This window comes from Priestia sp. D51 (genome assembly GCF_053345675.1).
Genome location: NZ_JBLTIR010000003.1, coordinates 173015 through 230685 on the forward strand (window position 1 = coordinate 173015; position 57671 = coordinate 230685).

Below are 57671 nucleotides of genomic sequence, written 5' to 3' on the forward strand. Positions count from 1 at the left end.
GTAATATGCTGCGAGTACTAATAGTAGACGATGAAATGTTAGCGCGAGATGAATTAAAATACTTATTGCACCGAACGAAAGAAGTAGACTTCATTGAAGAAGCTGAAAGTATCGAAGAGGCGTTGGATAAAATGATGGATGAAAAACCGGATTTATTATTCTTAGATATACAATTGTCAGATGACAGCGGTTTTGATATTGCTAAAAGGCTTAAAAAAATGAAAAACCCGCCTGCTATTATATTTGCAACTGCGTACGATCAGTACGCTTTACAAGCCTTTGAAGTAGATGCAATTGATTACATTTTGAAGCCTTTCGATGAAGAAAGAGTTGTGCAGGCCATTCATAAATATAAAAAAATGCGTATTCCTCATCACCCTGTCAAAGAAGAAGAATCGATAGGAGATTCTTCTTCACAAACTGGAAAGTTAGCGATTTCTGTAGATGATTCGATTGTGTTAGTGAATATAGAGGATATTTTATTTGCAGGATTGATAGAAGGAGAAGTCACGGTTCAGACCATAACAGAATCCTATCATACTGCTGATACGCTGGCTATGCTAGAAAAAAAGCTCCCTTCTCAGTCGTTTATTCGTGTGCACCGGGGTTATATCGTCAACGTACATCATATTTCCGAAGTACAGCCATGGTTTAATTCCACGTATAATTTAGTGATGAAAAACGATAAGCGAGTTCCTGTCAGCCGTACATATGCTAAAGAATTGAAGAAGCGTTTAGGAATTTAAGTAAGAAACAGCTTGCGTATGCATTTTAGCAGGCTGTTTTTTGCATTTCAAGGCTCGATTTTTGTAAGTGAGCACAAATATTCGACTCTTTGATTTGAAAACGCTTTCTAACTTGTTTTCATTTTATATAATGAAGTCAACAAACAGAGAGAGGTGAAAGAAATGAGTGCTAAAAAAGTGTATGGCTTTTTAACACAAGCATTTATTTTTTCCGTAATTATGTTGATTTCAGATTTTATTGCAGAGCATTTGCCTTTTCCGATGCCAGCTTCAGTTATTGGACTTGTGCTGTTATTTCTTGCACTCTGCTTGAAGATTATTAAACTAGAGCAAGTTGAATCACTGGGAACGGCTTTAACTTCTTTGATCGGATTTTTATTTGTACCAGCAGGTATTTCTGTTATGAATTCATTAGGTGTTATGCAGCAGTACGGCATTCAAATTTGTTTAGTTATCATCGTGGCAACGATTATTTTGTTAGGCGTTACAGGCTTATTTTCACAGCTTATACTTGGCATGACAAAAGATAATAAAGCAAAAGAAGAAATAAAAGATGTAGATATGAGTGAAAAAACAAAAAAACAGGGCATTGCGTAATATCAATTATAAAGAGACAAGGTGGTTGGAAAGATGAATCCGTATTTTGGAATCGTGGTTTCTTTAGCTGCGTACGGTATTGGAACGTATTTGTTTAAAAAGTCAAAAGGGTTTTTCTTATTTACTCCTTTATTTGTGGCAATGGTGCTCGGGATTGCTTTTTTGAAACTTGGTCACTTTTCTTATGAGGAGTACAGTAGCGGCGGAAAAATTATCAGCTTCTTTTTAGAACCGGCAACAATTGCTTTTGCCATCCCTTTATATAAGCAAGCCGATAAATTAAAAAAGTACTGGTGGCAAATTCTTTCTTCTATTGCAGTAGGATCAGTTTGTTCGGTAGCCATTATTTTTGCTATTGCTAAAGGTATTCATATGGACGAAGTCGTGATGAAATCAATGCTTCCACAAGCAGCTACAACAGCGATTGCGCTTCCGTTGTCTCAAGATATTGGAGGGATTCCTGCTATTACATCCTTTGCTGTTATTTTTAATGCAGTCATCGTATATGCGCTTGGCGCTTTATTTTTAAAAGTATTCAAGGTGAAAAATCCAATTTCGAAAGGGTTAGCTCTTGGAACTTCTGGACATGCATTAGGGGTAGCCATAGGGATTGAAATGGGAGAAGTAGAGGCAGCCATGGCAAGTATTGCCGTTGTTATTGTAGGCGTCGTTACAGTTGCCGTTATTCCACTTTTTGTTCATCTAGTTATGTAACAAAAGCCTGAAGAAGTCAGAGAACCTCTGACTTCTTCAGGCTTTTGTTTGTTAATTAATACACCACTCCAAAATGTCGTGATGCGCAGTTTTGGCAGGTTGTATGGTCAAAAAGACTCTCAGGAATGATAAATTCAAAACAAAATTGACATTGTTTGAATTGACTTTGTCTATAAAACATTGTCTCTAAGAAAATAGCTGTAATATGTTCGGTTATACGCTTATGGGAACGTTGTTCTAAAGTGGACCACGGAATAGACTGATGCTCTATGTAAATCGGAGAAGAAGTATAGGGTGTATCCCATTGAATGGCTTGATATCCAAACGTAAGGCCATGACGTGCTGCTGATGTAAATATGATCAGGTTTTGATGGAATTCTGGTAGAGGTAATTCTAGTTTTTGATCTTTAAGCGATCTCGTTTTGGAATGAAGGTTATACAATTTAATTTGAAAATGAATCCACTGAGTGGCGTGAACGGTTATTGACATGTTTTAAACCTCCAATTCAGACTCTTTCTTTTATCATAATTGATTTCAAAATAAATAAATAGTAGGCAAAAAGAAGATAACAAAATTTTATATAGAGTACTTATAAAGCGTAGAGAAAGGTAATGCAAGCACAACATCCTTTTTTCTACCCCTTTTTAAAGCAGATTAATCTTCTATATAAAAGCCTGCTTTCAGCGAAAGGTATCGGCGTATTCATACGCTTTAAACAGATTTTAATGTTAGAAGTTATAACAAGGTTCATTTCTTTTAGAGAAGTTTATGAAATAATAAAAAATGTATATTTTACGGTCTGAATCTATGTGTTGGAGGTTTTTATATGACGAAACAAAAGCTGATAGTAATCGGAAACGGAATGGCCGGAATGCGCTGTATTGAAGAAATTCTTATTCATTCTCCAGATTGTTTTGATATTACTGTTTTTGGAAGTGAGCCTCACGTTAACTATAATCGAATTTTATTATCAACCGTTTTACAAGGCAGTACAAAGCTTGAAGATATTAACATTCATTCGTTTGCATGGTATAACGAAAATAATATCACTTTATTTAAAGGAGAAAGTGTTACGCACATAGACACCAAGAGAAAAATAATAAAAACAGATAAAAACAGAGAGACGATGTACGACAAGCTTATTATTGCTACTGGTTCGAGCCCGTATATGCTCCCCGTTAAAGGTGCTGAAAAAGAAGGTGTCCTCGGTTTTCGTACCATTGAAGACTGTCAAAAAATGATTGGAATTTCTAAACGGTATAAAAAAGCAGCGGTTATTGGAGGAGGTCTGTTAGGGCTGGAAGCTGCTAGAGGACTATTAAATTTAGGGATGGATGTTCAAGTTATTCATCATTCGGGTTTTTTAATGGAGCGACAGCTAGACAGAGCAGCATCTGCTATGTTAAGAGAAGAATTGGAAAAGCAAGGCATGAGTTTTCTATTAAACAAACATACGGATGAGATTATAGGGGAAAACCGAGCAGAAGGCGTCCGATTTAACGATAACAGCAAAGTTGCAGCTGATTTAGTTGTAATGGCTACAGGAGTGAGGCCAAATGTGAATCTCGCTAAAAAAAGCGGAATAGCAACAAATAGAGCAATTATCGTAAATGATTATTTAGAAACGAGCATTCCGGATATCTATGCAGTAGGTGAATGCGCTGAACATCGGGGGATGACATACGGCCTCGTTGCTCCTCTTTACGAACAAGGAAAAGTCTTAGCGCGACACCTTTGCCAAATAAAAAACGAGGGTTATGGCGGGTCCGTTCTTTCCACTCAGTTAAAAATATCAGGAATAGACGTTTACTCGGTCGGAGAGTTTAAGGAAAATCAAGGTGCAAAAGCTATTACGATTTCGAATATGTTAGATGGTATATACAAAAAAGTAGTTTTTCGCGAAGGGAGAATAGTGGGAGCCGTTCTTTTTGGGGATACCAGTGAGGCTATAAAGCTATCACAAATGATTAGTGAAAAAAAGGATTTGTCGCAAGCGGAAAAAGTACAATTATTTCCTTCTCAATATGAAAAGGAAAATGCAGCAGCTTCTATGCCACTTACAGGTATCGTATGTAACTGTAACGGTGTAACCAAGGGAGCTATTATTGAAGCAGTACAGAAAAATGATTTAACGACAGTAGATGAAATAAAAAATTGCACGAAAGCTTCTGATTCATGCGGAGGATGCAAGCCCCTTGTAACAGATCTTTTAACGTATATTCAAAGCAATGAATTTGATGAAAACATTGAACAAAAAACCTTTTGTGCTTGTACACATCTATCAGAAGATGAGCTGGTAAGAGAAATGCAGCAATATCAATTTGAAACGGTTCAGCAAGTAAGAGAAATGTTAAAGTTTAAAGACATGAAAGGCTGCTCGTTATGTGAAGGCGGTCTTCATTACTATTTAAATATGATGAATCCTCATTATGAAAATAACCGACATTCTTTATTTACTACGGAGAATGAACAGGCCGTTTTGCTTCATGACGGTACTTATGCAGTGGTACCGCAAATTCACGGTGGTCTGACAAATGTACAGGAATTAAGGAACATAGCAAATGTAGCTGAAAGGTACAACATCTCGAATATTCGTTTAACAAGTGATCAGCGCATTCAACTTATTGGAGTGAAAAAAGAATATCTTTCGTTGATAAGTGAGGAAATAGATAGAGGACTTCAGCAGCTATATGAACGTACAGTTAAAAATGTATCTGTTTATATAGGAAAAGGAACGTGTATTTGTCAGTATGAACCTGCTCTTGCTTTATCAAATGAATTAGACAAACAGCTTGAATACGTAAAGACCCCATGCGATATCAAAATCAGTATTGCTTCTTGTTTTCACATTACAGAGGATGTCACAACAAGTGATATAGGATTAAGAAGAATAGACAGAGGTTGGGAAATATATGCTGGCGGAAGCAGCACAGAAGCCAGAAGCGGGGAGCTGTTTTATGTGGCCGAAACGAACGAAGAAGCGATAGAAATCAGCTGTTCTTTGATTCAATATTACCGTGAAACGGGGAACTATTTAGAAGCTGTCGGCAGCTGGATCGAGCGAGTAGGAATTGTTCATGTCAGAGAAGTTTTGTTTGAGGCAGACAATCGAGAGTATTTAATGAAGCAGCTCAGCTCAGAACGCTCTCGTGCAATCACATATTTATTATAGGAAAGAAGGTTGACCTACGATGACTGAGATGCTGTTGAAATATTTTCGTGAGCAGCAAAAGCAAGTTGAAACCGAGCGTATCTATAATACACAGTGTCCTTACTGCAGCATGCAGTGCAAAATGCAGTTAGTTGAACAAACACATGTAAAAAGAAAAACGTATAAAACAATTGGAAGAGACAACCCTACTTCTCAAGGAAGATTATGTATTAAAGGAATGAATGCGCACCAGCATCCTTTGCATAAAGATCGGATTCAATATCCTTTGTTAAAAGTAAACGGAGAGTTTGTAAAGATTTCTTGGAGGGAAGCTCTTGACTATATTAAAGAGCACGTTACAGAGATTCAAGAGAAGAATGGAGCAGATGCGCTAGGTGTTTATGGAAGTGCCTCTATTACAAATGAAGAAGCTTATTTATTAGGGAAATTTGCTCGAGTTGCGTTAAAAACAAAGTATATTGATTACAATGGACGCTTATGTATGTCAGCTGCTGCTTCTGCTGCTAGTAAAACATTTGGCATGGACCGAGGATTTACGAATAGCTTACAAGAGATTCCGTTTACTGAATGTATTATGTTAGCTGGAACAAATATTGCGGAATGCCAGCCAACGATTATGCCTTATTTTGAAAAAGCAAAAGAAAACGGAGCTTTTATTATTGCTATTGATCCAAGAGAGACAGGTACAACTAAAATAGCTGATTTACACCTGAAGCTTAAACCGGGGAGCGACGCGGCATTAGCCAATGGAATCTTGAAGGTCATTATCGAAGAAAATTATCTAGATGAACGATTTCTACAAGAACGTGTTAATGGATTTGAAGAGGTAATGCAATATGTGGTGTCTCTAGAATTTAGTGTCATTGAAGAAATAACGGGAGTGCCGCTTGAGAAAATGTATCAAGCTGCCCGTATGTTTGGTCAAAGAGAAACAGGAATGATTTTTACTGCTAGAGGGGTAGAGCAGCAAACAGACGGGAGTGCTGCTGTGCAGAACTTTTTGAATATTCTACTTTCTGTCGGGAAAATCGGTAAACCCCGCTGCGGATATGGAGCCATTACTGGTCAAGGAAATGGGCAAGGAGCCCGAGAACACGGTCAAAAAGCAGATCAGCTTCCAGGCTACCGTTCAATCGAAAATCACGAGCATCGGATGTATATAGCAGATGTTTGGAACATAGAGGAGAAAGATCTTCCTAGAAAAGGTGTTTCTGCATATGAAATGATTGAAAAAATTCATGACGGTGAAATTAAAGGGCTGTTTCTGGTATGTTCAAATCCAACCGTTTCAAATCCAAACGCTAATTTTGTTAAGAAGGCTTTTGAAAAGCTTGAATTTCTAGTGGTAGCAGATATGTTTGAATCAGAAACGGCAAAATTAGCAAACTTAATTTTACCAGCATCCTCTTATTTGGAAGATGAAGGAACGATGACAAATGTAGAGGGAAGAGTTACATTGCGCGAAGCTAGCTTTCCGCGCCGTGGCGAAATCAAACACGACTGGGAAATACTATGTGAAATTGCTAAAGTTTTAGGGAAAGAGGAATATTTTTCGTTTTCATCAGCTGAAGAAATATTTAATGAACTGCGAATAGCAAGTAAAGGAGGAATCGCGGATTACTCCGGTATTACGTACGAACGATTACGAGCGGAAAAAGGAATTTTATGGCCATGCAGAAGCTTAACAGATAAAGGAACCGAGCGCCTGTTTGAAACACGTTTTGCTCATAGTGATGGAAAGGCGATGATGGTCCCTGTCTCGAATCAAGCTATTGTTCCTAAAGCAAAAATAACGAAAAAATATCCTCTCTATTTAACAACAGGGAGAGTGGTGTCACACTATTTAACGGGTGTACAAACGCGAAAAAGTGCATCTTTATCTGCTAGAAATTTCGAATCTTTTATGGAAATCCACCCTTCAACAGCGAAAAAATATGAAATATCGAATCAAGAATTAGTACAAATTGAATCTTCATATGGAAAGATTGTGGTAAGAAGCAAATTTTCAGAGGGCATTCGGCCAGATACCGTATTTGTTCCTTTTCACTGGGCGGATTCTCAAAATGTTAATAACCTTGTTTCTGAGAAATTAGATCCCGCCTGTAAGATGCCTGGCTTTAAAGTAAGTGCCGTGAATATTAGCCCTTCTGTAAAAAGAAGCAGTTATTAAAAATGCTGATGCAAAAAGCCTCTTGCAAAAAGAGGCTTTTTACGTGGAATCAGGCAAGGTGCTTTTGTTTAATACGTACATCTTGTTTTTTGAATCCAGAATAATTCAGTAAGAGACAGAATAGAGCAAAAAGCGCTAGTAAGGAAAAACCGACAACGTAATCTCCGCTTGTATCTTTTATAAAGCCTAGCACAATAGGAGGGAAAAAGCCGCCTACTCCTCCGAATGCTCCTACGATCCCCGTAACAGCTCCAATATTTCCTGTTGAAACAGATGGAACCATTTTAAAAACAGCTCCATTTCCGATACCAAGGGTAATGGCTGCAAGTAAGCAACCTGCGCTGAATAGCGCGAAGGAGCTGATGGTAAAGGCGATAAATAATCCTATTAGCAGCATTCCGGTAAAGACAAAGGTGAGTACTTTTTTTGCTCCGAATACATCCGATAAATATCCTCCAAGAGGCCGTACAAACGTTGCTAATACAACAAAAATAGCTGTTTTCAGCCCGCTGTCTACAGTTGAAGCATTAAATTGATCATGCAAAATGGTAGGGAGATAGATACTGAACGTGACAAATCCACCAAATGTTAAAAAATAGAAAACAGATAAAAACCACGTTTCTTTAAATTTTAATACCGATAGAGATTCCTGCAGCGTTTTGGGGGAAGCAGCAGAAGGGTGGTCTGAAGTTCCTAACCATAATAAAAGAGCCATTAAAGCTACCGCAATTGCTAAACTCCAAAATACCCAAGGCAAGCCAAAAGAAGAAAAGATAAGTGGAATACTAAAGCTTGCTACCGCTGATCCTAAGTTGCCCATCCCGGCAATTCCTAAAATAAAACCTTGCTTTTGAGGTGAATACCATTTAGAGACATATGTAATGGAAATAGCAAATGTTGTTCCAGCCATGCCGATAAAAAATGCCCAAAAGAGCAGCATGGAGTAAGAATGAGTAAAGCCTGCACAAATGGTAGGGAGTAAAAGAGCAAGCATTGTTAACGAATACACTTTTCTTCCGCCGAAGCGATCTGTTAAAATTCCCATCGGAATCCGCATGAGTGAACCTAATAAGACGGGAGTGGCAATTAAGATACTTTTTTCAGCATTGGTTAATGAATACATCACTTGAATATCTGCGGCGATAGGCGCGAAGACAGACCATACTGAAAAAGCAATAATCATAGATAAAGTCGAGATAAGAAGTACAGATAAGGGCCGTTTAGAAAACATTGCTTAAAAACCTCCTTTTTTATATACAGCGTAAAGCTGTTGCAATATGGTAATTATGATACTACGCTTTCTTTCTTATGTATCATTCTGTGTTAGGCTTTCTTCCGTGGTTTTATGGGAGACCTATATTACTAATAGAAATGGGAGGAAACTTAAAGATACACGAAGTGTTCATAAAAAAACTCTCATCGTCATGCGCAGCGATGAGAGTTTTTTTATCAGTAAAAGTATCGTTTCTTATTCAGCCGTCGCAATTTCTTCTTCTACATCATGGTCTTCTAAATTAGCATTTAGAAATTCACTTGTTTCCGATAAATTGAGATTTAATTTCGTTTTTTTGCAAATTTGAATGGTAACATCCTGAACGGAGACGTCTAAAACATGTCCACCTTCTTTTTTATATTCATCAATAAAGTGCAGGTGATACCCGGGAACACCGATGCCTGAAGAATATTCTGGCGTGTAAAAACCTGCTAGTGTTCCATTTACATCTGAAGATGTAAATGTAGGCTGATCAGCAGCTGCATCTACCATGGAAGGATAGGGTTTCTCTTGCTTTGCAACAGTGCGAGTTTTTACTTCTTTAAACTTCCCGTCAATGCGAACTGCATAGAATAAATTCGGACTGGGAATAAGCTCGTTCATTAAGGTTTCTAGTTGTTCACGGTTCATTTCCTCTTCTACACGATAAGAGATATCTTCATAAAAGGTTGTCATAATGGCAAAAGGTGTTTTTGCATCTTCACTAATAGGTGCGGCTTTCCCATCAGCAATGTGATAAAATTCTCCGTCAAAGGCAATCATTTCACCATCCAGCTGATTAAACGTGCCGATGCCGAAATCACCTTTCTTAGCTAAATCCCTGTATGTGACAACACCGTCAAATACTCCGTCCAATAAAGCAATCATAGTGGAAGTTTGGTGAATCGTTAATTTTTCTTTATTGCTCATTCTTTACTCAGTCCTTTCAGTTAATTTGATCTGGCAGTAGCTGTGTATTTAATTTTTCATTATCTTTATAATCCACAGGCACATCGATGATAACGGGGCCTTGTTCACGAAAAGCGCTTGCTAGAGTGTCCGAAAATTCTTCTGGTGAGTTCACTCTAAATCCTTTGGCACCAAAACTTTCAGCAAGCGTAACAAAGTCTACACTTCCGAACTCTACCGCAGATTTTCGGCCATATTTAATCTGCTGTTGAAAGCCAACCATATCGTAGGTTTGATCGTTCCAGATAATGTGAACAATTGGTAAGTTTAACCGAACGGCTGTCTCGAGCTCCATAGCTGAAAATAAAAACCCGCCGTCTCCAGACATGGACAGAACTTTTTTATGGGGGCGAACGAGTGCAGCTGAAATAGCCCAAGGCAAAGCAACACCTAACGTTTGCATGCCGTTGCTGAATAGTAAATGCTGAGGTTCATAGGAACGAAAATAACGAGCCATCCATATGTAATGCGAACCAACGTCACATGTGATGGTAGTATCATCTTCAACAAAGTCCTGCAGAGCTTCAATTAACTGTAGGGGATGAAGGTGAGTGTCATTAGAAAACTCGTACTGATCGTCAGGTTGTTCAAGTTTGCTTTTTAGCGTTTTTAAAAAAGAAGCACTTTCTTTTGAACGTATTAAATGTGGGAGTTTATCCGCTAATATGTCGATGGTGCTTGGGATATCCCCTACTAACTCAATTTCCGGCTGATAATGGTGGTCAGCTTGTGCTTGTACATCATCTAAATGAATAATGCTTCTTTGACTTTCTGAGTTCCAAAGAGAAGGAGGGTATTCAATTGGGTCATATCCGATTGTTAAGACGACGTCAGCATGCTTCAATAAGACGTCTCCAGGCTGATTGCGAAAAAGACCTACTCGTCCAAAAAAGTGAGTTTCAAGCTCTCGTGAAACAGCTCCCGCACCTTGGAACGTTTCTACGACAGGAAGGTCATGTTCTGCTACGAGTTGACGGATTGATTCCACTGCTTTAGATTCACTTGCTCTCATACCTAAAAGTAAAACAGGTAGTTTTGCTGTGCGAATAGTGTGTATAGCTTGGGCAACAGCGTCTAAATTAGCAGCGCCAATCGTAGGAGTTTTTAGAAAGGATAGAGTGGAAGCTGATGTTTCGCCATCCATTACATCCTGCGGCAAGCTGACAAAAGATGCTCCTGAAGGAGAAGAAACAGCTTCACGAAAGGCGTCTGTTATCACTTCTGGAACGTTTGCAGCATCTTCTACCTCAACGCTGAATTTGGCGATAGATTTAAATAGTCCTTCATTGTCCATTGATTGATGCGTCTTTTTTAATCGATCTGCTCTTGGAACGGCTCCTGCTAGGGCTACCACTGGATCACCTTCAGAAGTAGCAGTGACAAGGCCAGTGGCTAAATTAGCGGCACCTGGACCTGATGTGACAAGGCAAACGCCCGGCGTACCTGTCAATCTTCCCATAGCAGCTGCCATAAACGCAGCATTTTGTTCGTGGCGGCAAACAATTACTTCCGGTCCTTTTTCTTTCAAAACATCAAATACGCCATCAATTTTGGCTCCTGGAATGCCAAAAATATAAGGCACATTCTGACTTGCTAAACTTTCTACTAGTAAATCGGCGCCTTTTTTTGTTTCGGTAGTATCAGCATTACTCATCATGCATTCTCTCCTTTAAGTTTCTTAAATAAGTTTTAAGGCCTACTGATTGAATACCCAATTTGTATGACAACTAACCAAAGGAAAGGAGAAGGTTTTTATTTTCTAAATAAAAAACTTCCCTAATTAATTAGGGAAGCAGAGATGTACCTATTGCGAATAAAACACATCTGTTTTATCTGTAGGTTTATGGTACTTGGGGGATAGCAAGTGAAAGTCCTACGCGGCTCTTATTTGGTATGGTTAAAAAGCTTTTGGTAACGAACAATTTTTTGATCTAGCTTTTGACTTAATTTTAAGATCTCACCGTGAGAATAGCTGCTTGTTTTCTTAGCTAATTGGTAAATATCTGATTGTAAGGCTCGAATTTCTTTTTCTAACTGTGGTTGCTTCATTGAAATCCTCTCCAAGTCAGAATACTTCTATCTTCTATCTTTTATCTAATAGTATGAAATTCCTTCATATTTGTAAAATGTTTTTTGTTTTGAAAAATATGAAATAGGTAAAGAGCTGCTGACAAGCTTTGTCGAACACTTTTTTTACCTATTTTCAACATATATGATATACTAAGGCTAGGAAAAATGACAATCCGGAGCGCACGTTCAGTTATTCTTAACAAGCGAATGAATTCTTAGCTTTGACAAGTTTAACTTGTAAGGTGAAGAAATTCATCACATAATCTTATTAGATCTGAACCTTGTTAGCCCGGATGAAGATTTGTCGAAAACGATTCACTAGAAAAAACCTTCGAGACCGCCAACTCGGAGGTTTTTTTATTTTTGTGTATGGGAAGTAAAAAAAAGACATAGACTAATAAAGAAAAAGGTCCTGCACCCATAATCGGCCGTAGTTGATTACACCTTGTCCATTTCTGCAAGGAAGCTGTCTTTTTACTATAGGGAAGTGCCGCCAAACACCATTCCCTAAAGACAATCAGCACACGAGCCTTATGGATGAAGAACCCTTTAGACGATACTTATCGGTGATTACTTATTTTACTACTGGAAAAATAGCAAAATAAGAGCGACTATGGCTCCTAAAAGCTCCACGTAAGCCGTTAGGAGCTGAACATTCTCAGCATCTAGGAAAAATGACTTGAGGATTCGTCTCAGACTATCCACCACCTTTTTTTTCCTTGCGTGAGTTCCCAAGGGAAAGAAAGGGGACGACAGTGCTTCTTTATTTTAACAAAAGTAGGAAATGATAAGTAGATTTATTTGAAGTGTAAATTAAAAAAGCATGTAAAATACATGCTTTTTTAATTTGGGTAAATTTCTTTTATGCGTCCGACTTGTCCATCTGTTAAACGAACTTTGATACCGTGCGGGTGAAAGCTTGAATTGGTCAGAATGTCTTTGACCGTTCCGTGTGTAAGTTTTCCAGAACGCTGATCTGCTTTTAAAACAATGTCGACTTCAATTCCAGGGGCTACGTCTTTTCTATTTTGTCCGTTCATTATACACCTGTTCTCTTTCGCTGATTATTCGTTTTTTTGGTTTGTTGACTCGTCAGCTTTTTGGTTGCTTGATTGGTACTGCCGTTCTTAGCTTTACTTGAAGATTGATTTTTCTTATTAGCAAGCTGCTGTTTGATAGCATCTTGAAGGCTAATTTTCTTTTTAAGTTGTTCTGTCATAAAGGTTCCTCCTGAATACGTACATCGTCTGAAAAAACAAAGAAAGTAAGGGAATGAAAAAGCTGACTATCTAGTCAGCTTTTTTTAATTAGAAACAGTGACTTCTTCTACAGGCTGCATAAGTACAGCTTCTTTATCAGGGTACGTTTTTTCAATATGATGTTCTCCCCAAGAGCATAGTGAATCAAGAATGCTTTTTAAAGACCATCCGTAATCTGTTAAAGAATATTCTACTCGAGGCGGCATTTCATTGTACATTTTTCTAACAATGATGCCGTCTGCTTCAAGCTCACGAAGCTGCTGCGTTAATACTTTTTGTGTAACGCGCGGCATAATTCTTTTTAATTCTCCAGGGCGTTTTGTCCCTTTAATTAAGTGGCAAAGAATAACGACTTTCCACTTGCCTCCAATGACTTCTAATGCCGCTTCCACTGGAATATTATATTTTTTCACGTTAACAACTCTCCTTGTTCTAGAGATAACGGTTAAATGCATGGTTTCGCATTTTTTCTGATGTTTATCATACCACTATAGCGCAGAATTTTCTAGGTGTAAGCATTTTTTTAGAATACCCAATAGTTCGTGACTTTAGTATTTACGCTTATTGTAACCTCCAGGTACCTATATCACTTGAAAGTGCGTACTTTTTCTTTGGTTTTACATCGCTCATAATAACAATTGTTGATGGCCGGTTAGCGAATATATGAAGGGTACCTAAGCTAATCAGCTGTAAGAGAAGCTATTATAAAAAGTTATTATAACGAACAGGAGGCGTTAAGAAGTGAATACACTTTCACAAACACAACAAAGTAAAAAAAGCGGTGCTTTGCCGCTATTAGCGCTAGCTATTAGCGCCTTTGGAATCGGGACAACAGAGTTTGTTCCAGTAGGTTTATTATCATCGCTTGCAGATGATTTAAATATTTCCATTACACTAGCAGGGTTATTAATTTCAGGGTACGCAATGGGAGTTGCATTTGGAGCGCCCGTATTAACAGCATTAACAAGTAAAATGAGCAGAAAATCATTGCTGATGCTATTAATGGTTATTTTTATCGTAGGAAACTCAGTAGCAGCTTTATCAACAAGCTTTGGGCTGCTGCTTATAGCACGAATTATTACTGCATTTTCACACGGGATTTTCTTTTCTATCGGTGCGACTATCGCTGCTGATTTGGTGCCGGAAGATAAGCGGGCAAGTGCCATTGCTTTAATGTTTACAGGTTTGACAGTTGCAACTGTTACAGGTGTTCCACTTGGTACATTTATCGGACAAGCTTTCGGCTGGAGAGCAACATTTTGGGGAGTAGCGTTACTTGGCGTTATTGCCATTATTGCCAGTGCTCTTTTAGTGCCTAAAAACTTAAAAGAAGCGCCGCCGGCAAAGTTTAGTGATCAATTAAAAATTTTGAAAAACGGGCCGCTTTTACTATCGTTTGCTATTACTGCTTTAGGTTATGGCGGAACGTTTGTAGCTTATACGTATTTAGCACCTATTCTTGAAAAATTAACAGGATACGCACCAAGCGCAGTTAGTATCTTGCTATTAGTATACGGCGTAGCAGTAGCCATCGGAAATACGATTGGAGGAAAAGCTGCGAATAAAAATCCGTTAAAAGCATTATTTTGGATGTTTTTAATTCAAGCCGTTATCTTAGTTATTTTATCGTTTACTGCATCGTTTAAAGTAGCGGGAACAATTACGATTTTTGCCATGGGCTTATTGGCATTTATGAACGTACCTGGACTGCAAGTGCTGGTCGTGAACTTAGCTGAAAAGTATGTTCCTTCAGCAGTAAACGTAGCCTCTGCGCTGAATATTGCTGCATTTAACGTTGGAATTGCTATTGGTTCTTTTGTAGGCGGCCTGATTGTTGATTCCATTGGTCTTGTTCATACTCCTTGGATTGGAGGAGTGATGGTTTTAGGAGCGGTCTTATTAACCGCATGGAGCCGCTCAATAGAAGCAAAAGTAAAATAAAACAGAGATCATCGCCTTTTGCGATGATCTCTTAGCTATAAAAGGAGAGGAAGCAAATGACTGCATTTCAACATCATAAGGCGTATCGTCGTATGTACAAGGAGAATGAGTTAACGTTAGGTTTGCATATGCCGCCTGAAAATTATCAGTATGCCACGCCTACGATGGAGAAACAAGTAGAGCTCACGCAGCTTGCAGAACAATATGGATTTACAAGCTTATGGTTCCGTGATGTCCTTCTTCAAGATCCATCATTTGGCGATCCAGCCACGGGTCAAATTTATGATATGCTTATTTATTTGACTTACCTTGCCAGTCAAACAAAAGAAATTGCTCTCAGTACATCTGCTATTGTGCTGCCTTTACGTCATCCGCTTCGTGTAGCTAAAGAAATGGCAACCATTGATCAGCTTTTTCCTGAGCGTTTGATTATGGGCGTATCCTCTGGAGACCGTCAAGCAGATTTTCGAGGGTTAGGTATTCCTCATGAAGAAAGAGGAAAGCGATTTGCAGAGGCTTTTCATTATTTAGAAGAAGCGTTAAATAAAGAATTTCCATCTATCCAGTCTGCTTTGGGGTCCATTCAAGGAGCAAATGTTGTTCCTAAGCCAACGAAACGTATTCCAACGATGATCACGGGATACAGCCAGCAAAATATGGAGTGGTTTGCACAGCATGGAGACGGCTGGATGTATTATCCTCGTCATCCGCATTTTCAAGCAGAAGCCATTAAACAGTGGAGAGAACTGGTTGATATCTATCATCCAGGCGTTTTTAAACCTTTTACACAACCTATGCATCTAGATTTGGCAGAAGATCCAAATGAAATGCCAACGCCAATTCGTTTAGGATTTCGAGCAGGGCGTAATACATTAATTGAGCTTCTTTCTATTTATAAAGAAATAGGAGTTAACCATCTCTTTTTTGCTCTTTTTGATAGTAAGCGTCCGGCTGAAGAAGTCATAAATGAGCTTGGTGAAGAAGTGCTTCCGCATTTCCCGTCTCATATGTAGCAAACAAAAAGAGGCTGAGACAAAAGCGGTTTACTTAAAGGAAAATCCGAACGATGAATCGTTCGGATTTTTTCATTTATCCAATTCGCTCATCTTTAGATTCCAGATTCCATTGATTTCGTTATGTCTAACGCTCTTTTTATATAGATTTCAAGTTATAGGATATATAAGAAATATGTATTAGAGTTATTGATTCTATGTTCTTTATAATAAAAGTATCCATTATCTCCTTGGGTGATATAAAGTCGAAAGGGGAAACACGATGAGTGTTGCATTTCTATTTCCAGGACAAGGTGCACAATATGCTGGTATGCTTCATGATATAAAAAATAAATGGGGATTAACGACTACGTTTGAAGAAGCAAGTGAGGCTTTAAATCAAGACGTATTATCGTTAGATTCGTCAGAAAAATTAAAATATAATAAAAATGTTCAGATATGTCTTTTTATTGCAGGAGTGGCTACGGCTAGGTCGTTTAAAAACAAAGGTTACTCCCCAGACGTGGTAGGAGGGCATTCAATAGGGGCGTTTGGAGCAGCAGTTATATCTGAAGTGTTATCTTTTAAAGAAGCTCTTTTTCTTGTGGAAAAAAGAGGGGAACTGATGGAAAATGCCTATCCTGATGGTTATGGTATGGGGGTTGTAATGGGACTGCGCGAACATCAGCTTCTCTCTATTGTACATGAAATATCCACCGATGCAGCTCCTGTTTACGTAGCGAATCTAAATACTCCTGATCAAATAACGCTTTCTGGCACCTTAAAAGCAATTGAGAAAGTTCTTGAAAAAGCATCTAAAAAAGGGGCTAGGAAAACCAAAATGCTTCACGTAACGGTGCCTTCTCACTGTCCTCTTATGGAAGGAGTTTCGAGCGAATTACGAAAAATAATAACGGAAGTGAAAGGAAAAGACCCGATCGTTCCTTTTATAGGTAATTGTAAAGCTCGGAAATTATGGAAAGCTGCTGATATTAAGGAAGATCTGGCAGCGAGTGTTGCCCTGCCCGTCCGTTGGCATGATATGACGGAAGTTATGTATGAAATGGGTACAAGATTATATATTGAAATGGCTCCAGGAAGAGTACTAACAGATTTGACTGCTAAGAGCTTTCCGGAAGCAAGGGCTATTTCTGCAGCCGAATCTACTATGAAATCTGTGTTAATTTTAATGGAGAAAGAAAAAATGTAAGCGCATTAATTTAGGAGTAGAAGAAAGGAGCTAGAACATGAGTGGAATAAAAAAAACTTCAAAATCATGGACAACCCGCCGAGATCAAAAAGCAGCTCGCCTTGCGAAAATAGACCAACTTCTTAAAGGAAAGTTATTGGATAATGAACACATTATTGAAGCGTTAGAATTGCTTATATCACCCGGAGATAAAGTAGTGCTTGAAGGAGACAATCAAAAGCAAGCATCTTTTTTATCAAAGGCGCTGAATGAAGTAAGCGCTGATAAAATAAACGGTCTTCATATGATTATGTCTAGTATTTCACGCCCGGAACACCTCGACATATTTGAGAAAGGAATTGCTGAAAAAATTGATTTTTCGTACGCTGGTGCTCAAAGTCTTCGCGTATCTCAAATGATTGAAGATGGCACGTTGAAAATGGGAGAAATTCATACATATCTAGAGCTTTACGGACGCCTTTTCATTGATTTAATTCCCAATATTGCATTAGTGGCTGCCGATAAAGCGGATGCACAAGGTAACTTATATACAGGAGCAAATACGGAAGAAACGCCGACGATTATCGAAGCAACAGCGTTTAAGGACGGAATTGTCATTGTGCAGGTAAATGAACTTGTTGAAGAACTTCCGCGAGTTGATATTCCGGCTTCTTGGATTGATTGTATCGTCGTGGCCAATCAGCCTTATCAATTGGAAGCTTTATTTACCCGAGATCCTCGTCATATTACAGAGCTCCAAATTCTAATGGCTATGATGACGATTCGAGGTATCTATGAGCGCCACAGCGTACAATCATTAAATCATGGCATTGGCTTTAATACAGCTGCAATTGAGCTTTTGCTGCCTACTTATGGAGAAAAGTTAGGGCTGAAAGGTAAAATATGCAAGAACTGGGCTCTGAACCCTCACCCTACGTTAATTCCGGCTATTGAAAGCGGATGGATTGAGAGCGTACACTGCTTTGGCGGAGAAGTAGGAATGGAACAATACACAGCAGCCCGTCCAGATGTATTTTTTACAGGACGCGATGGCAGCCTGCGCTCAAACCGTGCGATGTGTCAAGTGGCTGGTCAATATGCGGTAGATGCTTTCGTGGGATCAACTTTGCAAATAGATGGAGAAGGAAATTCTTCTACCGTCACATCTGGACGTTTATCAGGGTTTGGCGGAGCGCCTAACATGGGGCATGACCCTAGAGGCCGACGGCATTCTACGCCTGCTTGGTTGGATATGATGAACGATAAGCATGAATTAGCAAGAGGCAGAAAGCTAGTTGTACAAATGGTTGAAACCTTTCAATCAGGAAATGAGCCTGTTTTCGTTGAGTCTTTGGATGCGGTAAATGTAGCTAAACAAGCAAACTTAGCTACTGCTCCTGTCATGATTTACGGGGATGATGTGACACATGTCGTGACTGAAGAAGGAATTGCTTATTTATATAAAGCACAAAGCTTGGAAGAAAGAAAAGCAGCGCTTGAAGCAGTAGCGGGGGTAACGCCTATAGGGTTACGGCACAACCAAAATAAAGTGGAAAGAATGCGCAGAGATGGCTTAGTGGCATTTCCGGAAGATTTACAGATTCGCCGTACGGAAGCAAAGCGTTCGCTGTTAGCGGCGAAAAGTGTAGAAGATTTAGTAGAATGGTCAGATGGTTTATATAATCCGCCTGCTAAATTTAGGAGCTGGTAAAAAATATGCGTATTCAAGAAGAGCCAAAAACAACTGTGTTTTCTTCATGCCTGATAGCTAAAATGGCAGTTACCGCTTTGGTTGATGAAGCGGTACTTACACCTAAGCCGGGGCTTGTAGATGCAGCAACAACTGGATCTCATCAAGATATGAATATTGAGACGCTGCTAGCCTCTGCTTATGCTTTACAACCGACCTTCTCACAGATTGCATTATATAGTCAAGGAAAGCAGCCAAGTCAGATGCTAAGGGAAGAAATTGCTCGAATTGGACGCGAAGGTGAACAAATTATGTACGCGGCTACGGATGGTGTCAATACACACAAGGGAGCTATTTGGGCATTAGGTCTCCTTGCTTCTGCAACAGCGGTTTGCGGTATTCAAGCATCACCTGCATCCATCACAGAAGCTGCAGGGAAAATTGCTCGTTATGCAGATCGCTTTTGTACTCTGCATTCATCTAATGGACTTCGTGTGAAAAAAAAGTATGGAGCAAAAGGAGCGGCTGGAGAGGCGAAGCAAGGATTTCCTCACGTGATTCATATAGGCTTGCCTGCTTTACATAAGGCTCGCAAGCTAGGCATACATGAAACATCAGCGCGGATTGATACTTTAGTAACACTAATAGCCAATCTTGATGATACGTGTATTTTGCATCGTGCTGGTCCAGTTGTGTTAGAGGAGGTTAAAATGGCGGCATCCAATGTGTTAGAAGTTGGAGGGGTATCTACATCAATAGGAAAACAGCGGCTGGAAGCGTTAGATCACATTCTTCTATCATCTAACGCTTCTCCAGGTGGAAGTGCAGATTTGCTGGCTGCTGTATTATTTTTAGATCGAATATCTCTTTTTAAAGAATCATAAACGTCTGCAGGGAGGAGTGAGTGGCTAATGGAAACGTTAGTGTTTAAATACAAAGCCGATCGAAAGTTAACTCAGCGCGCACATGTAGGCGTTGTTGGTTCAGGGGATTTAGAAATCTTAATGGTTCCTTCTGATGAAGAACATGCTCACGTATCAGTACGAACAGGAAGTGAAGGGTTTAGTGAAACCTGGAAAGCCGTATTAGATCGGTTTTTTAGTGCTCATATGATTCAAGCGAAAATTGTAATTAATGATTTCGGTGCTACGCCCGGTGTAGTCGCTTTGCGTCTTGCACAAGCTTTGGAGGTGAGTGAAAATGGGAGTGAATAATCAAAGCTTTATTGAGTTAAATGGAAGAGAACGAGCGCAGGCAATCTTAGATCAAGGTACATTTCGTGAGCTGCTCGGCCCTTTTGACGGGATCGAGTCGCCTCATTTACCTAAGCAAAATATTGTTCCTCAAAGCGATGATGGTGTCATCATAGCAAGTGGGCTAATAGCAGGGGAGCCAGCAGTTGTCATTTCAATAGAAGGAGGATTTCAAGGGGGAGGCATTGGTGAAGTATCGGGAGCTAAAATTGCAGGAGCTTTAGAATTAGCTCTTAATAATCACAAAAAAGGTGTTCCTGTTAGACCTGTTTTTCTATTCGATACAGGAGGGGTAAGGCTGCAAGAAGCGAATTATGGACTTTTGTCGATATCTGAAATTGGCTCAGCGGTAGTTGCTCTGCGTGAGCATACACCTGTTGTCGGAGTTATTTCAGGAAATGTAGGCTGCTTTGGAGGAATGTCTATCACTGCTTCACTCTTTAGTTATCTCATTATGACAAAAGAAGCAAGGTTTGGTCTTAACGGCCCGGAAGTGATCGAACAAGAAGCGGGGGTTGAAGAGTTTGATGCAAGAGACCGAAGCTTAATCTGGAAAACGATTGGCGGTATTCAACGCTATGAAACGGGGTTTGCAGATACATTAGCACAGGATGATGTTACTGCTATTCAACGAGCGGTTCAAGAGACGTTTCAAAAAAAAGAAAAAGTAGCTAGTAAAACAGAACAAGTAGATTTTTATAGGCATTTGCTTAGCAAGGTTGATCCTTCAGAAAAAATGGCTCCTTATCAATTTCAAGAATTGTATAAAGCAACAAAAAATGAACATATCCCTTCAGCAGTCTCTTACTCGTTGAACGAAGTTCCAGGTAGCATGCCTAACAGCCGCGGTCGCGTGTGGATTAACGCTTTAATAAATGATGAAGAAGCAGATTTTGAAATTCCTTCCGTTCTTTATAAAGACGCACTGCTAGGAAGAGAAAAGGTCCGATATATATCGGTTGTACCTAATCCTTATAATCGTTTCTTACGTGCACGAAAAGGGGAAGTAGGACTAGATGAAGGATGGGCAATTGCTAAGCACGTTCGTGAAGTAATACAAGAAGATCGAAATCAATCTCCGCGCCCTATAATTGCCATTGTGGACGTACCGAGTCAAGCGTATGGCTATCATGAAGAACTTCTAGGTATTCACTATGCTTGCGCTGCTGCAGCTGATGCTTATACAGCAGCGCGCTTAGCAGGTCATCCGGTTATTACGTTAATTGTCGGAAAAGCAATTTCAGGAGCATTTTTGGCTCATGGATACCAATCGAATCGAATTTTGGCTTTAAAAGACGAAGGAGTGAATGTTCACGCCATGTCCAAACAGTCGGCAGCGCGCATTACTAAAAGAAGTATAAAAGAACTTGAGGAAGCTTCAAAGAAAGTCCCGTCCATGGCTTATGATATTAAATCATTTGCTTCACTTGGCGCTTTATATGAGCTGGTTAGCGGTATTAAAGCAGAGCAGCCCACAGAGCGCGACGTTCAAATGATTCAAGATATTTTAATTGGAGCAGTAGAAGATGTTCGCTGTGAAGGTGTATACGATTTAAGTAGCCGGCTGCACAGTGAGCAAGCAAGAAAGGAAGGGCGAAAAGCTTCTTTATGGGTAAGAGGTGAGTTGGAAAAACAATGGAATATATAGCTCATGATTTGCTTCAGTTAAAAGAGGAAGCAAAGCTTATCAGTTATACACCTATCCCCGAGTGGGTGGAATATTCATTAGCCAAGGCTCCATTTGTAGTGGTAAGGCGTGCTGTTCACCGAGATAAACTGATACCTATTGGAGTAAGAGGAGAACGAAGGAATCAGCGTTTTGGTGCTTTTTTATCTGAGGAGGCCATTAAACAAACAATTAGGCCGGAAAATCTCGTTTCATTTTTTCAAAACGCCCAGTCTAGAAACATGCCAGCTATACGCGCTTTGGAAGAGGTGGCTATTATTTTTGAAAAATTTGCGTGGGGACCAACCGGCAGTGTAGGGTTCGAGCTTGCAAGCGGTGAAGAAGTTGTCACGACAACCAGTGATTTAGATGTACTTATTCGCCTTTCTTCTTATTTGTCGGTGAAACAAGCGGAAATGATAGTCAGTAAGCTAAAGAGATGCCCAGTTTCTGTAGATGTACAGGTAGAAACAGAAAAAGGAGCCTTTTCTCTAGCGGAATACGCAAAAGGCGAAGAGACGCTGCTTCTGCGTACTGTATATGGTCCTGCCTTAGTAAAACTGAATCAATTAGCATAAAAGACGGATGAGGGATTTGCACCTTTTCCGTCTTTTATGTCAATACCAGCTTTTTTCTTGGCTTAACAAACGCTTGGCTTCAAGAAAAAATATTTGAATAAACTTTTTGGTGTTAATGCGAATCGGCAAAATTTTAGAATCTCCCTGCAGTTCTTTCATTTTTTTACGAACGGCTGTAAAGTCAAAAAACTTAGAAGCATAATTTTCAAACTTTGGATTTGAAAAATCTGTTAATCCAATAGAAGCAAAGTGATTCAGTGAGTGAGTAACTGCTCGTCTTATTCGCTGTTCACAAGCCTTGGTTTCACGATTAATTTCAATAGAAGACGCGTGAGCTCCCAATTTTTTCTCAGCGACATTCACAAAAATATTTTTTAGAGAAGGGAAATGTTTTTCCACACTTTCTCTTTGGTCATAAGTGTACAGAAACTGTAAAATATCCAGTAAATCTTTTGCACCATTTTCTCCTACAATACCTAATTCGGCTAATAAGAATTTCCCTACATCGTATAGATGGGCTTGTTTCGTTATCGGCTGGCTTGAAGGAGGAGCGTGATGGGCTGTCGCTAAACTATTCAAGGAGGTTTTAATATCATCGATTGATTTCTCAAGAGAGATTCGTTCAATTACTTTTCGAATAACCGTTAAAATTTCAATTCGATTAATTGGTTTTGTAATATAGTATTCAATTCCTAATGAATAGGCTTCTCCTATTAATTCTTTGGACTCTACCTGTGAAATCATAATCATTTTTCCTTTAAATGAATCTTTTAAATGACGGATCGTTTCGATTCCATCTCGTCCTGGCATAAGTAAATCAATAAATAAAATATCAATTTGCTTTAAATTTAACGTAGAGGCATCTAAAAAGCTGCCGTCTACGACTTCTTCTACAACTTCTCCTAAATCCTCATCTTCAATCAGCTGACTGAGCGTTGAACGAATGGCTGAATCATCATCTGTAATACAAAATCGCATAAACTCATCCTTTCTGAATTAGACTACAAAGAGGTATTTGAATGATAAAAATCATCCCTTTATCTCCTTGTTTAGCTTCAATCGTACCTCCAAGTTCTTGAACAATATCTCTTACGTAAGAAAGGCCAATTCCAGTAGAGGGATTTCCAAATTGATCGTATTTTGAGGTGAAACCAGGTTCAAAAATAGCTTTTTCGTACTTCAAAGGCACGCCAGGACCATCATCTTGTACATGAAATTCTACAAATTCAGCTTGTCTATGTACGGATAAAACAATCATTCCCTCATCTTTAATCGCCTCCACTGCGTTTGCTACCAAGTTATTAATGATCGATAAAATTGTGTAAACGTGGTAGCTGAAATGTTCCCCGGTGACAGAGGAAAAAAAGCTAATTTGTTTGTGAAGAGAATCGGCATATTTTTTGTTGATGCGTACGATCAGCTCGATTAATTCCTCTGCTTTCATATAATTTTGGAAACTTTCATTTGAAATTGTTTTAGATAAGCCCGCAAAAATACGCTGGTTGTCTTTTTTTACTTCGTGAATATCTCCGGCAATCCGAAGCGCTTTTTTACTGAGCGATTGGTTAAGCACAGAATGATCTTTTTCCTGCTGATGTAATACACGGTATAAATCGTACGAGGCTTTTGTAATCACTTCTGTATTATGAAGGGTCTTTTTTAAATGAACGGTTTCTTCATAAAGGCTTGTAATAAGCATTAGCATGTGCTCATTTTGTTTGCGAATTTGACGTTCTCGTGACTGTGATTCATAAATTGTCATCATATTAAAAAAGCTAAGTACAATGAAGCTGTGAGCAAAAGCAATAACGGCCATGTCGGATAATGAATCGATATGAATGGTTGTGTGCAAAACGATATACTGCGCAGTTAGTTCGACTATATCAGCAGCTATTTCAATGATGAGTCCAATTAATCCAATCACAATAGCACTATAGTTCATGCGGCTTACTTTAAAAATAAAAAATAAAAGTGCATACGTAAAGTAAAAGAAAAACGTAGGGTAATGCGTATGTGCAGAAGCCGCAAATTGAAAATGATCGAGCGTGATATAATCGAGCATGATGCGAAAGAGAACGATGCTGAAAGCGGTTAACAAGCCGCCAGATAAAACGGTTTTCCGTTTTAAAAGCAATAGGAAAAAGAAAAATGTAGGAGCTCCAAATGTAATTCGAAATGTTTCATTTAACGGATAAAATTTTAGCTCTCCCGCCAGCGGAACAGTAATGAGCATGAGCAATAAAATGTACGGATCTTTTCGAATGAAAGATTTAAAATTCAGATAATTACACCTCCTGAAGTGATTCGTGAATTAGTATACATTGTGACAGCGTCCAGCACAATGGAGAAGAGTACCAAAGATAAAAATATAATTCCAAAAAGTTTTGTAGGTTTTTGTATGCTCTCGTAGGTTGCATTGTACATTAAAAACGAAAATGAAATCCCGCTTTATGAAAGCGCTTTAAAATAAAAAGTTAATGAAGTGATGAGGTGATTTTAATGAAAAGAGAAATTGAACAGGAAATGTCTTACTTACAGGTCACTGCAAAAGAGCAGTTACACGAGTGGGTAGAGCAAATAAAAGAATTTTCGTCAGAAGGAAAAACGGCTGATTATATCCCCGCTCTGAAAGATATGGACTCGTCTCAATTAGGTATTTGTTTGATTGGTGCTGACGGAACGGTTATCCAGTCTGGGGATTATGAAGCGGTATTTACTCTTCAAAGTATTTCTAAAGTCATTAGCTTTATAGCAGCTTGCTTATGCTGCGGCATTCCCTACGTACTAGAGAGAGTAGATGTAGAGCCAACTGGAGATGCATTTAATTCTATTATAAGACTGGAAATGCATAAACCAGGAAAGCCGTTCAATCCTATGATTAATGCCGGTGCTTTAACGGTTTCATCTCTTTTATCTGGAGAGACGGCAAAAGAAAAACTAAGCTATTTGTTTGATGTAATAACAATGCTTACTGGGAAAACACCACTGATTAATGAAACCGTCTTTGAATCAGAATGGCAAACGTCTCATCGAAATCGTGCGCTTGCCTACTATTTAAAAGAAACAAACTACTTACAAGGAGAAGTAGAAGAAGTTCTAGAGGTTTACTTAAAGCAGTGCTCAATTGAAGTAACGACTGAAGATATTGCGCTGATCGGATTAATTCTGTCATTAGACGGATATCATCCAGTGTTTCACAAACAAGTAATTCCAAAAGAAGTAGCTAAATTAACAAAAGCGCTTATGCTTACATGCGGTATGTATAATGCCTCAGGAAAATTTGCGGCATTTGTTGGTATGCCAGCTAAAAGCGGTGTATCAGGAGGAATCATGTCATTGGTGCCACCTAATACGAAAAAGCAGTCTCCATTTCCAGACGGATGCGGTATCGGAATTTACAGTCCAGCTATTGATGAGTACGGGAATAGCGTAAAAGGCGTTACGCTGCTAAAAAAAATCGCAAAAGAATGGGATTTGAGTATTTTTTAGTCTATTTACGTACTATTCATTCGCTTCAATAATATAAACACCAAGAGAAAAAACTTTCATGTTTTGCATTTGTTCTACCAAATTTTTTAATGAGGTGATAGGCGTGCAACAAGCAATCGAAAGTGTAATTAGTGTCATCAATGATTTTTTTTGGTCGAATTTATTAATTATTTTACTTGTATCAATCGGTATTTATTTTACGATCCGCTCTCGTTTTTTGCAGTTTCGCATGTTGAAAGAAATGGTACTTGTTTTGAAAGAAGGACGAGCGGCTAAAGATGGGGGAGTCTCCCCGTTTCAAGCTTTCTGCATAAGCATGGCAGCTCGAGTAGGAACAGGAAATATTACCGGTATAGCGATTGCTATTGCTCTTGGTGGCCCGGGTGCTGTATTTTGGATGTGGATTATTGCCATTATCGGTTCAGTATCAAGTTTTGTAGAAAGTACACTCGCTCAAATCTATAAGGTAAAAGGGTCAAACGGATTTCGAGGAGGACCCGCTTACTATATGGAAAAAGGGTTAAATAAAAGATGGATGGGCGGGCTATTTGCTGTACTCATTACACTGTCATTTGGCCTGGTGTTTAACGCTGTGCAATCTAATACGATTACGCTGGCATTTGAGAACTCTTTCGGAACGAGCCGCTTATTGATTGGGATTATTATGACAGTTATATTTGCGATAATTATTTTTGGCGGGATCAAACGCATCGCTAAGATATCGGAATACATCGTTGTCGTATTAGCCGTTTTATACATTGGAATGGCTCTGTTCATCATCTTTAAAAATATTGATCAAATGCCTGCTGTTCTATCTCTAATTGTGAAAAATGCATTTGGATTTGAACAGGCGCTTGGGGGATCAATTGGTGCAACGTTAATCAACGGAGTAAAGCGCGGACTGTTTTCCAATGAAGCAGGGATGGGAAGTGCTCCCAACGCGGCGGCAACTGCAGTGACGAGTCACCCAGTTAAACAAGGTCTTATCCAAGCATTTGGTGTCTTGACGGACACGCTCGTGATTTGTACAAGCACAGCATTTATCGTTCTCTTATCTCCCGCCTATAAGCAGGGACTAAGCGGCATTGAATTAACGCAAGCTTCTCTTAGTACACATATCGGTTCTTGGGCATCAGGATTTTTAGCTATCATGGTATTTCTATTTGCTTTTAGTACGTTAATTGGCAATTATTATTATGGAGAAACGAATATTGAATTTTTAAATTCAAATAAGATGTGGCTTTGGTCTTATCGTGTAGGCGTTTTAGCGATGGTTATTTTTGGGTCGGTTGCTCAGCTTCAGCTTGTATGGAATCTGGCAGACTTATTTATGGGGATGATGGTAGTGGTGAACTTAATTGCTATTTTTCTATTATCGAAAGTGGCGTTTTCTGCCTTGCATGACTATACTCAGCAGAAAAAGGAAGGGAAAAATCCAGTCTTTTATAAAGATGCATTAGAAAACAATCAGAATATTGAATGTTGGGAAAGAGAATCGACTTCATCCCCTTCTGAAAAAGAGAATATTATCTAAAAAAAGTTCAGCCAGTTGGCTGAACTTTTTTTATGCGTTTTTCTTTAATTCAGTTTGCGTAGTGCCTTTAGAAAATAATGTTTCTTTCACGCCATTTGTTGCTGCTTTGGTTTTTGCAGCAAAGATTGGATTTAAAATAAAAACTACGAGTAGGTTAGATAATAATCCCCAGAACCCTTCATAAAGGCCAAATGAATTTCCTGTGGCATGAACGGTAAACGTTACAACCAGCCCTACTACTAATCCAGCAATCGTACTTTCTTTCGATTGATTTCTCCAAAACAGGCTGATAACAATAGCCGGGAAGATTTGTACCATGCCGGATACCCCTAGTAACTGTAGGGAAACAAGTGCTTGTGGGAATAATAAACCGAATAAAAGTGCCAGTCCAATAACAACAAAAACCATAGAACGAGTAACCATTGTTAATGTTTTACCCTGTACATTTGGATTAATTAAATCTCTAAATATATTATTTGCAAATAAGTTAGACGCTCCGATCGCCATGATAGAACATGGAATTAATGAAGCAAGAGCAATCGTTGCATAAGCTAACCCTTGGCCAATGCCACCATATGAATATTGAATCAAGGTTAATAATGCTAATCTAGGATCCGTTGTATCTTGAGGTAATACTTGATAAGCAATAAACCCTAAGAAGATGACTAGAATTAAAACAATATTGTAAAGAGGTAAGAAGACAGCATTTTTACGAAGCGAATCTGCACTTTTAGCAGTGAAAACACCTGTAGCAGCGTGGGCCCACATGAATAAAGCTAAAGCAGATACGAGTGATGCTGTAATAAACCATGGAATGCCCTTAGGTCCTTGTGTTGGGATCGTTAATAGCTGAGGTGCATCCTTTGCAACATTGTCAATCATGTTGCCCCAGCTTCCAAAATGCATAATTGGCAGAGAAACAACCATAAATAACATAATCGCCCATACCAAAATATCTTTAATAATTGCCGTATAAGTGGGACCTTTAATTCCGCTGAAAAAAGTATAAAGAGCCACAAGAAAGAATGAAAGAATAACGACAGCTTTTACATTAATGTAGCCAGTTCCTGCAACGCGAAGAGTATCTTGAATACCGCTAAGCTGAAGATCAATATATGGAATAAGCATCAATACACCTACTATGGCAATTAAAGAGGAGAGAAATTTACTGCTAAAACGTTCTCTAGCATAATCAGCAAGTGTAGTAAGTTTGTGCTTTTTAGCAACAGTCCAAAGTTTTGGAAGAAAAAAGTATGAAATTAAAAAGGCTAAAACAGAGTAAGGAATGGCAAAAAATGCGATGCTTCCTCCTTGATAAGCTGTACTTGTAAGACCTAGGAATGTATAAGCAGTATATAAATCTGCTCCTACTAAAAGCCAGACGAGCAGGCTTCCAAAACGTCTTCCCCCTACAGCCCACTCTTCAACGGAGCTTCTAGATGATTTGTCACGTCCTGCTATAAAGCCAATGGCGATAACGACAAGAACAATTGCTGATGTGATTAAAAGTGCGGTTAAATTTCCTTGCATTATTCAATGTCCCCCCAAGATTTTTGTAAACGATAAATGATAAATGTACACACAGGCGTTAAGAAGACCCATAAAAATAACCATAAATGCAAAATAGGTAATCCAAAAATAATTGGATGAATGTTATTTACAAAAGGTAAAAAAGCGAATTGAGCAATAAACGGAATGATGAATAAAATAAATATTATGAATTTTCTGTTCAATTTTTACTCCTCCTCTAAAATTTATCTAACAATGTTCACTATGATAGCAAGTCTGACATAGTAAAGCAATAAGTTTTTTGAAAATTTCGTTATAAATTACGAAAATTTTTTTAGAAAAACAAAAAAAGGGTATGAGAAGAAGATATTTGAAATGATTAGGGAAGAAAAAGCAGGGGAGAACCTAAGCGCAGTTGCCTTTGAAACAAAAAAAGAACGGAAAAGAAGAAAGGTAGTTTTCTCGATGAGATAAAGTATATTGCTATTGCATTAAAGAAAAAGAATTTGTATGTTCAAATATAGATTTATGGAAGCTATAAAAACGAGCAAATAAAAAAACTAGACAATAAGTGCTTGTCTAGTTCCACCACTCTGTCAATGGTCCTTTGTCGCCATAAACAGGATCTGTTGTAGGAATAGGTACTTGTGCAATTTCATCAAATACGTGAGGGCGATCCGTTTGTTTTCCTGTTCGTAAGTTGTAATCCATGCCCTCTGGATAAGCTCCAACCACTTTAAAATCAGCAGTTGACTGCAGACGCATATGTCCTGTACCTGCAGGGAGTACGAGTACATCCCCAGCATGCACCACGATATTTTCTCCCATATGTCCACCTAGTTTTAAGCGTGCAGATCCGCTAATTACACCTAGTGCTTCATGAGAATTGCTGTGGTAATGGTGAAAATCATATATGCCGCCTACCCAGCTGTTTTTCCAGTTGTGAGAATTAAAAATGCTCTCTACTTTCTCTTTCTTACTAATAAATACGTGTTCATACAACAAAACTGGAAGACGAGGGTGATTTGGAATGGTTCCGTCGTCATCAAAATAAAGAACTTTTACATTTGCATAATTCATAAGCATCCCTCTAACAATCTTTTTTCGTAATTTTCCCTGTTTTTTGCTTGCGTAAACAGAGAAGTTTGCTCGAAGTACTTCATTCGTTGCGAAGTGCATGATATGTAGGTGTTAACGTTTTCCCAAAAGAAGTCTCCCACTTCAAGCGTAGCTAAGTGGTGGGCAGTTTACTTTAGTATCTTTTCTTCATATTGTATATAAGTAAAGGGGCTAGTGCAAGAATTCTATGGATATATAGATGTTAATTCGTATTTTGTAAATGAATAATATATATTAATATAATTTTTAGAAGATGATATGCTCGTGAAGTAAAAGAATCAAATAATAAGCAAGGTTAGAGTTTTAGTTGTTTTTTGTAATTAGGAAGAGATTTTAAGAAGATTTATTCGGAATTTTACGAATAATTAATTACTTTTGTAAAAGTAATGTAAACATTTTTGTGTATTGAGTAATAGTAATGAATGTTATATACTGATAAAAAATATATTCCTATATGTGACTGGCGCAACATGGATGACCATGGGGGAGCATATAGCGTATAAGCCGCGCGCCTGGGCAAACACTTGAGAAAATTTCGCAAGTGTTTTTTTTATTTTCCTAGGGAAGAGGAGTAGATTTGGATGAGCAATATGCAAAGGAAGATGGGAACATTTGCTTTAACCATGACAGGCATAGGTTCGATTATCGGTTCAGGATGGCTGTTTGGAGCATGGAAAGCAGCTCAAATTGCAGGACCCGCGGCTATTTTTTCATGGGTTATTGGAATGGTAGTTATTTTGACCATTGCCCTATCGTACGCTGAACTGGGCGCGATGTTTCCGCAAGCAGGGGGGATGGTTAAATATCCTCAGTATTCACACGGATCATTTATTGGATTTTTGGCTGCTTGGGCTAACTGGATTTCAATCGCTTCAACGATAACAGTGGAGGCTATTGCATCTGTGCAATATATGAGTACTTGGCCGTGGAAATGGGCTCGCTGGACTCATGAATTAGTAGACAATGGCATTTTAACGTCCAAGGGGTTGGCAGTTGCGTCTCTGTTATTATTCATTTACTTTTTTGTGAACTATTGGACGGTAAATCTCTTTGCTAAAGCAAACTCATTTATTACGATTGTTAAATTAATTATTCCTGGTTTAACGGCAGGGGCTTTATTTTTTGCTGGTTTTCATAGCGGGAACTTTTCAAGTGAGCATGGGGTAGCACCTTACGGATGGGCGAGTGTTTTAACGGCAGTGGCAACATCAGGTATCGTGTTTGCATTTAATGGTTTTCAAAGTCCTGTAAATATGGCAGGAGAAGCAAAGTCACCTAATAAATCGATTCCGGTAGCTGTAATTGGTTCAATTTTTATTGCTGGAATTGTATACATTATATTACAAATTGTTTTTATCGGAGCAGTAAGTCCGTCATCAATTGCGGATGGATGGAATCATTTGAATTTTAATTCTCCTTTTGCTGATTTAGCGATTGCGCTTGGAATTAACTGGCTAACAATCGTGTTATACGCAGATGCATTTGTTTCTCCTTCCGGCACAGGTGCTACATATACGGCAACGACTTCTAGAATGTTATACGGGATGCAGCAAAATGGATATTTGCCAAAGATATTTGGTACTCTTCATCCACTTTACAATGTCCCGCGCCCAGCTATGTGGCTAAATTTAGCAGCCTGCTTTTTGTTTCTCTTTTTATTTAGAGGATGGGGTGTCTTAGCAGAAGTGATCTCAGTAGCGACGCTTATCTCCTATATTATGGGACCTGTAGCGCTTATAACATTAAGAAAAACGGCTTCACACTTTTACCGTCCATTTTATTTAAAAGGGGCATCAGTTATTGCGCCATGCGGCTTCGTTTTTGCTTCTTTGACGCTTTACTGGGCAAGGTGGCCACTTACAGGTGAAGTGATTTTTATTATGGCAATTGGCCTGCCAGTTTATTTTTATTACCAAGCGAAAAATAAATGGGTGGGCTTTAAAAAAGAATTTTTAACCGGGGCTTGGATGCTTATCTATTTAGCGTGCATGATTTTTATTTCCTACATAGGAAGCGAAAAATTCGGAGGCAAAAATATTTTACCTTTCGGATGGGATATGCTAGTGATTGCTTGCGTATCATTAGCCTTTTATTACTGGGGAATTAAAAGTGGCAAATCTAACCGATATATGAAAGAAGCTGAACAAATCAATCAAGAAAATTTTAAATCTAAATAAAAAACACGAGCCGGTGCTCGTGTTTTTATTTAGATAAATGGAGAATTTAGACTTAGTTTTTATCAAAATATTGTAAAAAACATAGATTTTAAGGTTTAAGGATTTACACAGAGGGAACCTTTATTTGGGATAAAGTTCTAAAAAAACAAAATAAAGGGGATTGGGCAGCTGTGAAAAAAATGAATGTTTTGGCTTTGGTTTTTGTACTTATGCTAGTATTAGCGGCTTGTAACAGTTCTAAGGAAACGGGAGGATCCACTTCGGCTAAAAATAAGGCGATTGAAGCATCTATTGACAGCGCTTCTTATATTTTAGTAGATAGTGATGAAGGAGCTACAAGTGAAGAAAAGGGGCTGTTGAAAGTTGATTTAAAAGTGAAAAATGTATCCAAAAACAGTATATCTTTATCGGATTACGACGGTGTGTATTTATATGAAGGAGATGAACAATTATCTCCAAAAACGGGAGTGAACAGTAGGGAACTTGGACTAGAAAGCAGTTCATCTGACAAGATTGGCGCTGGGAAGCAAAAAAAATTAATGTTCGTCTTTGAAGTCAAAAAAGATAAAAAGTACAAAATTGGGCTTCAGCCAAAATCATCTGATTATGATGAAGAAATTGACGAAGTAACATTAACACTGGATACGAAGAAATACGCGAAAAGCTATAATAAGCTACAAGACCCAGAAAAAGCTCTGCAAGCTTACACGGAAGTTCTTTACTTAAACAAAGAAAATGTAGATTATGATAAATATGTAACAGCGGACAAAACAGCTGTCATAGAAGAACAGAAAAAAGCGTTTAATGAGGAATTAAAAGGTGCGTTTTCTAATAGTTTAACCGATAAAGCAAAAAAAGATTTTTTTAACATGTATAAAGATGTTTTGAAAGAAAAAGCAAGCGTAAAGACAAATGTGATTGCCAATGCAAATAATAAAGCTGTAGTAGAAGTGGAGTACACTACTGTTAATTTATCAGACTTATATTCATACGTATCGCAGCTTAAGAGAGCATATACAGATGAAACAAAAGATTACGATACAAAACACTCTGAAGAGTTTGCGGCTTCTAAATTCAAAGATATTGTAAATGAATTAGAAACGAAAGAAGGAAGTCGTCCGCTACGAATTTTTATGGTGAAAGAAGATGGGAAATGGACTGTGAAGTCAAGTGACCTATACAGTGACTCTTTAGGTAAAACGTTTGGATCAAGCTACATTCGATAGACAAAAAAGAGGCTAGGACAAAAATAGTTGAGCCCAAGTAAAAAACGAACCATTCATCAATCTGTTTGATGAGTGGTTCGTTTTTTTGCGATGGTGCATATCGTTTTATTTGTTTCGTTCCTTCTAGCAGTTGATTGGAGGGCAAGGCGAAGACTCCTGCGGGAAAAGCGGAACAGGTGAGACCCCGCAGGAGCGTAAGCGACGAGGAGGCTCAGCGCCCGCCCGCGGAAAGCGAAGCCTTGCACGGAAATCAATTGCGGTGTCATAAGCAGTACAGCTCATGTATCTCATTTGTTCGTCTTTCAATTGGATTTATTTCGTTATGTCTCAACCTCTTTTTTGTTTTCTGTAAATAAATCAACGAGTTTTTTGTAAAGCTAAATTTATCGAAATATGCTAGTATAGGTTCATTCATTCTTTTATTCTTATTATGATAGGCATCAATGGAGGTTCTTACTAATGAAAGCAAATTATTGTAAAGATACAAAGGCCGTTCGAACGAGCCGCATTTTCCCTAATGATATTAATAATCACAATACTTTATTTGGCGGAAAATTAATGAGTGATATTGATATGATTGCGTCCATTTCAGCTTATCGTCACAGTCGTACAGAGTGTGTGACGGCTTCAGCAGACTCTATTCACTTTCTGCACCCTATTACGCCTCAGGATTCTGTATGTTTGGAGTCATACGTATCATGGACAGGTCGTTCATCCATGGAAGTGTTTGTGAAAGTGATTAAAGAAAATTTAAAAACCGGGGAGCGTCAAATTGCAGCTACATCATTTTTAACTTTTGTGGCAATGGATGATGATGGAAAGCCCCGCGCAGTACCGGAGCTTATTCCAGAAACAGAAGAAGAAAAATATCTGTTTCAAACGGGGGCAGATCGTGCTGCCACACGTAAACAAGTGCGTAAAAAAAGCAATGAACTAGCCTCAGTGTTGGATTTAGGACAACCTTGGTAGCATAAAAGAGAGGCTGAAAAGTATTTTAGCTCAAGTGAAAAACGAACCACTGATCAGCACGTTTGATTAGTGGTTCGTTTTTTTTTGTTATGGTGAACGTAGGTTTCAGCTGTTTCGTTCTTTCTAGCAGTTGATTGAAAGGAGAGGTGAAGTCTTCCAATCAACTGCGGTGTCACAAGCGGTTCAGCTTATGTATCCCATTTGTTCGTCTTAGGATTGGATTCATTTTGTTATGCCTCATCCTCTTTTTTATATTTGATGAATCTTTCCTCCTAATCGAGAGGAGGAAACAAAATTATATGAAATTTATTTTCGTTCATGGTAATATGAATTTAATATAATTTTCTAAAAAGTTTAAAAAGTACAACATTTATAAAGAAAGGTGTCGTGTCTAATGGTAACAGTAGAAGCAGCAGAAAGACAAAACAGCAGCACTGCCCTGCGCCGTGATGTAAAATTTCTCGGTCAATTGTTAGGGAAAGTTCTGGTTCACCAAGGTGGAGAAGAACTGCTCAACAAAGTAGAAAAAATACGCGAAGTGGCAAAATCACTTAGAGAAAACAAAGATGAAGTCATCTATAAAGAAATAAAAAATGAAATCGTTACTCTTGAACAGCCGATGCGCGCGCAGGTTATTCGGGCGTTTGCCGTTTATTTTCATTTAGTTAATATTGCAGAGCAAAATCATCGAATTCGTCGCAGACGGGAATATCAGCAGCAAGAAGATTCTATTATGCAGCCGGGTTCATTGGAAAGCGCCGTTGTTTCGCTTAAAAATAATGGCGTGGCGCCAGATGTAATTGCTAATTTGCTTCAAACTTTATCACTTGAGCTTATCATCACGGCACATCCAACAGAAGCCACTAGACGAAGTGTCCTTGATATTCATAAACGAATGGCTGAGCTTCTGAAAAACTTGGATAATCCAACGTTAACAAAACGTGAACGTACAGAAATTGAAGAAAGACTGTTTAGCGAAGTGTTAATTTTATGGCAAACAAATGAACTGCGAGATCGCAAGCCAACCGTAATGGATGAAGTATCCAATGGATTATATTATTTTGATGAAACGTTATTTGAAGTGCTTCCTCAACTTCATCAGGAATTGGAAAATTCATTGCAGGAGAATTACCCCGAAGAAAATTGGAAAGTGCCTAATATTCTTCGATTTGGTTCATGGATTGGCGGAGACCGAGATGGAAATCCAAACGTAACTCCTAAAGTAACGTGGCAAACGCTTGTCAAACAAAGGAAGTTAGCTATTCGTAAATATAAAGAGTCGCTTACTCAATTGAGACAAAGGTTAAGTCAGTCTACAAAAAGAGTCGCAGTTTCAGATAATCTTCTTGATTCTATTAATCAAGAAATATCGCTGCTGCCTGAGAAAAAGCGATGGAGAATCAAACACGAAGTATATCGCTGCAAGCTTACGATTATGCTTCATAAATTAAATTTAGTTGGAGAGTCGGAAGCAGGTTATCAAAGGTCGGAAGAACTTTTACAAGATTTGTTTCTCATCAAAGATAGCTTGCAAAAGCATCAGCCTCAAGATTATCAGCTGAAAAGCTTGTGTAAATTAATTCGCCAAGTTGAGCTGTTTGGATTTCATTTAGCAACGCTTGATATCCGTAATCACAGCGGAGAACACGAAGCGGCAATCAAAGAAATTTTCCATGCTGTTTCTTTAGCTGAAGATTATTCAGCGTTAACAGAAGAGAAAAAAGTTGAGCTGCTAGGGAAAGTTCTTCAAGACCCAAGACCTGTGCTATCGTTTGTAGAGAATTACTCTAAAGAAACGCAGCAAGTAATTGAAGTATTTAACATGATACATCGAGCACATAAAGAATTTGGAGAAAGATCTATTGAAGTCTACTTAATCAGTATGACGCAGTCTGCAAGTGATTTGTTAGAAGTCATGGTACTTGCCAAAGAAGCGGGTATTTACCGCCTTCATGCAGATGGCCGCATTGAAAGCAAGTTAAATATAGCCCCGCTGCTTGAAACGATCGATGATCTCACAGCAGGTCCTAAGATTATGGAACAGCTATTTCAATTAGATTTTTATCGAGAGCACTTAAGAAAACAGAAGGATTTGCAGGAAATCATGCTTGGCTACTCAGATGGAAGCAAAGATGGCGGAACGCTTACCGCTAATTGGAAGCTCTACAAAGCGCAGCAGGAAATTCACGATATGGCGAGGAAGTATCAAGTTCGTCTGAAGTTTTTCCATGGCCGAGGCGGCTCACTAGGCCGAGGAGGAGGCCCGTTAAACCGAAGCATTTTATCTCAGCCTGTTGAGACGCTAGGAGACGGTGTTAAAATTACAGAGCAAGGAGAAGTTCTTTCTTCTAGATACTCTTTATATGACATTGCTTACCGAAGCCTTGAACAAGCGGTCTCAGCTCTTCTTACAGCGGCAGCAAATGTTTCTCAAGAAGCTGAACAATGTGATATTCGTACACATGAATGGGAAGAAACAATGGACGAGATTTCAACTGCTTCGTTACGTAAGTATCAAGAGCTTGTTTTCAACGATCCAGACTTTTTAACCTACTTTAAACAAGCTACACCTCTTCCTGAGCTCGGGGCTTTAAATATTGGGTCACGTCCAATGAGTCGAAAAGGAAGTGATCGCTTTGAAGACTTGCGAGCAATTCCATGGGTATTTGCATGGACGCAAAGCAGACAGCTGCTTCCAGCCTGGTACGCTGCAGGTACGGGCTTACAGCATTTAGTAGAGAAATCCGGAGATATACAGCTTCTTCAGCAAATGTATAAAGAATGGCCATTTTTCCGCTCGACCGTCGATAACCTGCAAATGGCTTTAACAAAAGCAGATTTAATGGCAGCAAAAGAATACACAGAAATGGTACAAGATCCGGTTATTTCAGAGAGGATTTTTACCGCTATTAAAAAAGAGTATAATGTTACGAAAGAAATGATTCTTCAAATCACGGGGCAAAAAGAATTAATGGATCATCTTCCTACGATTAAAGAATCTATTAAATTACGAAATCCGTATGTGGACCCTCTAACCTTCTTGCAAGTTAAGGTTATTTCCAAGCTGCGTGAAGATGAGGCTGAAACGTTAAATGAAGAACTTTTAAAAGAAGCATTATTAACGATTAACGGCATTGCAGCAGGATTGCGTAACACAGGCTGATGATACCAAAAGACACCTCAATAAAACAAAAGAGGTGTCTTTTGTTCATTCTTCTCACATAAAGAACTGCCTGTCAGTTCCTTCTCTTTTAAAGAGAACTTCCGTCTGTTAAATAGGCACTGAGAAAAATCAGTGATAAAATAGAGAAGAACTGGTAATATTCTACAAACAAGTGCTAGTGGTGGGGTAACTAGATTGAATATGGAGGACGAGGATAATGGTAAAAAATTCGCAAATCTTCATTGAAGCTGACTCCGAGAATTCTGTATTTATTGGACTGGAATTTTGTGAGTATACACAAAAAATGAATCCTACTTGTTTGTCCAAACAGCATATAAATGTGTTTATTCATCCGGAAGAACTCACTGTGGAATTTAAGAAAACAAAAAGTGATAGAACTATTGATGATTTCCATCTGATGCATATCGTTCCGGTTCATTGCTTTAATTATTTATTATGTTCGATTTTGCAAGGTATTGTTACAGATGTTCAGCTAAAAGCGGTCGGTCATCAAGGAGAAACGTTGTTTGAAGAAAATCTTACATTGAAGTTTCATGAAAAAGCGACGGATTATGAAGAAACGCTCTCATTTTTCAAACATTTAAATCAAGAAATACAAAAACAGACGAAAAAATATACAGCCAGTTATATGAGCTCATGATAAAGAAAGCTGCGGTTTTAAAAACCGCAGCTTTTATTCGTTTAACCGAAAAAATTATGTGAGAGATGCTTACAAAGCAAGAGATTTTTCAGTGGGAAATTGATAAAGTAAAAATAAGAGAAATCAGTGGACAGAAAAGCTTTTAGCGGCTGGCCGCTTTTTATTCAATATGCAAGGGTTATGTATTGAGATTAAAAAAATAGCGATGAATACGTATTGTTATTGTAGATGAAGTGCTAAGGTCGCTCTATCTGCAATTATGTAGAATCTTCGCGCGCTTATAGTCTGTTTTACGGAACGAAAAAGCTGCGGAATTAGAAGAACTCCTTCTATTTCTGCGGTTTTTTTTATAAACAAGAAATAAATTCACTTATCGTACGGAGGCGATGCAGATGATTAAAGATTTAGTATTGGCTAAGGAATGGCTGCCTGCAGCTTATTCACATGATTTAACAGATCAGCCCTTGCAAGTAACGATTTTAGAAGAGCGAGTTGCGCTGTTTCGCACAACTAATGCCATTAAAGCATTTAAAGATTTGTGCATCCATCGCGGTGCAGCGTTATCTCTTGGGAAAGTAGTAGATGATTGCATTGTGTGCCCTTATCACGGATGGAAATACGATGGTGCCGGGGCTTGTGTGAAAATTCCTCAACAGCCGCCGGGAAGAGCGATTCCTTCAAAAGCAAAAGCACAGGTATATGATTGCGTTGAAAAGTATGGGATTATATGGGTGAAGATGAACAGCGAGGCAAGTGATATTCCTCTTCCTCAGTATGACGAATACCTTAACTCCGGATTTAAAACGGTTTGCGCCAACCCTCATACTCTGCAGGCAGCAGCTCCTCGTGTCGTAGAAAACTTTCTAGATGTAAGCCATTTGGCTTTTGTTCACGAAGGAAGCCTTGGACACTCGGATTACGCCGAAATTCCTGATTATAAGGTACATTGGAAAGATAACCGATACATTTCTGACGAAATCGCTGTGTACGCAGATGCAGATGGTACGGGTAACTTTGCGACTATTTATTATACTTTTGAAATTCTTCGTCCTGCCGTTGCAAGGTTGAAAAAAGTGAACTATGAAACGGGTGAAATCTTTTCGATGCTGTTTGCGGTTTTACCTGAAGAGGAAAGAAAGTCGACTGTGTTTGCATTGGTTTCTAGAAACTATTCGTTTGATGCACCTGATCAATATTTCCGTGATTTTCAGCAGCTTATTATTGAACAAGATACGAGCATTGTAGAAAGTCAAAAACCCGAAGAGCTGCCGCTCGACTTACAAGCAGAGCTTCATTTGAATCCGGACCGACTGAGTATTGCCTATAGAAGATGGCTCGGTGATTTAGGAGTGACCTTTGGAAGTGACGTAGGAACAAGATTAAAAAAAGCTGCTCAATAAAAAAGAAGAAAGGAGTCTCCTTTCTTCTTTTTTATGTATGTTCACGGATAAGCTGCTGATAGCTATTAAAAAGGGTAGGATATGTTAAGCGGCTTAAGATGACGCAGGAAAGCGTAGCAGACGCTAGGATAGTAAAAACGATGAGCAGCTGGAATTTGACTGCTTGTATCGGATCTGCCCCTCCAATAATCTGGCCTGTCATCATGCCGGGAAGCTGAACGAGTCCAATTGTTTTTTGGCTTTCTACAGTAGGAATCATGCTAGCTTTGATTGCGGCATTTAAAATACTATGAATAGCTTGTTTAGGAGTTCCGCCAAGCGCCAGAATCAATTGAATTTCGTCTCGCCTTCTATTTACTTCAGCGTCTAACCGATTTAAAAATAAATTGGCCAAAATCATCGAATTTCCAATAATCATACCGCTGACAGGAATGACATATCGCGGAGTAGCAGGGATAATATGTAGGCCCAGCATAACGCTTTGGGTCAGGATTTCTACAATAAAAAGAGTGACAAATACACGAAAGAAAGCTTTAAATCCCTGCTTTTTTTTCTTTACAACATTTTGGGAAGCGACCGTCAGCATCACGAATAAAATGAGAATCATAAAAGCTGGGTGATTCGCGTCAAAAATAAAAGATAAAACATATCCGATCACTAACAGCTGAACGGCTGCTCGAATACTGGCAATGATTATATCTTTCTCGAGTCCTATACGAAAAGATTTTGATAAAAAAAGAGCAATAAAAACAAAAACGATGGTAAAAATCAGTGAAAGTGAACTCATAGAAAGGCTCCTTCAATAAATTGTTTTGTCTCAGCTTTTACAGGAGCATGAAAAAAGGTCTCCGTCTTCGCTTTTTCTACAATCACTCCGTTCATTAAAAGCCAGACTTCCTCTCCTAAACGTTTGGCTTGTTCTAAATTATGGGTAACCCAAATAATCGTTTTATTCTGCTCTTTATGTAAATGAGAAATCAGCTGTTCAATTTCATGAGCAGAAGTGGCATCCAAAGCGGAAGTGATTTCGTCTAACAGCAAAAGATCCGATCCGTTCGACAGCGTGCGCGCTAATGATAACCTTTGTCTTTGACCACCGGATAAATCTCTTGCATCCTGCTCTAACAAGTCAGGGGAAAGACCGGTTAAGGCACAGAGTTCTTCAGGCATAATATCCTGTTTGCCGTGCAGCTTTTGAACAAGCATCATATTATCTCGCACTGTTCCATCAATAACAGGAACTGATTGAAAAGCGATGCCCACTTTTTTTCGCAAATCAGAAATATTCCATTTGCTAATGTCTTTTCCATATACTTCAATACTTCCTTCATCAGGTGCAGAAAGTAAATTGCACATGGAAAGAAGGGTGCTTTTTCCGGATCCTGATGGTCCTACCATCATGATGAGCGAGCCTTGCATCACTGTACCCGATATGCCTTTTAAAACACTATGTTCTTTATCTTTAAATGTTTTATGAACGTCTGTAAATGTAATGGCAGGTATTGAATTGAACGTGTTCATAGTAACTCCTTTTTCATTCGTTTTGTTTATTGTAGCATAAGCGAAAGTATAAAAAGTTATTGGGCGATATAAAAAAAGCTGTGAAAAACCACAGCTTTTAAACAGTTGTATTCACTTTTTGGCTGGCTTTTAAGGCATAATCTAAATCTTCAAGAAGGTCGTCGATTGCTTCTGTTCCAACCGACAGACGAATGAGTTCTGGCGTCACACCCGAAGCTTTTTGTTCGTCTTCAGATAGCTGTTGATGAGTGGTGCTTGCCGGGTGAATAATGAGTGATTTAGAGTCGCCAATATTGGCTAAATGAGAAAATAACTGAACTGAATCAATTAACTTAGCCGCTGCGTTTTTTCCTCCTCTTACTCCGAATGTTAAAATGGCTCCTTGTCCTTTAGGCAGGTATTTTTGTGCCAAAGAATAGGAAGGGTGGGAAGGAAGCCCCGCATAATTTACCCATTCTACTAATTCATGCTGCTCTAAAAATTTCGCTACCTTTAATGCGTTTTCGCTGTGACGCTCTAATCGCAGATGGAGTGTTTCTACTCCTTGAAGAAGTAAAAAGGAATTAAAAGGTGATAAAGCAGCTCCAATATCTCGTAAAAGCTGAACGCGCGCTTTTGTAATATAAGCAGCTTCACCGGCAGCTTCTGTGTATACGAGGCCATGATAACTTGGATCTGGAGTTGTTAAGTCTGGAAATTTTCCGCTCGCTTCCCAATTAAATTTTCCACTGTCTACGATAACACCGCCAATTGCTGTTCCATGCCCTCCAAGAAACTTAGTAGCAGAATGAACGACAATATCTGCTCCAAAATCGATGGGGCGAAGAAGGTAAGGGCTTGGAACGGTATTATCAATAATAAGAGGAATTCCATGTTCGTGGGCAATGTCTGCAACTGCCTCGATGTCTAGCACATTTCCCTGTGGATTTCCAACGGATTCAGCATAAATTGCCTTTGTTTTGGAAGTGATTGCACTTCTAAAATTTTCTGGATTATCGGCGTTTACAAATTTGACGGTAATGCCCAGTTTAGGAAGCGTAGACGAAAAGAGGTTATATGTTCCCCCATATAAACTGCTTGCTGATACAATTTCATCTCCTGCGGAAGCGATATTCAAAATGGAAAAGGTAGTAGCCGACTGACCTGAAGCTACTCCTAGAGCACCAACTCCGCCTTCTAACTCAGCAATTCGCTGTTCAAAAACGTCCGTAGTAGGGTTTACAATTCGAGTGTAGATATAGCCTTGTTCACTTAAATTAAATAAAGACGCAGCATGCTCCGTATCTTTAAATCCAAATGAGCTTGTTTGATAAATAGGTACGGCACGCGAAAAAGTAGCTGGGTCAAGCTGTTGACCAGAATGGATCGCTTGTGTTTCAGGACGAAATGGTTTCTTAGCAGACATTGAAACTCCTCCTTGGATATAAAACTTATAAAAAACATAGGAATAATAAACTTTAATCATAATATACGAATTCCATTGAATGATGTCAAATGATAATTAGAATATTTAGAAAATATAAAAAATATTAATAATGTAATTTAGCATTAAGACATCTCTTTAATTGTTAAAAATACCATAAAAAATATTAAATGTAAGAAAAATGTAAATTAATTTGTATAATTATGTTAGAATATTAGGTGTTTGAGAGTTTCTTAGAGAGCCAATTTTGCTAGAAGACTTTAAAAAATAGTAAAAGGTGGGTCTTAAGAACTACTAACGAAACAAAATAAAAGGAGTTTGATTATGAGCACAGAAGTCAATGTATCTTCGGAAGTTCAAGAGAAAGGAAAGCCTTCTATTTTTGGTTTTATTACGAGTCCGGTTGTACAGTTTGAGAAAATGAAAAGCAATCCGGTCATCTGGGGACCTCTTTTACTTATCCTCATCTTAACAGCTGCAACAACGATTCTAGCCGTCTATACCCCTCAGGCACAAGAGGCGCTGCAACAGCAAAAAGAAGCTGGTATTGAAGTGAATTCAACATTTAGTATGATTGGCGGAGCGATTGGCGGAGTTATTGCAGTAGTTGCTACACTGGCATTCACAAGTTTGATTCTGTTTTTAATTGCAAAGTTAGGAACTGGAAAAACAACGTACCGCCAAATGTTTAGTTTGAATTTGTTTGTTACGTTCATCACAGTAATCGGTCAGCTAATTAATACGGGAGTCGCTGCACTAGCACATACTTCAGCGAATGTGACTTCGTTAAATGGAATGGTTGATGCTAAAGGTGCTATGGGAGGAGTATTTAACTCCATTGAAATCTTTTCTATCTGGGGACTTATTCTGACAGCAGTAGGACTACAAAAAGTGGCGAATGTATCAAAGGCTGCTTCTATTATTACAGTGATTATTTTATTCATCTTAGGAGCGGCTATTTCAGGAGTTGGAGGAGCTGCTTCAGAAGCGCTTAAAGGAGCAGGGTTGTAAATGAAAAAAGGAATAATTATTACAGCTGTAGCAGTTGTTATTGTTGCGGTTATTGGGATTAACGTATATCGTGCACAAAGTGTAAGTGGAAAAGCAGTCAATGTTCACGTAGCCAATCTAAAGGAAAAAAAGTTAAGAAATACAGTTATGGTTCCGGGTACGTTAAAGCTTGCTGATGAGCAATACGTTTACTTTGACGCTGAAAAAGGCGAGGTTGAACGATTTCATGTAACGGAAGGATCGCGCGTACAGCAGGGAACTTCTCTCGTAACGTACGAAAGCGATACGCTTGATTTAGAGCAAGAACAAAACAAATTAGAAAAAAAATCCAGTCAACTGCAAATTGACTCCGTAAGCAAACAGCTTTCTAATTTAAATAAAAAACAAAAAGAATTGGAAAAAGAAATGAGTAAGCAAGAAGCGAGAGATCAAATTGACACAGAGCGTACGCAGCTCAATCTCGATTTAGAGACCGCTAAAATTGATTTAGAACGAAACAAACTAGAAGCCAAATCAATTGCTAAAAAAGAACGTAATTTAGACGTAGCGAGTGATATTAATGGGACGGTGCTAGAAGTAGATAAAGAAGCGGTTAATAACACAAGTGACGTTCAAAAGCCGCTTATACATATTGGTAATACCGATGAATACTTAGCTACTGGCGTGCTGTCTGAGTACGACGCTTTAAAAATTAAAACCGGTCAAGCTGTTAAAATTACATCAGATGTACTGCCTGATAAAGAATGGTCAGGGAGCGTAAAACAAATTGACTATCTACCTCAGCAGCAGGCATCAGCGGAGGCAGGCAATGATGCAGCGAATCAATATCCAGTTGAAGTAAAAGTAGATGACCAAGATATCACGATGATTAAGCCGGGATTTAAGCTGCTGCTCGAGATTGAAACAAGCAGTAAAAAAGCTTCATCACTGCCGATAAAAGCAGTTTTAAATGAAGATGGAGAAAAATATGTGTACGTAGTGAAAGATAAAAAGGCGGTTCGTAAGGAAGTAAAGATTGGAGAAACAACAAATAAATTTATTGAAATTAAAAGCGGCGTTTCTTCTAAAGACAAAGTTATTACAAATCCTTCAAAGGACTTAACTGACGGTGCGGAAGTGACTGTTCAATGATTGAACTTGTAAATATTCATAAAAGTTATCATCTTGGCAAAGAGGAAGTGCCAATTTTAAAAGATATTAATTTGAAGATTTATGACGGTGAATTTGTTGCGATTATGGGACCTTCTGGCTCCGGTAAATCAACGCTAATGAACATTATCGGGTGTTTAGACCGCGCGTCTTCAGGATCCTATTTATTAAATGAACAAGAAATCTCCACTTATAGTGATGAGCAGCTGGCAAAAGTAAGAAATATTCATATCGGTTTTGTTTTTCAACAATTTCAGCTGTTGCCGCGTTTAACAGCGGTAGAAAACGTAGAGCTTCCAATGGTATACGCCGGCGTAACGCGTAAGGAAAGAAGAGCCAGAGCAGAAGCTGCGCTTGCAAAAGTAGGACTGAGTGAGCGAATGAAACATTTACCGAGCGAGCTATCAGGAGGGCAAAAGCAGCGCGTTGCTATTGCTCGCTCTATTGTTAACAATCCGACGCTTATTTTAGCCGATGAACCCACAGGAGCCTTAGATACAAAAACGAGTGCTGATATTATGGAGCAATTTTCTAAGCTAAATGCAGATGGGACAACAGTTGTAGTTATTACTCATGAACCTGAAGTGGCAGAGTACACATCGCGTACAGTTATCGTTCGTGACGGTAAGGTATTAAGTCATAGCAACAAGGAGAACGATAGCTTATGAGTTTAATAGAAAATATTCGTATGGCTTTTTCCTCGGTTCTTGCTCATAAAATGCGCTCTATTTTGACAATGCTTGGTATCATCATTGGCGTAGGGGCGGTTATTATCGTTGTTGCTATCGGCCAAGGCGGAGAACAGATGATTAAGTCGGAAATAACAGGAGCAAGCAATACAGTTGATGTCTACTATCAGCCTCCTGAAGACGAGATGCAAGCTGATGACCTTTCAATGATGGGAGAGCCCATTTTTACAGAGGATGATATTAAAGCTCTTTCGACTATTCCCGGCGTGAAGAATGTGGTGGCTTCTAGTTCAATGGGAATGGGAATAAGATATAGAGACAAGGAATCCGATACAACTGTTAATGCAATTAATGAAGGGTATATTGAAGTTAATCAGCTGGAGGTTTCGAAAGGAAGAATGTTAGACAGCTCTGACTTTTTATCAGGTAATCGAGTAGGTGTGATCACGAGCGATATGAAAAAAGAGCTGTTTGATAAAAAGGAAGCCCTTGGACAAGTAGTATGGGTTCAAGGACAGCCTATCAAAATTATTGGTGTGACAAAAAAGCCAACGGGCTTTTTAGCATTTGAAATGCCAACTATTTATATTCCAGATAATACGTATAAATCAAGCTTCGGTAAGCTTGACTACACAAACCTTAGCGTTCAAGCAAAAAGCTCTGATCAACTGAAAAAAGTAGGCAATGACGCAACGGATTTGTTAAATAATTTGCATGATGCTGAAGATGCTTACCAAGTGCAGAACTTAGAAGAAATAGCAGATAGCATTGGAAATGTAACGCGAATTATGACAACGATTATTGGATCGATTGCAGGCATTTCCCTGCTTGTTGGCGGGATTGGCGTTATGAACATTATGCTGGTTTCTGTAACGGAACGTACAAGAGAAATTGGTATTCGTAAAGCACTGGGAGCATCTAAAAGACAAATTCTAACTCAGTTTTTGATTGAATCCATTACGCTCACGTTAATTGGTGGCTTGCTTGGCATTGGCCTCGGCGCAGGCGGGGCAGCTCTTGTTTCGCTATTTGCCGGCTGGCCGTCATTAATTTCGTGGCAAGTAGTACTTGGAGGAGTGTTGTTTTCCATGACGATTGGCATTGTATTCGGCATGCTTCCTGCAAACAAAGCGGCGAAGCTAGATCCAATCGAAGCATTAAGATATGAATAAAGACATGCGTTCGCATGTCTTTATTTCAATTTAACGAGAACCAAGAAGATTTCTCGTTTTTCTTATTTATTACTTACTAGGGTTGATACGGGCTACGTTAATAATATCATGTATTTTCTCTACCAAATCGAGCATGAGAAATCCGTTTCCTTCAGAGCTTTTCCGGTATCCAAGAGGAAGCGTCCTTCTTACAAGTTGAGCATAGATTTCGGCTTCGATTAGAGAGCGGCCAAATTCCTTCTCACATAAGTTAATTAATAAAGCTAAAGCTCCTGCCACGTGAGGAGTTGCCATTGAAGTTCCTGAAAGAGTCGCATATTTACCTTCTAAAAAAGTAGAGATAATGTTAACTCCCGGTGCCACTAAATCCACTTCTTCATTGACGTTGGTAAAAGGAGCCAAGCTTAAGCTGTTGTCCACTGCTCCTACTTGAATGACTTCGTTGTAACTTCCTGGATATGAATATTCAAAAGTTTCTTCGCGATCATCACCTTCATTTCCAGCCGCAACAACGACAGAAACATCTTTATTCACAGCATTTTGAACAGCTTCGTGCAGTTCTGGAACGTCTTGTGGTCCCCCGAGTGACATGGAAATAACTCGTGCTCGCTCATTGTTAGGACCTCGCCATTCGACGGCGTAGTTAATAGCGTCAATAATCCATTCGTAATTTCCCGATCCTTCACCGGTAAGTACTTTTAAGCTTAGGATTTTTGCTTTGGGTGCCACCCCTACTACCCCTTCATTATTGAGCGCAGCAGCAATGGTACCAGACACGTGAGTGCCGTGCCCATTATTATCTTCAAATACAGAAGAATCTCCGTCATAATCCGAAGTGAAGTTTCTTCCTCCGATAATACAATCTTTTAAGTCAGGATGATTTGTGTCAACACCAGTGTCGATAACTGCAATTACAATGCCTTCTCCTTGATTGCTTTGTTCCCAAATAGCAGGTGCTTGAATTAAGCTTACTCCTTTAGGCGTTTCGTTTGTTGAGTCGATAATCGACTCAATTGTATAAGGAATTAATTTGACTTGTAACGGTTGTGTAGTCATAGTCATCCTCCTTAAAATGAATAAAAATGGAAGTTACTTAATTATAAATTCCCAACTATTGCTATAAATTAAACGCTTTTAATGCGAATCCTTTCTTTTTGAATAAAAAGACTCACAAAATATGTGAGAAGAGGAAAAAAGACCCTAAAGACAAGCCCGATAGAGATTTTTAATGTTATCTGTGTATTCACTTTTAATGTTTATCTCACACTATAGAAGAAAGAAACTCCAAGAAAAATCACATAGGACTGGTGACTTTTGATATAATTACGAACGGTATGACATTCTCAAAATACATGATATTTATAAATATATATTAATTTGCAAATTACGAAGGGGCTGAGGATAGTGTCAACTTTAACGTCTCAATCCGTCATTAAATGCGGAAAGTATGAGCTGAATTATGCGAATCGTACGCTTATTATGGGGATTTTAAACGTAAACCCGGATTCATTTTCAGACGGCGGAAAATACTACGATGTAGATAAAGCAGTTGCTCATGCTGAGGAAATGGTAAAGCAAGGAGCAGATATCATTGATATCGGAGGAGAATCAACTCGTCCTGGTTATACAAGAATTAGCGATGAAGAAGAGATTAAACGGATTGTGCCCGTTATTTCTGAAGTGGCTAAGCGCGTAGAGGTGCCGATTTCCGTAGATACATACAAATCGGAAGTGGCCAAACATGCGCTAGAAGCAGGAGCACATATTATTAATGATATATGGGGTGCAAAAGCCGATCCTAAAATGGCTCAAGTTGCAGCTGATTATAATGTGCCCATTATTTTAATGCACAACCGTCATGAGCCCAACTATACAAATCTGATTACAGATATGATAAGTGATTTAAAAGAAAGCATCTCCATTGCAAAAGCTGCAGGAGTTCGCGACGATCAAATTATTTTAGATCCAGGCGTTGGCTTTGGAAAAACGGCTGCCCATAATGTAGAAGCAATTCAGCATCTAGAGCAGCTGACGAATATGGGCTATCCGGTGCTCCTTGCTACTTCTCGTAAAGGATTTATTGGACAAATAGTCGATGCTCCTCCTACGGAAAGAATGGAAGGAACCGCAGCTACTGTATATGCTGGGATTGCACAAGGCGTTCAAATAGTTCGTGTTCATGATGTATTAGAAATCAAGCGCTTTGTAAAGATGGCAGATGTACTGGTAGGAAAACATGTCTTTCAGTTTTAATGATCATCAAGATAACTGCATTAAAGTCATTTTAAAACCTTAAAATGTCATGTCTATTAGATAAAGATTCCTGAGCAGTGAAGCTCGGGAATTTTTTATGTATGTAAAGTGGCGGAGGAAAATAATGAACAATTGGATGGTTGATTTTACATAATTTAGCTTTATGATAGAAGGAGAAGATATAGCGCTTTCATATTCTGATTAAATTGTGCTGCTTAAAATGAAATAAATAACATCTTGGTATTTAGTCTTATTCAATCACCGAAATATGGAGGAGAGAAGAATGAAATTAGCATTGCTTCTTGTCATTATTATCGGCGTTGCTGCCCTTGCAGGTACGATCAGTGCTGCAAAGAAAGTAGATGAAGATTACGGGAAATCTAAAAAGAAAAGTATAGTGAATTTATCTATTATTTACGGAGTTGTATTCATAGGATCAATCGTAGGAGTAGCATGGTATATTGCAGTGAGACCATAAATAAAGAGGTTGAGACATAACTAAATGAACCGAATCTAAAGACGAACAAATGAGATACATGAGTTGGACTGCTTATTACACCGCAGTTGATTTCCGTGCAAGGCTTCGCTTTCCGCGGACGGACGCTGAGCCTCCTCGTCGCTTGCGCTCGTGCGGGTGCTCACCTGTTCCGCTTTTACCACAGGAGTCTTCGCCTTGTCCTTCAATCATCTGCTAGAAAAAACGAAACAGATAAAACTATGTTCACCACAACAAAAAACAAACCATTAATCAACGTGGTGATTAACGGTTCGTTTTGCAATTGAGTTAAAATACTTTTGTCCTAGCCTCTTTATTTTGATTCCAAGGTTAATTCTCCGCTTGAAACAGCTATATCGATAGGGTATTTTCCATTTCCGTATTTTCCTTTTAATACATTCTCTGTTATCGTTGCATTGTTTAACTTAAAATTGTTGTTAATGTCACCGCTGCTTACTTTTCCATTCATTTTAAAACCAGCGCTTTTCGGAAGAACCAGCACGGCATCTCCGGATCCTACATCTACAGAAACGGCCTCTTCTAGCTTTTTAAAATCCATATAGAGATCACCAGATCCAATGCGCGCCTGAAGTTTTCCTTGATAGTTTGTTCCTTTAATTTCCCCAGAGCTGACAGCAAATTTAGCCGTTTGGGTCTCGACATTACTCAGCTGTAAATCTCCAGAATTAACATCCGTACGAAGAGAGGTGCTCATCAAGTTTGAAATGCTTGCATTTCCAGAACCTACTTTAATCGAAACATCTTTCAGCTGAAGCGCTTGTTCAGGATGTGTAGCAATTTGAAGGTCCCCCGAACCTACGTTAAGCGCAAGGTTATGGTGATAATCTTTAGGAATGTAGATTGTTACTTTTGTGTTTGGAAAAATAGAAAGCCATTGAAAGGGACTTTTTTGATACGCGACAACTAGGGTGTCTCCATTTTGCTTTACATCTACTTTTCCTTTACCTTCTACTTTTGTTTTAATATCTTGACGATCTTGCGGAACGACCGTTGTACTAATGCTTGGAGAGTCGATTTGAATACGCTGAATATCACTTGATAATGCCGCTTCAGACTTGGACGTCTTGAATGAACTTAACGACCAGGAGGAAGGCGCAAACGCAGTAGAAAAGAGGACTGCCGTACCACCTATCACTAAAATAAAAGCCAATATTTTTTTCACGTTATAACCCGCTTTCTACCTATAATTAAATTTGTTTTCTTCTACCATAAAGTGTAAATTGAAAACCGGTTAATTTCAACGAACAGCAGGATTATTTTTTTCTACGTCTCAAGTCGTAAAAATGAAATGTTTTTTGTGAGGAGTTAAATGAAAAGCGAAGTAGAGATTTAAATATACTCATCAAAGAATTAATTTCTTTATTTCAAAAACAGGAAAATAATTGAGTTAAAAGAATGATTAAATTCACTTTTTTTGTGTGATTTTCCGATGAGTAGTTCAAAAGAAGTAATAAATAAATAGAATTTTCATACCAATTTTATTATTCCGAAAAACTTTTAAAGTGTTGATTATTGAAAAAATAAAGGGTAGAATTTGTTCATATCAATTGAATACAGCTAAGATTACGATCTTGTATATTATCAGTAATATGGTCTGATAGTCTCTACCTAGTAACCGTAAAAAACTAGACTACAAGAAAGTTTGGATATAAGCAGCAAAAAGAAGGGCGTATTATCATAGATACAGCCTTCTTTCAAAGCTCTTACTTTTCATACTTTCTGTTATTGTCAGAATTTATGAAAAGTAAGAGCTTTTTTTGTTTTTCAAATACACACCTGGGAGTGGCTTGCATGTACTTTTTATTAAATTTATTAGGCGTTTTTGTAGTAATGGGCGTCGTCTTCTTATGTTCTCCTAAAAAGAAAGAAATAAAGTGGCGTCCGATTGCTTCACTATTAGTCGTTGAAGTCCTCATTACTTGGTTTATGTTAGGAACTTCAATCGGAACATGGATCATTAATAAAATTGCTTCGTTCTTTACTTGGCTGATTTCCTGTGCCAACGATGGAATTGCCTTTGCGTTTCCATCCGTAATGGGAAATCAAACGGTTGACTTTTTCTTCAGTGCATTACTGCCTATCATCTTTGTCGTGACGTTCTTTGATATTTTATCTTACTTTGGTATTTTAACGTGGATTATTGATAAAGTAGGCTGGGTCATTTCGAAAGTTTCTCGCTTGCCTAAATTAGAAAGCTTTTTCGCTATTCAAATGATGTTCTTAGGAAACACGGAAGCATTAGCCGTTATTCGTAATCAGCTTTCTGTGTTAAAGGACAACCGTTTGCTTACGTTTGGAATTATGAGTATGAGCAGTATTAGCGGATCTATTATCGGTGCTTATTTAACGATGGTTCCCGCTACGTACGTGTTTACCGCAATTCCACTGAACTGTTTAAACGCTCTTATTTTAGTGAGCTTATTGAATCCAGTTCATGTTACAAAAGAAGAAGATATGATTTACGTACCGCCAAAGTCAGAGAAAAAAGACTTTTTCTCTACCATTTCAAACAGTATGTTAGTCGGAATGAACATGGTAATTGTTATTTTAGCGATGGTTATTGGATATGTAGCTCTTACATCTGCGCTTAACGGTATTTTAGGCGTTATTGTAGACGGCTTGACTGTACAAAAGATTTTCTCTTACATCTTTAGTCCATTTGCATTCTTACTAGGGCTAACGGGACATGATGCCATGTACGTAGCTCAGCTGATGGGTATCAAGCTAGCAACAAATGAATTCGTGGCGATGATGGATTTGAAGAAAAATCTAGATACACTTCCACCGCATACGATTGCAGTTGCTACAACATTCTTAACATCTTTTGCTAACTTCAGTACGGTGGGTATGATTTATGGTACGTATAATTCTACGTTATCAGAAGGTAAATCAACGATTATTGGAAAAAACGTATGGAAACTGCTTGTGAGCGGTATCGCTGTTTCTTTATTAAGTGCTATGATTGTTGGATTGTTTGTTTGGTAAAAAGTGAAAAAGCTGTGCTTTCGTCTTCGAAAGCACAGCTTTTTTCTTGTTGTATCATCTATTCATTTGAAGAAAAACGCTTATGAATATCAACAGTAAAAGGAAATCACACTATTCAAGAAAAATTCATTTTACTTTTGCAGAAAAACATTTTAAATCTAGTGAGCATTATGTTAAGATTACAAAAGGCTGTTTCATTTAAATTGAGAACACCGCATAAATATGTAAGTAAATATGCATAGAAAACAAAGGTTTATTAATTTTTTTCTAGGTAATATCTCGTAATAAATAGGTTGAAAGGAAATGTCGTTAATATGATAGAAGGACAACAGCAAACAAATGAATTAAAAAAGACGATGAAAAGCAGACATTTGTTTATGATTTCGCTCGGCGGGGTTATCGGTACAGGTTTCTTTTTAGGAACAGGATACACGATTAGCCAAGCAGGGGCGATTGGAGCTATCCTTTCGTTTATCGTAGGTGGCTTCATTATGTACTTAACAATGCTTTGCTTAGGGGAACTTGCAGTAGCAATGCCAGTTTCTGGTTCGTTTCAGACATATACAACAAAATTTATTGGCCCTGGCGTTGGTTTTGCTTTTGGATGGTTATATTGGTTGGGCTGGGCTGTAACGGTTGCATTAGAATTTTTGTCAGCAGGTCAGCTTATGCAAAGATGGTTTCCTGATTCTCCTGTATGGATCTGGTGTGCTATATTTGCGCTTTTATTATTTTCATTAAATGCACTGTCAGCTAAAGCGTTTGGTGAAGCGGAGTTTTGGTTTGCCAGCATTAAAGTGTTAGCTATTATTTTATTTATCGTACTTGGTGGAGCTGCTATGTTTGGTTTTCTTCCATTAAGCAATGGAGACAGCGCGCCGCTTTTCTCTAACTATACGGCTCACGGCGTGTTCCCTCACGGAATTAGTGCCGTGCTGATTACGATGATTACAGTTAACTTCTCATTTCAAGGTACGGAGCTTATCGGTGTAGCTGCTGGGGAAAGTGAAAACCCAGACAAGACTGTACCAAGAGCAATTAAACAAACGGTATGGAGAACGCTTGTATTTTTTGTACTAGCTGTAGCTGTATTAGCGGGGATGATTCCGCTTGAAAAAGCAGGCGTAGTTGAAAGTCCATTTGTTGTTGTATTCGACCAAATTGGTATTCCATATGCAGCAGATATTATGAACTTTGTTATCCTAACGGCACTGTTATCTGTAGCTAACTCAGGTCTTTATGCAGCAACGCGTATGCTGTATTCATTGTCAAAAGATAACATGGCAAGTTCAGCTTTCATGAAAGTAAATAAACGCGGTGTGCCGATGAACGCCTTGCTTTTAACATTAGGCATTGCGCTTTTATCTTTGCTTTCAGGATTCTTTGCTCAAGAAACAGTATTTGTATGGCTTATTTCTGCAGCGGGTTTAGGTGCACAAATTGGCTGGATTACAATCGCTGCATCACTGCTTGCATTTAGAAAAAGATATATAAATCAAGGAGGGCAAATCGAGGATTTAAAATTCAAAGTCCCTCTTTACCCGGTATTACCTTTAATCGCATTAGTATTAAATACGATTGTACTTGGAAGCATGGCATTTGATGCAGAGCAGCGAATGGCACTGTATGTCGGTATTCCACTAGCGCTGCTGTTTTATGCTTATTATCATGCACGTGTAAAAAAGAAAGTTGATTTATCTATCAGCCGTCAAGAAGTGCAGCTTAAAGACGACAAAAAGGTAATTTTATAAAAATCAAAAAGACGCAAAAGCCCAGGTTTTTGCGTCTTTTTTTATATTTTATTTGTAAACTTAAATTAAAATTAAGTTGACAAATAAAAAGAGATTATTGCAAACTTAAAGCAGCGAACAGAGAAAGGAGGGTGAACATGAAAACGAGAACAATGGCGTATGTTTCTTTATTTGCTGCTTTAACGGCGATTGGTGCATTTATAAAAATTCCTATTCCCTACATACCGTTTACTCTTCAAATTGTTCCTGTCTATTTAGCCGGGGCGCTGTTAGGACCGCGTTTAGGTTTGTATAGTCAGCTATGCTACATAGGTATTGGGTTAATCGGTGTTCCGGTTTTTGCAGAAGGAGGAGGTTTAGGGTATATCTTCAAACCAACGTTTGGCTATTTAATTGGCTATGCTGCAGGGTCATTTATGAACGGCTACCTTATTCAAAAATATGACTTAAAGAAACCTTTTTCTATCTTTTTAGCCAACTTATCTACATTGGTTATTGTGTACGTATTCGGGTGCGTTTGGCTTTACGGAGCAATGAAATGGATAATTGAAAAGCCACTTTCACTGAGTGATACACTTCTTTTTGGAGCTGTTTTGCCAATGCCTGGAGATCTTTTATTGTGCATTTTATGTTCAGTGCTGATTCACCGAATGAAGCCTCAATTTAGCCGTTTATCATCAAAGCGGGCTAAAGCGGGGTAATGAAGACATAGAAAAAAGAGGAGGAAAGAAAGTGGGCAAAGCGTATTTTATTACGGGAACTGGAACAGATATTGGTAAAACGCTGGTGACAAGCATTTTGTATAAAGTACTTAGCCGTCTAGGAATAAAAACGACAATTTGTAAACCGTTTCAAACCGGCTATCAAGATGAAATCGGAGGTTATCCAGATATTCACTGGTTTGAAACAAGGCTCCGAGTAGCAAATACAGGTATTTATCAGTTAAAGCCAGAGACGTCTCCTCACTTGGCTATTAAACTGAGCAATAGGCAAGTAGAGCCTTCAATCGTCTTAAAGCGCATCAATGAATTAAAAAAGGCATTTGACGTAGTACTCGTGGAAGGAGCGGGAGGACTTGCCGTACCTTTAATTGAAGAGGAAACAACGTTTTATATGACAAAAGATTTGATCCTAGATGCACAAATGCCGGTTATTGCTGTTGGAACAACGGAATTAGGAGCTATTCACGATGCGCTTTCTACCTTTTCATATGCAAGTGAGCATCATCTTAAAATCAACGGACTCATTTTTAATCGTTTTAATCACAGCAGTATCATTCATAAGGACAATGTTCGAACGATTGAAAAGCTGCTTCAAGTCTCTTCTTTAATGACTGTACCTGTATTTACTCATATCGATGAAGAGTTAGAAGCATATATTGAGAAATTGGTGAGGCAAAAAAGTGTGATTCAGCATATTCAGGAGGTGTTTGACTGTGTCGTATCAAAAAGCTGAGCTGGAAAAATGGGATAAAGAATATGTATGGCATCCCTTTACACAAATGAAAGCTTACCGTGAATCGAATCCCCTTATCATTGAAAGAGGAGAGGGAAGCTATTTGTATGACGTAGCGGGAAACAAATATTTAGATGGATACGCTTCTCTATGGGTGAACGTGCATGGACATAATGATCCGGAATTAAATACAGCTTTACATATACAAGTGGAGAAATTAGCGCATTCTACGCTGCTTGGATCGGCAAACGTTCCATCCATTTTGTTAGCTAAAAAGCTAGCGGAAATTACTCCTGGCAGCTTATCGAAAGTATTCTATTCTGATACAGGCTCTGCCGCTGTTGAAATTGCGTTGAAAATTGCCTATCAATATTGGCAAAATCTCGACTCTGCAAAGTACAAAAACAAAAGTAAATTTATCTCATTGAATGAGGCATATCACGGAGATACAATCGGGGCAGTCAGTGTAGGAGGCATGGATTTATTTCATCGCATCTTTAAGCCTTTACTGTTTGAACGCATTCCCACACCTTCTCCTTACATCTACCGTATGGACGGGTTCGAAACCGAAGAGCAAGCTTCAGCTTACTGTATTCACCAGCTGGAGAAGCTCTTGCAGAACAACGGAGAAGAAGTAGCCGGCTTGATTATTGAACCGCTTGTGCAAGGAGCAGCGGGTATTATTACTCATCCTCCCGGTTTTTTAAAACAAGTAGAGCGTCTGTGCAAAGCGTACGGGGTATTGCTCATTTGTGATGAAGTAGCTGTCGGATTCGGGCGAACAGGAACGATGTTTGCATGTGAACAAGAAGACGTAGTACCAGACATTATGTGTGTAGGAAAAGGGATCACAGGAGGATATATGCCGCTTGCTGCTACGTTAACAAGCGAACAGATATTTAATGCTTTTTTAGCTCATCCAGATGAAAATAAAACGTTCTTTCATGGACATACGTATACGGGAAATCAATTGGCCTGTACAGTAGCGCTTAGAAATATTGAACTGATAGAAGAAAGAGAGTTAATCCGTAGTGTAAAAGAAAGGTCGAAAGTTTTTAAACGTTATCTATTAAAGCTTTATGAACTGCCTAACGTGGGAGACATTAGACAAAGAGGATTAATGGCAGGAATCGAGGTTGTCAAAGACCGCCAAACAAAGTCTATCTTTGAAGATAAAAAAGTGATGGGAGATATTATTTTAGCGGCTCGCCAAAAAGGTTTAATTATCAGAGAGCTAGGTCCTGTAATTACGATGATGCCTATTCTTTCAATGACGGACGAAGAATTAAAAACAATGGTTGAAATTGTATATGAATCAATTAAAGAAGTAATCGCACGCTATACAGTGAGTTAAATAAAAAGAGGCTAAGACAAAAATATTTTATTTAATTGAAAAAAGATCCGAACGATTCATTGTTCGGATCTTTTTTCAATCAATAAATGTTTTTAATACTTGATAGTCGCAGTGATCGTACATGCTGATTTTCATCTTTTAATAGAAGAGTTTGTTCGAGCAAGTTTAAGTTTTGAATATAACCTTTGACCGTTTGAACAAAACCGTTGTTTTGATAGTTAATAGTTAGTAATTTATTCGTTTTTAATGCTTTTAAAATCATACTTGTTTTCTCCCTTCTTATATCGCAGTTGACGAAAAACTACAAAATAATGAAGAAGCATTGGAGGCTTGTATTATTTATAAAAATTACTCTATTTTTTATAAATGCTCTCCTGCTACTAATAGTAGAGAATGATGGTGAAAAACAGATGAAAGATAAAGAATAAGGTTTGATTTATTGTAATGAACTGACTTTTCCTTTACAAATACCTATTTCAAATTTCTTTTTAGTGATAAAATACTGTTAGTGAAATAACTACTTCTTTTCATTAAAGGGTAAGAACGGGTTATATTGATAGAGTTTTAGTTCTCTATTTCTAGTAATGAAATAAGAGATAGAGAAATAGACTAATAAAAATCAATCAAGGAGTTTTTGTATGGATCAGAGTTTTATTTTAAATCTTTTAGAAATTTTACTCATTAACATTGTACTAAGTGGCGATAACGCAGTCGTGATTGCTTTAGCTTGTCGGAATCTTCCGGACGAGCATCGAAACAAAGCGGTTGTTTTCGGTACATTAGGAGCGGTTGTATTACGTGTAGGGCTAACGTTTGTCGCTGTATATTTATTAACAATCCCATTTTTAAATTTCATCGGAGGCCTGCTGCTTCTATGGATTGCGA

55 protein-coding genes and 2 riboswitches (2 of these 57 running past the window's edge) are annotated in these 57671 nt (G+C 38.5%); of the genes, 35 read left to right on the forward strand and 20 right to left on the reverse strand.

Translation table 11 applies throughout. The features are described 5' to 3' along the window. From ACNHOZ_RS12845 to lrgB, 4 genes are all read left to right on the forward strand, one after another. Positions 1–4 carry the end of a LytS/YhcK type 5TM receptor domain-containing protein gene (locus ACNHOZ_RS12845; protein ID WP_447697162.1) on the forward strand. The gene continues 1748 nt to the left of window position 1, outside the view, so the window shows 4 of its 1752 coding nt (coding positions 1749–1752); its start codon lies beyond the left edge, outside the window; it ends in the stop codon at positions 2–4. A gap of 1 nt (position 5) precedes the next feature. Next, complete coding sequence (locus ACNHOZ_RS12850; protein ID WP_310884204.1) at positions 6–746, forward strand: LytR/AlgR family response regulator transcription factor; 741 nt, start codon at positions 6–8, stop codon at positions 744–746. A gap of 162 nt (positions 747–908) precedes the next feature. Then, positions 909–1343 carry an antiholin-like murein hydrolase modulator LrgA gene (gene lrgA, locus ACNHOZ_RS12855; RefSeq protein ID WP_028412310.1) on the forward strand — a complete coding sequence of 145 codons (435 nt, stop codon included), beginning with the start codon at positions 909–911 and terminating at the stop codon, positions 1341–1343. 33 nt (positions 1344–1376) lie between these two features. Continuing rightward, positions 1377–2057, forward strand: a complete 681-nt coding sequence (gene lrgB, locus ACNHOZ_RS12860; protein ID WP_305120023.1) for an antiholin-like protein LrgB — start codon at positions 1377–1379, stop codon at positions 2055–2057. Positions 2058–2112: 55 nt separating this feature from the next. Here lrgB and ACNHOZ_RS12865 read toward each other — a convergent pair whose 3' ends face one another. After that, positions 2113–2547 (reverse strand): hypothetical protein, encoded by a 435-nt coding sequence (locus ACNHOZ_RS12865; RefSeq protein WP_033578088.1) that lies wholly within the window; start codon positions 2545–2547, stop codon positions 2113–2115. A gap of 337 nt (positions 2548–2884) precedes the next feature. On the opposite strand from ACNHOZ_RS12865, the gene nirB reads away from it, so the two are divergent. After that, positions 2885–5230, forward strand: a complete 2346-nt coding sequence (nirB, locus tag ACNHOZ_RS12870; RefSeq protein WP_255899272.1) for a nitrite reductase large subunit NirB — start codon at positions 2885–2887, stop codon at positions 5228–5230. Positions 5231–5249: 19 nt separating this feature from the next. After that, the gene (gene nasC / locus ACNHOZ_RS12875; protein WP_048020053.1) at positions 5250–7400 is read left to right on the forward strand and encodes an assimilatory nitrate reductase catalytic subunit NasC; all 2151 of its coding nucleotides are present in this window, start codon (positions 5250–5252) and stop codon (positions 7398–7400) included. Positions 7401–7449: 49 nt separating this feature from the next. On the opposite strand, the gene ACNHOZ_RS12880 is transcribed toward nasC, so the two are convergent. The 7 genes from ACNHOZ_RS12880 to ACNHOZ_RS12910 form a co-directional block, all read right to left on the reverse strand. Continuing rightward, complete coding sequence (locus ACNHOZ_RS12880; protein ID WP_048020054.1) at positions 7450–8631, reverse strand: MFS transporter; 1182 nt, start codon at positions 8629–8631, stop codon at positions 7450–7452. Positions 8632–8868: 237 nt separating this feature from the next. Continuing rightward, the gene (gene budA / locus ACNHOZ_RS12885) at positions 8869–9582 is read right to left on the reverse strand and encodes an acetolactate decarboxylase (protein ID WP_028412303.1); all 714 of its coding nucleotides are present in this window, start codon (positions 9580–9582) and stop codon (positions 8869–8871) included. A 16-nt stretch (positions 9583–9598) separates the two neighbouring features. Continuing rightward, positions 9599–11278, reverse strand: a complete 1680-nt coding sequence (gene alsS, locus ACNHOZ_RS12890; RefSeq protein WP_080968628.1) for an acetolactate synthase AlsS — start codon at positions 11276–11278, stop codon at positions 9599–9601. A 227-nt stretch (positions 11279–11505) separates the two neighbouring features. Beyond that, positions 11506–11670: an aspartyl-phosphate phosphatase Spo0E family protein gene (locus ACNHOZ_RS12895; RefSeq protein ID WP_080754377.1), complete on the reverse strand. Its 165-nt coding sequence runs from the start codon at positions 11668–11670 to the stop codon at positions 11506–11508. A gap of 863 nt (positions 11671–12533) precedes the next feature. After that, positions 12534–12731 carry a YwbE family protein gene (locus ACNHOZ_RS12900; protein ID WP_013055498.1) on the reverse strand — a complete coding sequence of 66 codons (198 nt, stop codon included), beginning with the start codon at positions 12729–12731 and terminating at the stop codon, positions 12534–12536. Further along, positions 12731–12910, reverse strand: coding sequence for a hypothetical protein (locus ACNHOZ_RS12905; protein WP_028412301.1), 180 nt, complete (start codon positions 12908–12910; stop codon positions 12731–12733). The genes ACNHOZ_RS12900 and ACNHOZ_RS12905 overlap by 1 nt, the downstream gene beginning before the upstream one ends. A gap of 84 nt (positions 12911–12994) precedes the next feature. Then, the gene (locus ACNHOZ_RS12910; RefSeq protein WP_013055500.1) at positions 12995–13363 is read right to left on the reverse strand and encodes a winged helix-turn-helix transcriptional regulator; all 369 of its coding nucleotides are present in this window, start codon (positions 13361–13363) and stop codon (positions 12995–12997) included. Positions 13364–13691: 328 nt separating this feature from the next. Between ACNHOZ_RS12910 and ACNHOZ_RS12915 the strand changes: the two genes are divergently transcribed. The 8 genes from ACNHOZ_RS12915 (at position 13692) to ACNHOZ_RS12950 (ending at position 22259) form a co-directional block, all read left to right on the forward strand. After that, complete coding sequence (locus ACNHOZ_RS12915; RefSeq protein ID WP_063248126.1) at positions 13692–14891, forward strand: MFS transporter; 1200 nt, start codon at positions 13692–13694, stop codon at positions 14889–14891. Between the two features lie 56 nt (positions 14892–14947). Next, complete coding sequence (locus ACNHOZ_RS12920; RefSeq protein WP_221833201.1) at positions 14948–15904, forward strand: LLM class oxidoreductase; 957 nt, start codon at positions 14948–14950, stop codon at positions 15902–15904. A 262-nt stretch (positions 15905–16166) separates the two neighbouring features. Further along, on the forward strand, positions 16167–17093 hold the full coding sequence (locus ACNHOZ_RS12925) for an ACP S-malonyltransferase (RefSeq protein ID WP_221833199.1): 927 nt from the start codon (positions 16167–16169) through the stop codon (positions 17091–17093). 37 nt (positions 17094–17130) lie between these two features. Further along, positions 17131–18783 carry a malonate decarboxylase subunit alpha gene (gene mdcA, locus ACNHOZ_RS12930; protein ID WP_048020056.1) on the forward strand — a complete coding sequence of 551 codons (1653 nt, stop codon included), beginning with the start codon at positions 17131–17133 and terminating at the stop codon, positions 18781–18783. Between the two features lie 5 nt (positions 18784–18788). Continuing rightward, entirely contained in the window at positions 18789–19646 is an 858-nt protein-coding gene (locus tag ACNHOZ_RS12935) for a triphosphoribosyl-dephospho-CoA synthase (RefSeq protein ID WP_048020057.1), read from the forward strand. A gap of 27 nt (positions 19647–19673) precedes the next feature. Further along, positions 19674–19976, forward strand: coding sequence for a malonate decarboxylase subunit delta (locus ACNHOZ_RS12940; RefSeq protein ID WP_028412295.1), 303 nt, complete (start codon positions 19674–19676; stop codon positions 19974–19976). Continuing rightward, on the forward strand, positions 19963–21663 hold the full coding sequence (mdcD, locus tag ACNHOZ_RS12945; protein ID WP_168760356.1) for a biotin-independent malonate decarboxylase subunit beta: 1701 nt from the start codon (positions 19963–19965) through the stop codon (positions 21661–21663). Before ACNHOZ_RS12940 ends, mdcD begins: the two co-directional genes overlap by 14 nt. Next, positions 21651–22259: a malonate decarboxylase holo-ACP synthase gene (locus ACNHOZ_RS12950; RefSeq protein WP_028412293.1), complete on the forward strand. Its 609-nt coding sequence runs from the start codon at positions 21651–21653 to the stop codon at positions 22257–22259. The genes mdcD and ACNHOZ_RS12950 overlap by 13 nt, the downstream gene beginning before the upstream one ends. Before the next feature lie 39 nt (positions 22260–22298). Here ACNHOZ_RS12950 and ACNHOZ_RS12955 read toward each other — a convergent pair whose 3' ends face one another. Together ACNHOZ_RS12955 and ACNHOZ_RS12960 are read right to left on the reverse strand one after the other, a co-directional pair. Then, positions 22299–23237, reverse strand: coding sequence for a response regulator (locus tag ACNHOZ_RS12955; protein ID WP_028412292.1), 939 nt, complete (start codon positions 23235–23237; stop codon positions 22299–22301). Between the two features lie 4 nt (positions 23238–23241). Continuing rightward, the gene (locus ACNHOZ_RS12960) at positions 23242–24492 is read right to left on the reverse strand and encodes an ATP-binding protein (RefSeq protein WP_447697244.1); all 1251 of its coding nucleotides are present in this window, start codon (positions 24490–24492) and stop codon (positions 23242–23244) included. Positions 24493–24758: 266 nt separating this feature from the next. Between ACNHOZ_RS12960 and ACNHOZ_RS12965 the strand changes: the two genes are divergently transcribed. Together ACNHOZ_RS12965 and ACNHOZ_RS12970 are read left to right on the forward strand one after the other, a co-directional pair. Further along, the gene (locus ACNHOZ_RS12965) at positions 24759–25748 is read left to right on the forward strand and encodes a glutaminase (protein WP_028412290.1); all 990 of its coding nucleotides are present in this window, start codon (positions 24759–24761) and stop codon (positions 25746–25748) included. 103 nt (positions 25749–25851) lie between these two features. Then, positions 25852–27282 carry an alanine/glycine:cation symporter family protein gene (locus tag ACNHOZ_RS12970; protein WP_028412289.1) on the forward strand — a complete coding sequence of 477 codons (1431 nt, stop codon included), beginning with the start codon at positions 25852–25854 and terminating at the stop codon, positions 27280–27282. A gap of 30 nt (positions 27283–27312) precedes the next feature. On the opposite strand, the gene ACNHOZ_RS12975 is transcribed toward ACNHOZ_RS12970, so the two are convergent. The 3 genes from ACNHOZ_RS12975 to ACNHOZ_RS12985 form a co-directional block, all read right to left on the reverse strand. Next, positions 27313–28812: a sodium:solute symporter family protein gene (locus tag ACNHOZ_RS12975; RefSeq protein ID WP_028412288.1), complete on the reverse strand. Its 1500-nt coding sequence runs from the start codon at positions 28810–28812 to the stop codon at positions 27313–27315. Next, on the reverse strand, positions 28812–29015 hold the full coding sequence (locus tag ACNHOZ_RS12980) for a DUF3311 domain-containing protein (protein ID WP_033578104.1): 204 nt from the start codon (positions 29013–29015) through the stop codon (positions 28812–28814). The genes ACNHOZ_RS12975 and ACNHOZ_RS12980 overlap by 1 nt, the downstream gene beginning before the upstream one ends. A 355-nt stretch (positions 29016–29370) precedes the next feature. Next, the gene (locus ACNHOZ_RS12985; RefSeq protein ID WP_080754378.1) at positions 29371–29970 is read right to left on the reverse strand and encodes a cupin domain-containing protein; all 600 of its coding nucleotides are present in this window, start codon (positions 29968–29970) and stop codon (positions 29371–29373) included. A gap of 386 nt (positions 29971–30356) precedes the next feature. Then, a riboswitch (ZMP/ZTP riboswitch) is annotated at positions 30357–30435 on the forward strand. 56 nt (positions 30436–30491) lie between these two features. On the opposite strand from ACNHOZ_RS12985, the gene ACNHOZ_RS12990 reads away from it, so the two are divergent. From ACNHOZ_RS12990 to ACNHOZ_RS13020, 7 genes are all read left to right on the forward strand, one after another. After that, complete coding sequence (locus ACNHOZ_RS12990; protein ID WP_028412286.1) at positions 30492–32087, forward strand: APC family permease; 1596 nt, start codon at positions 30492–30494, stop codon at positions 32085–32087. A 179-nt stretch (positions 32088–32266) separates the two neighbouring features. Beyond that, positions 32267–33313 carry a DUF5105 domain-containing protein gene (locus ACNHOZ_RS12995; RefSeq protein WP_205689700.1) on the forward strand — a complete coding sequence of 349 codons (1047 nt, stop codon included), beginning with the start codon at positions 32267–32269 and terminating at the stop codon, positions 33311–33313. 130 nt (positions 33314–33443) lie between these two features. Then, the gene (locus ACNHOZ_RS13000) at positions 33444–33581 is read left to right on the forward strand and encodes a hypothetical protein (protein WP_167387308.1); all 138 of its coding nucleotides are present in this window, start codon (positions 33444–33446) and stop codon (positions 33579–33581) included. A 191-nt stretch (positions 33582–33772) separates the two neighbouring features. Next, the gene (locus ACNHOZ_RS13005) at positions 33773–34282 is read left to right on the forward strand and encodes an acyl-CoA thioesterase (protein ID WP_013055518.1); all 510 of its coding nucleotides are present in this window, start codon (positions 33773–33775) and stop codon (positions 34280–34282) included. Between the two features lie 394 nt (positions 34283–34676). Then, positions 34677–37445: a phosphoenolpyruvate carboxylase gene (ppc, locus tag ACNHOZ_RS13010; protein ID WP_168760358.1), complete on the forward strand. Its 2769-nt coding sequence runs from the start codon at positions 34677–34679 to the stop codon at positions 37443–37445. Between the two features lie 217 nt (positions 37446–37662). Further along, positions 37663–38106 carry a hypothetical protein gene (locus ACNHOZ_RS13015; protein WP_221833195.1) on the forward strand — a complete coding sequence of 148 codons (444 nt, stop codon included), beginning with the start codon at positions 37663–37665 and terminating at the stop codon, positions 38104–38106. A gap of 392 nt (positions 38107–38498) precedes the next feature. Further along, positions 38499–39506 carry an aromatic ring-hydroxylating dioxygenase subunit alpha gene (locus ACNHOZ_RS13020; RefSeq protein ID WP_028412092.1) on the forward strand — a complete coding sequence of 336 codons (1008 nt, stop codon included), beginning with the start codon at positions 38499–38501 and terminating at the stop codon, positions 39504–39506. A 31-nt stretch (positions 39507–39537) separates the two neighbouring features. Here ACNHOZ_RS13020 and ACNHOZ_RS13025 read toward each other — a convergent pair whose 3' ends face one another. The 3 genes from ACNHOZ_RS13025 to ACNHOZ_RS13035 form a co-directional block, all read right to left on the reverse strand. Then, entirely contained in the window at positions 39538–40293 is a 756-nt protein-coding gene (locus ACNHOZ_RS13025) for an ABC transporter permease (protein ID WP_028412093.1), read from the reverse strand. Beyond that, positions 40290–41027 carry an ABC transporter ATP-binding protein gene (locus tag ACNHOZ_RS13030; RefSeq protein WP_221833193.1) on the reverse strand — a complete coding sequence of 246 codons (738 nt, stop codon included), beginning with the start codon at positions 41025–41027 and terminating at the stop codon, positions 40290–40292. The genes ACNHOZ_RS13025 and ACNHOZ_RS13030 overlap by 4 nt, the downstream gene beginning before the upstream one ends. Before the next feature lie 97 nt (positions 41028–41124). Next, a complete protein-coding gene (locus tag ACNHOZ_RS13035; protein ID WP_028412095.1) occupies positions 41125–42432 on the reverse strand; it encodes a homocysteine synthase in 1308 nt (435 codons plus the stop codon). A gap of 342 nt (positions 42433–42774) precedes the next feature. Here ACNHOZ_RS13035 and ACNHOZ_RS13040 point away from each other — a divergent pair, with 342 nt between their 5' ends. From ACNHOZ_RS13040 to ACNHOZ_RS13055, 4 genes are read left to right on the forward strand one after another with little or no spacing between them, the layout of a single operon-like run. Beyond that, on the forward strand, positions 42775–43461 hold the full coding sequence (locus ACNHOZ_RS13040) for a Yip1 family protein (protein ID WP_047751610.1): 687 nt from the start codon (positions 42775–42777) through the stop codon (positions 43459–43461). Continuing rightward, a complete protein-coding gene (locus ACNHOZ_RS13045) occupies positions 43462–44592 on the forward strand; it encodes an efflux RND transporter periplasmic adaptor subunit (RefSeq protein ID WP_328179852.1) in 1131 nt (376 codons plus the stop codon). Then, positions 44589–45278: an ABC transporter ATP-binding protein gene (locus ACNHOZ_RS13050; RefSeq protein WP_063248286.1), complete on the forward strand. Its 690-nt coding sequence runs from the start codon at positions 44589–44591 to the stop codon at positions 45276–45278. Before ACNHOZ_RS13045 ends, ACNHOZ_RS13050 begins: the two co-directional genes overlap by 4 nt. After that, on the forward strand, positions 45275–46471 hold the full coding sequence (locus tag ACNHOZ_RS13055) for an ABC transporter permease (RefSeq protein ID WP_063248285.1): 1197 nt from the start codon (positions 45275–45277) through the stop codon (positions 46469–46471). The genes ACNHOZ_RS13050 and ACNHOZ_RS13055 overlap by 4 nt, the downstream gene beginning before the upstream one ends. Positions 46472–46540: 69 nt before the next feature. Here ACNHOZ_RS13055 and ACNHOZ_RS13060 read toward each other — a convergent pair whose 3' ends face one another. Beyond that, positions 46541–47527: a S8 family peptidase gene (locus ACNHOZ_RS13060; protein WP_168760360.1), complete on the reverse strand. Its 987-nt coding sequence runs from the start codon at positions 47525–47527 to the stop codon at positions 46541–46543. Positions 47528–47875: 348 nt separating this feature from the next. On the opposite strand from ACNHOZ_RS13060, the gene folP reads away from it, so the two are divergent. Next, complete coding sequence (folP, locus tag ACNHOZ_RS13065) at positions 47876–48724, forward strand: dihydropteroate synthase (RefSeq protein WP_080968630.1); 849 nt, start codon at positions 47876–47878, stop codon at positions 48722–48724. Between the two features lie 283 nt (positions 48725–49007). Further along, the gene (locus tag ACNHOZ_RS13070) at positions 49008–49202 is read left to right on the forward strand and encodes a hypothetical protein (RefSeq protein WP_013055532.1); all 195 of its coding nucleotides are present in this window, start codon (positions 49008–49010) and stop codon (positions 49200–49202) included. A 75-nt stretch (positions 49203–49277) separates the two neighbouring features. On the opposite strand, the gene ACNHOZ_RS13075 is transcribed toward ACNHOZ_RS13070, so the two are convergent. Both ACNHOZ_RS13075 and liaG read right to left on the reverse strand, forming a co-directional pair. Beyond that, entirely contained in the window at positions 49278–49412 is a 135-nt protein-coding gene (locus ACNHOZ_RS13075) for a hypothetical protein (protein WP_260505788.1), read from the reverse strand. 121 nt (positions 49413–49533) lie between these two features. Next, on the reverse strand, positions 49534–50403 hold the full coding sequence (liaG, locus tag ACNHOZ_RS13080) for a LiaG family protein (RefSeq protein ID WP_310884209.1): 870 nt from the start codon (positions 50401–50403) through the stop codon (positions 49534–49536). Positions 50404–50792: 389 nt separating this feature from the next. After that, a riboswitch (purine riboswitch) is annotated at positions 50793–50894 on the forward strand. A 138-nt stretch (positions 50895–51032) separates the two neighbouring features. Here liaG and ACNHOZ_RS13085 point away from each other — a divergent pair. The 5 genes from ACNHOZ_RS13085 (at position 51033) to bioA (ending at position 56786) form a co-directional block, all read left to right on the forward strand. Further along, complete coding sequence (locus ACNHOZ_RS13085; RefSeq protein WP_028412102.1) at positions 51033–52226, forward strand: NupC/NupG family nucleoside CNT transporter; 1194 nt, start codon at positions 51033–51035, stop codon at positions 52224–52226. A 314-nt stretch (positions 52227–52540) separates the two neighbouring features. Further along, a complete protein-coding gene (locus ACNHOZ_RS13090) occupies positions 52541–53977 on the forward strand; it encodes an amino acid permease (protein WP_013055535.1) in 1437 nt (478 codons plus the stop codon). A 137-nt stretch (positions 53978–54114) separates the two neighbouring features. Beyond that, positions 54115–54678 (forward strand): biotin transporter BioY, encoded by a 564-nt coding sequence (locus tag ACNHOZ_RS13095; RefSeq protein ID WP_033578115.1) that lies wholly within the window; start codon positions 54115–54117, stop codon positions 54676–54678. Between the two features lie 31 nt (positions 54679–54709). Then, positions 54710–55432, forward strand: a complete 723-nt coding sequence (gene bioD, locus ACNHOZ_RS13100; protein WP_168760363.1) for a dethiobiotin synthase — start codon at positions 54710–54712, stop codon at positions 55430–55432. Further along, positions 55413–56786 carry an adenosylmethionine--8-amino-7-oxononanoate transaminase gene (bioA, locus tag ACNHOZ_RS13105; protein ID WP_028412105.1) on the forward strand — a complete coding sequence of 458 codons (1374 nt, stop codon included), beginning with the start codon at positions 55413–55415 and terminating at the stop codon, positions 56784–56786. Before bioD ends, bioA begins: the two co-directional genes overlap by 20 nt. A 79-nt stretch (positions 56787–56865) precedes the next feature. Here bioA and ACNHOZ_RS13110 read toward each other — a convergent pair whose 3' ends face one another. Next, the gene (locus ACNHOZ_RS13110; RefSeq protein WP_013081858.1) at positions 56866–57048 is read right to left on the reverse strand and encodes a YolD-like family protein; all 183 of its coding nucleotides are present in this window, start codon (positions 57046–57048) and stop codon (positions 56866–56868) included. Positions 57049–57424: 376 nt separating this feature from the next. Between ACNHOZ_RS13110 and ACNHOZ_RS13115 the strand changes: the two genes are divergently transcribed. After that, on the forward strand, positions 57425–57671 hold the 5' portion of the coding sequence (locus tag ACNHOZ_RS13115; RefSeq protein WP_028412106.1) for a TerC family protein. It continues 419 nt past the right edge of the window; the window shows 247 of its 666 coding nt (coding positions 1–247); it begins with the start codon at positions 57425–57427; its stop codon lies off the right edge, out of view.

Bases quoted from the DNA above. Each gene is read 5' to 3' on its own strand.
- ACNHOZ_RS12850 (WP_310884204.1), top strand. From the start codon at position 6: ATGCTGCGAGTACTAATAGTAGACGATGAAATGTTAGCGCGAGATGAA.
- lrgA (WP_028412310.1), top strand. From the start codon at position 909: ATGAGTGCTAAAAAAGTGTATGGCTTTTTAACACAAGCATTTATTTTT.
- lrgB (WP_305120023.1), top strand. From the start codon at position 1,377: ATGAATCCGTATTTTGGAATCGTGGTTTCTTTAGCTGCGTACGGTATT.
- ACNHOZ_RS12865 (WP_033578088.1), bottom strand. From the start codon at position 2,547: ATGTCAATAACCGTTCACGCCACTCAGTGGATTCATTTTCAAATTAAA.
- nirB (WP_255899272.1), top strand. From the start codon at position 2,885: ATGACGAAACAAAAGCTGATAGTAATCGGAAACGGAATGGCCGGAATG.
- nasC (WP_048020053.1), top strand. From the start codon at position 5,250: ATGACTGAGATGCTGTTGAAATATTTTCGTGAGCAGCAAAAGCAAGTT.
- ACNHOZ_RS12880 (WP_048020054.1), bottom strand. From the start codon at position 8,631: ATGTTTTCTAAACGGCCCTTATCTGTACTTCTTATCTCGACTTTATCT.
- budA (WP_028412303.1), bottom strand. From the start codon at position 9,582: ATGAGCAATAAAGAAAAATTAACGATTCACCAAACTTCCACTATGATT.
- alsS (WP_080968628.1), bottom strand. From the start codon at position 11,278: ATGATGAGTAATGCTGATACTACCGAAACAAAAAAAGGCGCCGATTTA.
- ACNHOZ_RS12895 (WP_080754377.1), bottom strand. From the start codon at position 11,670: ATGAAGCAACCACAGTTAGAAAAAGAAATTCGAGCCTTACAATCAGAT.
- ACNHOZ_RS12900 (WP_013055498.1), bottom strand. From the start codon at position 12,731: ATGAACGGACAAAATAGAAAAGACGTAGCCCCTGGAATTGAAGTCGAC.
- ACNHOZ_RS12905 (WP_028412301.1), bottom strand. From the start codon at position 12,910: ATGACAGAACAACTTAAAAAGAAAATTAGCCTTCAAGATGCTATCAAA.
- ACNHOZ_RS12920 (WP_221833201.1), top strand. From the start codon at position 14,948: ATGACTGCATTTCAACATCATAAGGCGTATCGTCGTATGTACAAGGAG.
- ACNHOZ_RS12925 (WP_221833199.1), top strand. From the start codon at position 16,167: ATGAGTGTTGCATTTCTATTTCCAGGACAAGGTGCACAATATGCTGGT.
- mdcA (WP_048020056.1), top strand. From the start codon at position 17,131: ATGAGTGGAATAAAAAAAACTTCAAAATCATGGACAACCCGCCGAGAT.
- ACNHOZ_RS12935 (WP_048020057.1), top strand. From the start codon at position 18,789: ATGCGTATTCAAGAAGAGCCAAAAACAACTGTGTTTTCTTCATGCCTG.
- ACNHOZ_RS12940 (WP_028412295.1), top strand. From the start codon at position 19,674: ATGGAAACGTTAGTGTTTAAATACAAAGCCGATCGAAAGTTAACTCAG.
- mdcD (WP_168760356.1), top strand. From the start codon at position 19,963: ATGGGAGTGAATAATCAAAGCTTTATTGAGTTAAATGGAAGAGAACGA.
- ACNHOZ_RS12950 (WP_028412293.1), top strand. From the start codon at position 21,651: ATGGAATATATAGCTCATGATTTGCTTCAGTTAAAAGAGGAAGCAAAG.
- ACNHOZ_RS12955 (WP_028412292.1), bottom strand. From the start codon at position 23,237: ATGCGATTTTGTATTACAGATGATGATTCAGCCATTCGTTCAACGCTC.
- ACNHOZ_RS12960 (WP_447697244.1), bottom strand. From the start codon at position 24,492: ATGCTCATTACTGTTCCGCTGGCGGGAGAGCTAAAATTTTATCCGTTA.
- ACNHOZ_RS12965 (WP_028412290.1), top strand. From the start codon at position 24,759: ATGAAAAGAGAAATTGAACAGGAAATGTCTTACTTACAGGTCACTGCA.
- ACNHOZ_RS12975 (WP_028412288.1), bottom strand. From the start codon at position 28,812: ATGCAAGGAAATTTAACCGCACTTTTAATCACATCAGCAATTGTTCTT.
- ACNHOZ_RS12985 (WP_080754378.1), bottom strand. From the start codon at position 29,970: ATGCACTTCGCAACGAATGAAGTACTTCGAGCAAACTTCTCTGTTTAC.
- ACNHOZ_RS12990 (WP_028412286.1), top strand. From the start codon at position 30,492: ATGAGCAATATGCAAAGGAAGATGGGAACATTTGCTTTAACCATGACA.
- ACNHOZ_RS12995 (WP_205689700.1), top strand. From the start codon at position 32,267: ATGAATGTTTTGGCTTTGGTTTTTGTACTTATGCTAGTATTAGCGGCT.
- ACNHOZ_RS13005 (WP_013055518.1), top strand. From the start codon at position 33,773: ATGAAAGCAAATTATTGTAAAGATACAAAGGCCGTTCGAACGAGCCGC.
- ppc (WP_168760358.1), top strand. From the start codon at position 34,677: ATGGTAACAGTAGAAGCAGCAGAAAGACAAAACAGCAGCACTGCCCTG.
- ACNHOZ_RS13015 (WP_221833195.1), top strand. From the start codon at position 37,663: ATGGTAAAAAATTCGCAAATCTTCATTGAAGCTGACTCCGAGAATTCT.
- ACNHOZ_RS13020 (WP_028412092.1), top strand. From the start codon at position 38,499: ATGATTAAAGATTTAGTATTGGCTAAGGAATGGCTGCCTGCAGCTTAT.
- ACNHOZ_RS13025 (WP_028412093.1), bottom strand. From the start codon at position 40,293: ATGAGTTCACTTTCACTGATTTTTACCATCGTTTTTGTTTTTATTGCT.
- ACNHOZ_RS13030 (WP_221833193.1), bottom strand. From the start codon at position 41,027: ATGAACACGTTCAATTCAATACCTGCCATTACATTTACAGACGTTCAT.
- ACNHOZ_RS13035 (WP_028412095.1), bottom strand. From the start codon at position 42,432: ATGTCTGCTAAGAAACCATTTCGTCCTGAAACACAAGCGATCCATTCT.
- ACNHOZ_RS13040 (WP_047751610.1), top strand. From the start codon at position 42,775: ATGAGCACAGAAGTCAATGTATCTTCGGAAGTTCAAGAGAAAGGAAAG.
- ACNHOZ_RS13045 (WP_328179852.1), top strand. From the start codon at position 43,462: ATGAAAAAAGGAATAATTATTACAGCTGTAGCAGTTGTTATTGTTGCG.
- ACNHOZ_RS13050 (WP_063248286.1), top strand. From the start codon at position 44,589: ATGATTGAACTTGTAAATATTCATAAAAGTTATCATCTTGGCAAAGAG.
- ACNHOZ_RS13055 (WP_063248285.1), top strand. From the start codon at position 45,275: ATGAGTTTAATAGAAAATATTCGTATGGCTTTTTCCTCGGTTCTTGCT.
- ACNHOZ_RS13060 (WP_168760360.1), bottom strand. From the start codon at position 47,527: ATGACTACACAACCGTTACAAGTCAAATTAATTCCTTATACAATTGAG.
- ACNHOZ_RS13070 (WP_013055532.1), top strand. From the start codon at position 49,008: ATGAAATTAGCATTGCTTCTTGTCATTATTATCGGCGTTGCTGCCCTT.
- ACNHOZ_RS13075 (WP_260505788.1), bottom strand. From the start codon at position 49,412: ATGATTGAAGGACAAGGCGAAGACTCCTGTGGTAAAAGCGGAACAGGT.
- ACNHOZ_RS13085 (WP_028412102.1), top strand. From the start codon at position 51,033: ATGTACTTTTTATTAAATTTATTAGGCGTTTTTGTAGTAATGGGCGTC.
- ACNHOZ_RS13090 (WP_013055535.1), top strand. From the start codon at position 52,541: ATGATAGAAGGACAACAGCAAACAAATGAATTAAAAAAGACGATGAAA.
- ACNHOZ_RS13095 (WP_033578115.1), top strand. From the start codon at position 54,115: ATGAAAACGAGAACAATGGCGTATGTTTCTTTATTTGCTGCTTTAACG.
- ACNHOZ_RS13110 (WP_013081858.1), bottom strand. From the start codon at position 57,048: ATGATTTTAAAAGCATTAAAAACGAATAAATTACTAACTATTAACTAT.